Raw genomic sequence first — 56,277 nt, 5'->3', positions numbered from 1 at the left:
AGTGACGTTACCGACGAGTCCGAGATCAACGCGTTTGCCTTCGATTTCCTTGATCATGCGCTCACCGATGAACAGAGAGTGCTCATGACCGGCAATACCGTTGGCAAGATCTCCGTGCTCGTTGATGAGATCAACGAGTTCTGCACCCACCTGGTCGGTGAGAACATCCCGCACCACGTCAATGGACTCTTCGGTCGTCACGCGGTAACCAGCACGGAACTCCGACTCGATACCGCGAATCTTGAGTTCCTTGGTGATCTGGGGGCCGCCGCCGTGAACAATCACGGGGCGAACACCAGCAAGACGCAAATAAACCATGTCTTGCACAAAGGCACGCTTGAGTTCGTCGTTGATCATGGCGTTGCCGCCAAACTTCACCACAATGATGCGGTTGCGAAAACGCTTCAACCACGGAAGTGCCTCAATAAGCACTCCCGCCTTGGTCATGGCCTGCTCGTGTTCAACGCCGTGGGTAAAAGCCGGCATCAGCTGGAGTACGCGCTATTCTCATGCACGTAATCGTGCGTGAGGTCGTTGGTCAGGATGGTCGCTTCGGCATCACCCGTCGCGAGATCGATCAGCACGTGCACAGCACGGCCCGTGAGATCTACCTCGTCACGTGAACGATCGGGGGCGCCCGCGTGGCACACCCGCACACCGTTCATCGACACATCGACCGCATAGGGGTCGAAGGCAGCATCCGTGGTTCCGATCGCGGCCAGCACCCGGCCCCAGTTGGGATCGTTGCCGAAGATCGCGGCCTTGAAGAGATTATTGCGAGCAACTGAACGGCCGACCACAACAGCTTCGTCTTCACTGAGCGCGCCCACAACTTCGATGCGGATGTCGTGGCTTGCGCCCTCAGCATCGCCCTGCAGCTGTTCGGCCAGATCGCTGCAGACGCTCGTGACAAGCGCGGCAAACTCGGCAGCATCCGGAGTCACGCCCGAGGCACCGGACGCCATCAGCGTTACTTGGTCGTTGGTCGACATGCAGCCGTCTGAGTCGAGACGGTCAAAACTGACGCGAGTGGCTTCTCGCAGTGCTGCGTCGAGGTCGGCGGAGGCGACAGCGGCGTCAGTGGTGATGACCACGAGCATTGTCGCGAGGCCTGGCGCGAGCATCCCTGCCCCTTTGGCCATGCCGCCGACGGTGTAGCCGGTGCCGGTCGCGACAGCAGTTTTGGGCTTGCTGTCAGTGGTCATGATCGCGAGCGAAGCGTCGGTACCGCCGTCGTCACTGAGCGCACTGACCGCGGCCGACATCCCGGCAAGAACTTTGTCTTGCGGAAGCGGTTCGCCGATAAGACCGGTCGAACAGACGAGGATGTCGCCAGCTGATGACCCGAGCGCTTCAGCAACATGCTCTGCCGTGGCGTGCGTTACCTGAAAACCCTGCGGGCCCGTGAAGCAGTTGGCTCCGCCCGAGTTGAGGGCGATCGCCGTGGCAACGCCATCGTCGATGACCTGCTTGGACCAGATGATGGGATGAGCCTGCGCACGATTGCTCGTGAACACGGCGGCTGCATCGAAGCGTGGCCCACGGTTGACGACGAGGGCGACGTCGAGGCCACCGCTCGCCTTGAGACCTGCTTCGACTCCGGCTGCTTCGAATCCTGCGGCTGATGTGACGCTCATGGTGCTACTCCGTCCAGCGCCAGACCGAGGGTTTCCTCAAGGCCCAGCGCAATATTTGTCGATTGAATGGCGGCGCCTGCGGTGCCCTTAACAAGATTGTCGATTGCGCTGACGACAACTACGCGGCGAGCAGCTTCATCAACCGCGAGCCCGATCAGGGCCGTGTTCGCGCCCAACGTATCAGCGGTGCGCGGGAACTGGCCTTCGGGGAGGACATGAATGAACGGCTCGTCGGCATACGCGGTTTCCCACGCTTCCCGAATCTGAGCTGCGGTGACCCCGTCGGCGAGCTTCGCGGTGGAGGTCGCCAAGATGCCGCGTGACATGGGCACGAGAACTGGAGTGAACGAGACTGTTACCGATGCAGCGCCAGCGACCTTCAAGTTCTGCACGATCTCGGGAGTATGCCGATGAGTGCCACCAACGGCATATGCCGAAGCTGAACCCATCATTTCGCTCGCCAGGAGGTTCACCTTGAGGCTCTTGCCCGCCCCCGACGGTCCAACCGCAAGAACGGCCACAATGTCTTCTGCTTCGATCAACGAGGAACGGATGCCGGGAGCTAATCCCAGCGTGATGGCTGTCACATTGCACCCGGGCACCGCAATACGCTTCGAACCGGCGAGGACTTGACGTTGCGTTCCCCCGGTGGCATGCAGCAGTTCGGGCATTCCGTAGTCCCAGGCACCGTAGAACTCGCCGCCGTAGAACGCAGCCCAGTCGTCTTCACTGGTCAGGCGGTGATCGGCCCCACAGTCAACGACGAGAGTGTCGGGGCTGAGCTCAGCCGTCAACGCTCCCGACTTGCCGTGTGGCAGAGCAAAGAAAACAACATCGTGGCCGGCGAGCACTTCGGGCTCCGTCGGCTGGAAAACAAGGTGTGCGAGAGACCGCAAGTGCGGTTGTACATCGATGAGACGCTGACCGGCGTTACTAAACGCGGTCACTGTCGTGACATCGAACTCAGGATGGGTGGACAGCAGGCGAAGAAGCTCGCCACCGGCATAACCGCTGGCACCGGCCACAGCGACCGAAATTGACATGGAATTACCTTCAGTGGGTTCGGAATCGAGAACACTTGCGGCGGCGAATCACACACGACCTCGTGGGTTGTGGCGAAACTCCGCCTATCGTCGCTCGTCAGCCCCGCGGAGAACCGGCGAAGACGGCACCACAAAGCTCAGCGAGAATCGCTGGCTGCAAGTGCGGGAGTCGGTCACATTTATAGAGTAGTGCCCAGAGCGCACGGCAGGCTAATCGACAAACGCAGAAAGCCGGTTGCTACTCAGTGAGTGGCAACCGGCTTTCGCCGTAACTGGCGGTTACTCGCGCAGCTCAGCGGCTACGAGTTCGCCGGCAAGCGCAACCGCGGCGTTCTTTGCGTCGGTCGCTTCTGCCTGCGTGAGCGTGCGGTCATTGGCGCGGAACCTCAGCGCAAAGGTCAGCGACTTGTGCGACTCCGGGATGCCGGTGCCACGGTAGTCATCGACAAGCCGCACGTTCTCCAAAAGTTCGCCTGCACCCTCGCGAATGATGGCCAACAACTCGCCAGCCTGAACCGCCACCGGCACTACGAGAGACAGGTCTTGCGTAGCGGCCGGGTAGGAGACGATCGGCGTCGCGGCGATATCTTCAGCAGCACTCGCGATCAGCACGGTGAGGTCGAGCTCAAGCACCGCAACAACGCGCGGCAAATCAAGTTCAAGAGCCAAAGCAGGGAGCAATTCGCCGGCATAGCCGACCGTGTGGTCGCCCACGCGAAGCTCGGCGGTGCGACCGGGGTGCATCGCCTGATGGCTCCCCGTCACGACGTTGATGTCGACCGAGAGAGTTGCCGCCAGCTGCTGAACCGTGGCGAGAGCATCCGCAAGCCCGCGAGAGAGTGGCTGCTGGCCCGGCTGGCGCGTAACGGCGTCACCGAGGAACAGCGCGGCAACGTGCCAGGGCTGTTCGGGGATGCTCGCGCGCAGTTCGGCGAGAGCGGCGTCGCTGGGCAGCTCATAGCCGAGCGGCAACGAGGTGCTTCCGTAACGGTGGCCCGCTTCGGGCAGGAACACTGTTCCGACCTCGAAGAGAGCAAGGTCCGTGAGCCCGCGAGAGACATTGCGGTGCGCGATCGCCGCGAGGCCCGGTAGCAACGAACGGCGCAGGGTTGCGGCATCCGGGTCCAAGGCGTTCGCGAGCTTGATCGTGGTCGCTCCCCCGACCTCCGGCGAGCCAAAGAGATCGTTCGAGTGCTGGGAAATGAACGGGTAAGCCAACACCTCGGTGAGGCCGGATGCCGCGAGGCTGTTAGAGACGGTGCGACGCAGGCGCTGAGCGCGAGTGAGCCCGCGGCCCGGAGGGGCTACCGGCAGGACAGCCGGAATACGGTCGTAGCCCACGATGCGGGCAACTTCTTCGACGAGCGTGGTCTTATCACCGAGGTCGGGACGCCAACTCGGAGGGGTCACGCTCCAGCCAGTGTCGGTAACCGTGACTTCAGCGCCAATTGCCTGAAGCGAATCGGTGATCTCATCAGCGGAGTAGTTCACACCGATGAGGCCCTGAGCGTAGCCCTCGGGCAGGTCAACGACATCTGCAGCATGGTCGGCGAGCAGGTCGCTGCCGAGCTCATCGACAGTTCCGCCACCCAGCTCGACCAGCAGCTCGACGACGCGCGCTGCGGCCGCGGGAGCCACCAACGGGTCAACACCACGCTCGAAACGACGCGATGCTTCACTGCCGAGCTTGTGACGACGAGCCGTGCGCGCGATCGAGATCGGTTCGAAGTTCGCTGCCTCAATCAGAACGTTGGTGGAGGCATCCGTAATTTCAGTGCTTGCCCCGCCCATGACGCCGGCCAAGCCGATGGGGCCGGACTCATCGGTGATGAGCAGGTCTTCGGGATTGAGCGTGCGCAACTTGTCGTCGAGGGTCGTGAGGGTCTCCCCCGCCTGAGCACGGCGAACCGTGAGGCCATCGGCTACGCGGTCGAGGTCGTACGCGTGAATCGGCTGCCCGAGCTCGAGCATCACATAATTCGTGATGTCGACAGTGAGCGAGATCGAGCGGATGCCGGCAAGCGTCAACCGCGTAATCATCCACGACGGTGTTGGCTTGGTGACATCCACGTTCCGTACGACACGGGTAACGAAGGCTCGTACGCCGTCGCGCCCTCGAATGGGAGCGTTATCAGCGATGACCACGGGGAAACCGCTCGCCGCGGTGATCGTGGGAGCGTCAGCAGGGTCAGTGAAGGTCGCCCCGGTCGAGAGAGCGTATTCGCGAGCGACACCACGCAGCGACATGGCGTAACCGCGGTCGGGCGTGACGTTGATCTCTACCGCGAAATCGTCAAGGCCGAGCAGTTCAATCGCGCTCGTGCCGACCTCGGGGTCGAGACCTAGCGTGGACAGAACGAGGATGCCGTCGTGCTCGTCTCCGAGACCAAGCTCGCGCGTGGACGCGATCATTCCATCGGAGACGTGACCATAGGTCTTGCGCGCAGCGATCGGGAACGGGCCAGGAAGGACCGAACCAGGAAGGGTGACTACGACCTTGTCGCCGACAACGAAGTTGTGAGCGCCACAGACGATGCCGCGAGGCTCAGCCTCGCCCACGTCAACCTGGCACCAGTTGATGGTCTTGCCATTGGACTGGGGTTCACCGACGAACTCAAGAACCTGGCCAACAACGACGGGACCGGAGATATCGAAGCCGTGGACGTCTTCTTCTTCAAAGCCGACCTTCACGAGGGCAGCGTGAACGTGCTCGTGCGTAACGTCTGCGGGGATTTCAACGAATTCCCGCAACCAACTCATGGGAATTTTCATCAGACCACCATTCCGAACTGCTGGGAGAAGCGAATATCGCCCTCGACCATGTCTCGCATGTCATTCATTTCGTTGCGGAACTGCAGCGTGCGCTCGATTCCCATACCGAAAGCAAAGCCTTGGTATTCGTCAGGGTCGATCCCGGCTGCACGAAGCACGTTGGGGTTGACCATTCCGCATCCACCCCACTCCACCCAGCGTGCGCCACCCTTGGCGTTCGGCTGCCAGACATCCATTTCGGCGCTGGGCTCCGTGAAGGGGAAGTAGTTGGGGCGCAGACGAATCTGGGCGCCGTCACCGAACATCGCGCGAGCGAGGTGCTCGAGCGTGCCCCGCAGGTTGGCCATGGTGAGGCCCTTATCGATCGCGATACCCTCCAGCTGGTGGAAGACGGGAGTGTGGGTAGCATCGAGTTCGTCGGTGCGGAACACGCGTCCCGGCGCGACAACGTAAACCGGGAGAGGACGCTCAAGCAGGGAGCGGATCTGAACCGGGCTCGCGTGCGTGCGCAGCAGCAAGTGCGAGTCGACGGGGTCGATGAAGAACGTGTCTTGCATGGCCCGCGCTGGGTGGTCTTCGTCGAAGTTGAGCGCGTCGAAGTTGAACCACTCGTTTTCGAGCTCAGGGCCTTCCGCGACCTCCCAGCCCATGCCGACGAAGATGTCGCTCATGTGCTCCATGAGCAAGCTCAGCGGATGCCGGGCACCCTTCACATAGCGAGTGGCTACGGCCGTGACATCCACGGCTTCAGCCGCGAGCTTGGCTTGCTCTTCAGCAACCGCCAACTCGGCCTCGCGGGCGCTAAACGCGCCGTTGACGCGGCCGCGTGCTGCTCCGATGAGCTTGCCGGAGGCAGCTCGGTCGGCGGGGGCCACGTTCTTCATCTGAGCGTTGAGCGCCGCAAGTGGCGAGCCCTCTGCAAGATGGGCGCCGCGCACCGTTTTGAGGTCGGCCATTGTCGCGGCGGATTCGATGGCAGCAAGAGCTGCTTCGACCGCTGCGGTTACCGCTGGTTCTGTGATCGGGGTGGGTTCAGACACAAGAACCGAGTTTAGCTGAAACTGTAGGTGCCGGCGGCGGCGCGACTCCCGCTACTCGGGGGCTCTGCCAGTGTCGCTATAGCTACGGCCACCACGAGGCATTGTGATGGCGCGAGTACCTTCGGCGCCGGGAATCTTAGGAGTCTCCGGCGTGATCTTGCCGAGCTTCGGTCCACTGCGCTTGGCGGCGTAGCGAGCAATGTACGACAGCGTCAGGTTCATCACCAAGTAGATAACGAAGCCCACCGCAAAGAGTGTGAACAGGTAGCGGCTTCCGTAGAAGTTCTGGAGATTCTTGATAGTTCGCGCGAGTTCGGGATACCCCACAACGTAGGCCAGCGATGTGTCCTTGAGGAGCACAACAAGTTGCGCGAGAATAATCGGCAACATTTGGCGGAACGCCTGAGGGAACTCAATAAGGAAGCGAGTCTGAAGCGATGTCAGCCCGACGGAGAGCCCGCCTTCTCGTTGCCCCTTGGGCAACGAGACGATCCCAGCGCGCAAAGCTTCACCAATGATCGCACCGTTATAGACCGCAAGTCCGAGGACGCCAGCCCAGTAGCTTCCCGTGGAGAAGAGGAGGAAGACGAACAAAATCAGAAGAAGAAGCGGCATTCCTCGAAACAGCTCGAGAAGGATCGAGGTGGGCACTCGGATCCATTTGGATGCGGCGGTGCGCCCAAACGAAAACAAGATTCCGACGATGATCGCGAGAATCGCGGCGGCCCCAGCCATCCGGAGCGTGTCTACCACTCCACCACCGAATGCACCCCAGACTTCGGGATCACTCAGAATGTCGAGTCGTGACTGGTCGAACATGCCCGGCTGCTCGGCACCGTTTGCGTTAACTCGAGGAGCCGCGAGAGTGAAAAATACCCACGCCAAACCAGCCAAAATGGCAACAGCGCTAATGACTGAAGCAATTGTCGAATTGCGCCGGGTCTTAGGACCGGGGGCATCGTAGAGAACAGCCATGCTCATCGCAGCACCATAACCTTCTTCTCGATTGCTCCGGCTATGAGGCCGAGCGGGACAGTGATGGCGAGATAGAGCGCCACGGCGTAAACCAAGGTGAGCACGACGACATCACCGTTATCTCGCGCGGCTGCATAGGTCGCTTTGAAGAGTTCGTTGACGAAGAAAATACCGGCAACCGACGTGTTCTTCGTGAGAGCGATAAAGACATTGATCAACGGAGGAACGACCATGCGTCCAGCCTGCGGCAGGATGATCAGCCCTACGGTCTGAGTGAACCCCATGCCGATGCTTCGGGCCGCTTCAGCCTGTCCAACGGGCACCCCGTTGAAACCAGATCGCACGGCCTCGGCCACAAATGGTGACGTGTAGAGAGTCAGTCCGAGCACTGCGAGGAGGAAGAAGTCTGAGTTCACTCCCAAAATCGGAAGGACATAGGCGCAGAAAAACAGAACGAGGAGCAGCGGGATATTGCGCAGGATCTCCGTATAGATGGTCGCGCACAACCGCAGTGCAGGCACCGGAGAAATTCGCATCGTCGCGATGATTATCCCGAGAACAAAAGCCCCGAGACCCGAGATGCCCAATAGAGCAAGCGTCAGCAGAAAGCCCTCCATATAGAGCGGCGTTATGTCGACGAGGGCGTCGATCGCATTGGAGATGACGTCCATCCGGGCCTCCTGGTGATTAAGTGATCGTGACGTGAAAGGTGCCCGCCTGCGTTAGCCGCAGGCGGGCACCGGTGACACTAGTTGCTGTAGCGGTCTACAGCGGGAGGAGTCGGGAGCTTCAGGACCTGGCCTGCAGTCTCTTCCCAAGCAGCGTCCCACGAACCGTCGTCGTACGACGTTTCGAGCACATCGTTGATGAAGTCGCGGAAGGCGTCGTCGTCGTGACCGAGACCGATGCCGTAAGGCTCTTCGGTGAACGGGTTGCTGAGAACTTCGAACTCGCCAGCATTCTGGTCAGCAAGTCCAGCCAAAATCACGTTGTCCGTGGTGACGGCAATGACTGTGCCGCTGCGAAGTGGCTCAAGGCAGTTCGAGTACGTGTCTGTAGTGATGAGATTGACGCCGTACTCAGCGATGTTCGCCTCTGAAGTCGAACCGGCAACGCTGCAGACGTCCTTACCCGCGAGGTCCTCTGGGCCTGTGATGCCCTCGGGGTTGCCCTCGAGAACGAGGATGTCCTGGCCCGCGTTGTAGTACGGTCCGGCGAAGGAGATAACTTCCTTGCGCTTGTCGTTAATCGTGTAGGTCGCGATAACGAGGTCGACGGTGCCGTTCTCGATGAACGTCTCGCGGTTAGCGGAAACCGTTTCGACCCACTCGATGTTGTCTTCGCTGATACCCATCGAAGCAGCAATGATCTTGCCGATTTCTACGTCGAAACCAACGGGCTCGCCCGACGGGCCTTGAAGGCCGAACAGCGGCTGGTCAAACTTGGTTCCGATAGTGATCTTGCCAGCGTCAGCAAGGTCAGCCATGGTGGTTCCTGCTTCAAACTCAGGAACAACAATCTCGGGGTCAGTGGTACCGGTGTCTGCTGCACACGCGCTCAAGCCAAGGAGGCCAACAAGCGCAATAGCAGAGATCGATAGGCCTTTTTTGAGCCTCATATTTTTCTCCTTATGCTGTGGTGAAATTACCCGCTGTTTTAGTGAGTAAGGATTTTCGAGAGGAAGTCTTGCGCCCTCGGAGACTGAGGGTTGGTGAAGAACTGCTCAGGTTCCGCCTCTTCGACGATTTCGCCATCCGCCATGAAGATGACACGGTCGGCAGCCTTGCGAGCGAAGCCCATTTCGTGGGTGACAACAAGCATGGTCATGCCGTCTTTAGCAAGCTGCACCATGACGTCAAGAACCTCGTTGATCATCTCGGGGTCGAGCGCCGACGTTGGCTCATCGAGAAGAATGATCTTGGGGTCCATAGCGAGTGAACGAGCGATGGCAACACGCTGTTGCTGTCCACCAGAAAGCTGGGCCGGCATCTTGGATGCCTGGTTGCCGATACCGACACGATCAAGCAGCTCCATCGCGTGCTTGTCGGCCTCAGCCTTGGAAACCTTGCGCACGCGGCGCGGGCCGAGCGTGACGTTCTCAAGAATCGTCTTATGAGCGAAAAGGTTGAAGGACTGGAACACCATACCGACGTCCGCACGCAGTTTGGCGAGGCCAGATCCCTCTTCGGGGAGCAGCTTGCCGTCAATGGTGATGGTGCCATCATCGATCGTCTCGAGCCGGTTGATCGCACGACACAGCGTGGACTTTCCCGAACCACTCGGCCCAATAACAACGACTACCTCACCACGTTTAATCGTGGTCGAGATGTCTTTGAGCACGTGCAGCTCACCATAATGTTTGTTGACATGGTCGATCACGACCAGAGGTTCACCGCTCTGTACTGCCATATGGCAAGACAACCACATGCTCTCGACGAGAATCAAACAACGCGCCTAGATGTAACACGGTCGTGACACTAGATCACGAGCTCCGGTGTCGATTAGTTGCTGCGTTGCGCGAAAGCACTCTCATAGAGGCATACGGATGCCGCGGTCGCCAGATTCATTGACTCGGCATGTCCATAGATTGGCACCGAAATAACCCAATCAGCCAACGCATAATGTTCGTCAGTCAGACCACGAGCTTCGTTACCGAACAACCACGCGGAAGGCTTATCAAGAACACCTTCGTTGCGGGCAGCCAGCAAGTCGCCACCCTTGATATCGGCGGCGAGAACACGCATGCCATCGCCCTTGACTCGTTCCAGCACGGCTTCGAGCTCAGCGCCGACGGCAACCGGAAGATGGAACAGAGATCCCGTCGTGGCGCGCACGACCTTGGGGTTGTAAAGGTCAACGCTGCGACCCGTAAGAATCACGCCGTCGGCACCAGCGGCATCCGCTGCACGAATGATCGTGCCAGCATTGCCAGGATCGCGAACCTCTTCAAGAATCGCGATCAGTTTCGGCCCGCCAGACAGAAGGTCTTTGACCGACGTCGGGAACTGACGGCAGACCGCGAGAATGCCCTGAGGAGTCACGGTGTCTGCCATTGTCTCGAGCACCTGCTCAGAGACAAACTCAATTTCGATCTCCGCTGCTTCGGCGGCACGAGCGAGGTTGCTGTGGCGTTCAAGAGCGGTCGGGGTGGCATAAAGCTCAACCAGGAGATCCGGACGGAACTCGAGAGCTTCAGCCACGGATTGGGGGCCTTCCAAGAGAAAAAGCCCGGTCTCAGACCGGGCGCTCTTCTTTGCAAGTTTGGCCACTGCTCGTACACGTGGCGAGCGCGGGTTATCAATCACGACACTAACCCTAAGCTCGCGCCCCGCACATACGAGAATCGGCACGCTGTAGGGACCAAATTGGTCGCTACAGCGTGCCGATTGCACGAATGGTTGTGCGGCTAGTTACGCAGCCGAACGGGGTGCCGACGTGTCAGCAGGAAGTGCAGCCTTAGCGGTTGCAACCAGCGACGCGAACGTGGCGGGCTCGGTGACCGCAAGGTCAGCGAGGATACGACGGTCAACCTGCACACCAGCAAGGTTCAAGCCCTGGATGAGACGGTTGTAGGTGAGGCCGTTTGCGCGCGAGGCAGCGTTGATGCGCTGGATCCAGAGACGACGGAACTCACCCTTGCGGGCGCGACGGTCGCGGTACGCGTAGAGGAGGGAGTGAGTGACCTGCTCCTTGGCCTTACGGTACAGACGCGAACGCTGGCCGCGGTAACCCTTAGCGCGTTCGAGAATTACCCGACGCTTCTTGTGAGCGTTTACCGCCCTTTTAACTCTTGCCATGATGTATTCCTAAACCCTTTACTTACCGAGAAGCTTCTTGATTGTCTTGGCGTCCTGCGGCGCAATGACCTGATCCTGGTTGAGCGCACGCTTACGCTTGCTGCTCTTAACCTCGAGGTTGTGTCGCATACCCGCCTGCTGCTTCATGACCTTGCCGCTACCGGTGACCTTGAAACGCTTCTTGGTGCCTGAGTGCGTCTTCTGCTTAGGCATCTTTCTCCTCTTTCTCTGGAACTTCTGCCTCACGAGGCTTCTTGTTAGCTACCTTGCGGGCCTCGGCTTCAGCCTTAGCTGTTGCCTTGGTCTTGTGTGGGCCAATAATCATGACCATGTTGCGACCGTCAATAGTCGGTGTCGATTCGATGGAACCGAACTCGGACACATCTTCGGCAAACTTCTGAAGCAAACGCACACCCTGATCGGGGCGAGACTGCTCACGGCCACGGAACAAGATCATTGCTTTGACCTTGTCGCCGCCGGCGAGGAATCCTTCGGCACGCTTGCGCTTGGTTTCGTAGTCGTGCTTGTCGATCTTGAGACGGAAACGAACCTCTTTGAGAATCGTGTTCGTCTGGTTGCGACGAGCTTCTTTCGCCTTCTGCGCCTCTTCGTACTTGAACTTGCCGTAATCCATAATCTTGGCAACGGGAGGCTTAGAGCTGGGAGCTACCTCGACCAAATCAAGATCTGCCTCTTGGGCGAGCTTGAGGGCGACGTCAATGGAGACGACACCGACTTGTTCGCCTCCGGGTCCGACAAGACGGACCTCAGGGACTCGGATTCGGTCGTTGGTACGGGGATCGCTGATGCGTGTTCTCCTTACATTTCGTGGTGCGCAGATAAACGTTATTCGTTTGATCAACGCAGTTCGGCGGATGCCGTGGCACGAAAGAGGATCGTCACGCAGCGAATGCTGCATCACCCTTTAAAGCTGCGCAGTCGACATCCGGAACAATGCGCTGATTCGAACACGAATCACGCGTACTGCACCGCCAGCGAACTGTGCGGGGTGTAACTACCCGGTAACCTTATATGCGGTTGACAGGTGGGAGAATCTCCACTTTCGTATCCGGGGCGAGCCCCGGGCCTGCATAAGAATAGCAGAGCGAACCCCAATAAGCGAAGGACATCATGAGCGAGCCCACCCCAGACGAGACAAATGAAGCACGCGACATCTCAGAAGTGCCCGCAGTCGAGGTAATCAACACCGTCGCCGTGCACATGCTCAGCGCTGCCGCCGTAAAACTCGGCCTTTCTGATGGGCCGGATGCGGAGTCAGAGAAGGACCTCGACGAGGCCCGCAAACTGATCACCGCTCTTGCCGGCCTCGTGACCGCCGCCGCCCCCGAGATCGGCGACCACCACGCGCGGCCCTTGCGCGACGGACTCCGCTCGGTTCAGCTCGCATTCCGCGAAGAATCACGGTTCCCCGACGCTCCCGGCAAAGGACCAGGCGAAAAATACACCGGCCCCGTCAACTAAGACGGCACCCGCTAGTTGCTCTCAGCTGGTGGGCAAGTCAGGCAGTGGGCAAGTCGGCCGCTGGTGCGCGAACGACCTGGACTGCGAGCGAATCGACCGACTGGGCGATGAGTTCAGAAGCACTCCAGCGTTCGCGCATCCGCTCCATAACCGCATCTAAGGTCTCGCGGTCAAGCCCTTCACGCATCGCGATCTGAACGACCAACTCGGGGCCATGCAGCCGCGCACCGGGGTCGCCGGCCAGTAGCTGAATGTCAGCGACATATTCTTCGCTCTCTGCGGATGCCACGAACTCGTCGCGCACATCGGCGCGTAAAAAGCTCGGCGTCCACGGAACAGACTGCGCGATCGCCCACACTGCTGGACGGCGAAGAATGAACTCGCTGTCGCTGAGCGGATCGATGATCACCAAATCAGTGTTTTCGCTCGCGGCCGCAAGCGCCACACGAGTGCCCGCTGCCGGCACGGGCCGAGCATCCGGGTTCCACGCCTTCATGGCTTCAACGGAACTGAATACGGGTAACACGGCGCGACCATCAGGCCCAGTGACAGTTACGATCGATAGCTCTTGAGTCTTATCGATGGTGAGGCCCTCGGGGGACGCCCCCGTCTCCCCCGCCTTGGCAAGCAGCGGGATCAGAAGGCGGGACTCGCGAACCTGATCAACAACCTCGGCCTCAGTGCCCACGCCAGAATGAAAGCGGGTGATGGTGGCCATGAGCGCTTCAGGAGCGCTGCCATCGTCATCCGGTGCTGCGTTGGGCTCAAAAGAGCGCCCCTCCCACGGCACGCCTGCGGAATCTGTTGCGTTCATTTCGTCGCCCATGTCAGCTCCCGTGTCAGTGCTCGGTCAGTTCCGGTGTCTGCGCCTGCGCGTTGATTCGCTTAGTGCGAGGAGACGTCGAGGGCTTCAGCGAGCGTGAATGCCTTGGCATAGAGAGCCTTGCCGACGATGGCGCCCTCGAGGCCCTGAGGAACAAGCTCGCGCAACTCGATGAGGTCGTCCAAGCTGGAGACTCCCCCTGAGGCGATGACCGGGCGATGCGTGCGCTCCATTACCTGACGAAGCAATTCAATGTTGGGGCCCTGCAGCGTGCCGTCTTTCGTGACGTCAGTGACCACGTAGCGGCAGCATCCGGCAGATTCCAGGCGGTCGAGGACCGTCCAGATGTCGCCACCCTCTTGAGTCCAACCACGAGCAGCCAACGTCGTGCCACGAACGTCGAGGCCGACAGCAATTGCCTCTCCGTACTCGGCGATGACGTGAGCAGCCCACTCGGGGTTCTCCAACGCTGCGGTGCCCAGATTGATGCGCTTTGCGCCAGTGGCAAGAGCTGCTTCCAGCGACTCGTCGTCGCGGATGCCGCCCGAAAGTTCGATATTGACGCGCTTGGGCGTTGACTTGATGACCTTCTTGATCATCGCGTGGTTGTTGCCACGACCGAAGGCAGCGTCGAGATCCACAAGGTGGATCCACTCGGCACCCTGATCGACCCAATCGTGAGCCGCAGCGCACGGGTCGCCGTAGCTCTTCTCAGTGCCTGCCTCGCCCTGTGTGAGGCGCACGGCCTTGCCGTCGGCTACATCCACTGCCGGAAGCAGGGTAAGACCGGGGGTTTTGTTGAACTCGCTCATAGATACGCTCTCTAAAGACCTGACCGCGGAACGCCGCGCACAAGCATCCGATACTAGTGCACGCAGAACACGCGCAAAATCAGAGGGTCTTCAACCAGTTGCCTAGCAGTCGGATTCCAGCTTCGCCCGACTTCTCCGGGTGAAATTGAGTGGCAGTCAAAGGTCCGTTTTCGACAGCGGCCAAGAAGCGCCCGCCGTGGTCTGCCCAGGTGAGCTTTGGCTGCGGAAAAGGCGGTTGAACGTCAAGCGTCCACTGCTGTGCGGCATAGGAGTGCACGAAATAGAAACGCTCATCCCGCACCGAATCGAACAGCGTCGTATCTTCGGGAGTTTCGACGGTATTCCACCCCATGTGAGGCAAAACCGGAGCGGGTAACTTTTCTACAACACCCGGCCACTCATTAAGGCCATCGGTCTGAATTCCGTGTTCGTCGCCCGAAGCGAAGAGCACCTGCATCCCGACACAGATGCCCATAACCGGCCGACTGCCCGTGAGGCGCTTCTCGATGATCGCGCCACCGCGCACGGACTCGAGCGCCGACATCACCGCTGCGAAAGCGCCAACGCCCGGCACGAGGAGCCCGTCGGCGGCTTCAGCGACAGAGCGATCCGCACTCAGACGCACGTTCGCACCAGCAGCCTCGAGAGCCTTCGCCGCCGAATGAATGTTGCCGGAACCGTAATCAAGGATGACAACCGAAGGAGCAACCACTCTAGAGCGCACCCTTCGTCGACGGAATGCCCGTTACCCGCGCATCCGGCTCCACCGCTGCACGCATCGCGCGAGCGAAGGCCTTGAACTCTGCCTCAGCAATGTGGTGCGGGTCACGCCCGCCCAGAACTGTTACGTGCACGGTGATACCCGCGTTGTAGCTGATTGCCTCAAACACGTGACGCACCATAGAGCCCGTGAAGTGACCACCGATGAGGTGCATCTCAAAACCCGCAGGCTCTCCCGTGTGAACAAGGTAGGGGCGACCGGAGACATCGACAACGGCGCGAACGAGTGCTTCATCGAGCGGGACGAGAGCGTCGCCGTAGCGCGAAATGCCAGCCTTGGTGCCAAGTGCTTGCTTGATAGCCATACCGAGCGCAATGCCGATGTCTTCAACCGTGTGGTGCACGTCAATGTGGGTGTCACCAGTGGCTTTGACGGTGAGGTCGATCAGCGAGTGCTTCGAGAACGCCGTAAGCATGTGGTCGTAAAAGGGCACGCTCGTGTCAATGGATGAGGTGCCAGTGCCGTCGAGATTGATCGAAAGCTCGATGCTCGACTCGCTGGTTTCACGCGTAATCGTCGCGGTGCGCTGTGAGGTCATTGTTCAACTCTACCGAGCGTCTGGAGGTCGGCCATCGCATCCAAGAATGCGGTGGTTTCCTCTTCGGTGCCGGCGGTGACTCGCAAGTGATGCGGAATGCCGACGTCACGGATCAGGATGTCCTGGATGAGGAGCTTATGGAACAGTTCCTGAGGGTCAGCAACGTTGCCGAACAATACGAAGTTGGACTCACTGGGAACTGGGGTGAATCCCAATGCTTCAAGTCCAGCACTCATGCGGTTACGCTGCGCCTTGATCTCATTGACCATGGCGAGCATTTCCGGCGCGTGGGCCAGCGCTGCTACGGCTGCCGCCTGTGTGAGCGCCGACAGGTGGTACGGAAGTCGCACCAAACGCAGGGCATCCGCAATTGCGGGGTCAGCGGCGAGGTAACCGACTCGCGCGCCGGCGAAGGCGAATGCCTTGCTCATCGTGCGGGACACGAGAAGTCGCGGGCGCCCCTCAAGGAGCGCCAGAGCCGATTCGCGATCAGAGAACTCGGCATACGCTTCGTCGACGAGCACGATGCCATCAGTCGCGTCGTAGGCGGCCACGATCGTGTCGTTGCTAACGGGGGTGCCGGTGGGGTTGTTAGGGGAACAGAGAAAGACGACGTCAGGTGAGTGCTCAGCGATTGCGGCGACGACGTTCTCTGGCGTGATGTCGTAGGCGGGATCGCGCGGTGCCGTGACCCACTCGGTGCCGGTGCCCGAAGCAATGATGGAGTGCATCGAATAGGTGGGCGGGAAGCCAAGCACGCGGCGACCTGGCCCGCCGAACGCCTGCAGCGTCTGCTGAAGCACTTCGTTGGAACCATTGGCCGCCCACATATTGTCGGCAGTAAGGCCGTGACCGAGGTAGGCCGCAAGAGATTCGCGGAGTTCAGTGAATTCGCGGTCGGGATAGCGGTTGGCGTTCATCACTGCGCCAGCAAGAGCCATAACAATGTCGGTCGCAACCGCTTCCGGAATCGGATGCGTGTTCTCGTTGACGTTCAGCTGGATGCGAACCGGATCGGTTGGTGCACCGTAGGGAGTGAGACCCCGGAGGTCATCACGAATGGGGAGATCTGATAGCGAAGTCACTCCACCAATGGTAGAGGAACAGGCTGTGGCCGGATGCCGTGGCCGTGGTGATGCCGGCGGAGCTGGGAAGGCTAGTTGGAGAAGCTAGCGGGGATCGCGAGCTCTTGACCCGCGAAGATGTCTGCTGACGACATCTGGTTCACTTCGATCAACTGGGCAACAACCTCGCGCGGGTCGTGACCCGGGGCGTGCTGCTCGGCGATGTTCCACAGGGACTGGCCCGCCGCGACATCGACATAGACGAAGGCGTTCTCGTTGGACTCGAGAGTCGCAGCAGCGCCGCCGCTGTTGAGCGAGATAAGAAGGGCCGCGATAACCAACGGCGTGGCCGCCAGAGTCATAAGGACGACGCGACCACGCGTGGTGAGGCGAAGACGCGGTGCGGACTGCCGTGCACGGACAGCCGCGTTAGGTGCAATCACAGCAGTAGACATCATTCGCTCCTCGTGGGGGTGGTATCGCATCCGGCTCTCGGCCGGGAGAACCGGATGCGAAGTTGTGTTCCGAACATACATTCGAATAGTTCGAATATCAAGTAGATATTCGAAGAAGCCACTGACATTTGCTCTCGACACTCGAACAAATGTTTGATTTTGGCCCCTTCTGCGGATACAGTTTCGAATGAGCCACTGACATTGGAATCGTCGGTGGCAGAAACAGAGGACTCCGTGACTGACGCAAGAGCACCCCGTGACGACGTTTCCGAGCGCGGAACACGGCGGCGCACCAGCCTGAGCGCTAAGCAGCAGGCGATCCTCGAGATGATTCAGCGAGCAGTCGCTACCCAGGGGTACCCGCCGAGCATGCGCGAGATCGGCGATGCCGTCGGACTCTCTTCACTGTCGAGCGTTACCCACCAGCTCAACCAGCTCGAGCTCAGTGGCTACGTGCGCCGCGACCCCAATCGTCCCCGCGCCATCGAAGTTCTTATCGACGTTCCCAACGCCGTCGACGAATCCAGCACGATCAGCCCGTCAATGGGCGACGCAGCAATGGTCCCGCTTGTCGGTCGCATCGCCGCCGGAATCCCCATCACGGCCGAGCAGCACGTTGAAGAAGTGTTCCCGCTCCCCCGTCAGCTTGTGGGCAAGGGCGAACTTTTCATGCTGAAGGTCGTGGGAGATTCCATGATCGATGCCGCTATCTGCGATGGCGACTGGGTGGTCGTGCGTCAACAGCAAACTGCCGAGAACGGCGATATTGTCGCCGCGATGCTTGACGAAGAAGCAACCGTGAAGGTGTTTCGTCAACGAGACGGCCACACGTGGCTATTGCCGCGTAACTCAAACTTCGAGCCGATCCTCGGTGACTACGCCCAAGTGCTTGGCAAAGTAGTAACGGTGCTGCGCGCGCTCTAGCGCACGATCACAACACCTGCCGTGGCCTCGCAGGCCGTGAGGTCGGCGTCATCCCACTATCGGACGACGCCGACGCCCCACTAAACCTGCTTCGAAACGAACTCTTCGATCTCTGGAACTCGCGCCGGGTGAACCAACGCGGTAACCAGCGTGCCCTCTTCGCGGTAATCGGTCGAGATCACTCGACCCTGCACGTGGAGACGCGAAATGACCTCGCCACGGTCATACGGCACGAGCAGAGTCACCTCGATCTCGGGAGAAGGCAGAAGTTCCGCGATGCGCGCATTGAGTTCGTCGATGCCCTCGCCCGACCGGGCCGAAACAAAGATTCCGGTCGGCTCCAGGCCACGAATCAACAGACGCTGATCGTCATCCGCAAGATCGCTCTTGTTGAAAACAACGATCTCGGGAATGTCACGCGCGCCGAGTTCGCCAATAACATCGCGCACCGTGGCGAGCTGAGCGCCAGGATCAGGATGCGACGCGTCGACAACGTGCACGATGACATCGGACTGACCGATCTCTTCGAGCGTCGAACGGAAAGCTTCCACCAGCTGATGCGGCAAGTTGCGCACGAAACCAACCGTGTCACTCAACGTGTACAGCCGACCATCGGCAGTTGCCGACTTGCGCACGGTGGCGTCGAGGGTCGCGAACAGCGCGTTCTCGACGAGCACACCCGCGCGCGTCAGCCGGTTCAACAGGCTCGACTTGCCGGCGTTCGTATAGCCCGCGATCGCCACACTCGGAACCTCAAAGCGATCACGATTTGCCCGCTTCGCTTCACGCGCCGGCGCAAAGCCCTTGATTTGCTTGCGCAGGCGCGCCATCCGCGTGTGGATACGGCGACGATCGAGCTCAATCTTGGTCTCACCGGGGCCACGGCTACCCATGCCGGCACCCGCACCACCGACCTGGCCACCAGCCTGGCGGGACATCGATTCACCCCAACCACGCAGACGGGGAAGCAAGTACTCCATTTGAGCGAGCTCCACCTGGGCCTTGCCCTCGCGGCTCGTCGCGTGCTGGCTGAAGATGTCAAGAATTACCGCAGTGCGGTCGATGACCTTGACACCCACAACGTCTTCAAGAGCGCGCCGCTGGCTGGGAGCAAGCTCGGTATCGGCGATCACGGTATCGGCGCCGGTCGCGGCCACCACGTCCTTCAGCTCACGCGCCTTGCCCTTGCCCAGGTACGTGCTCGGGTCGGGGTGGCTACGGCGCTGCAGGAGGCCGTCAAGCACGACGGCGCCCGCAGTCTCGGCTAGCGCAGAAAGCTCGCGAAGCGAGTTCTCGGCCTCGCGCAGGTTTCCCTGCCCGTAAATACCGATGAGCACTACGTTCTCGATGCGCAGCTGGCGGTATTCAACCTCAGTGACGTCATCAAGTTCGGTCGATAGACCTGCCACCCGCTTCAGGGCGTGGCGATCCTCGCGATCGAACTGGTCACCATCGCGATCGGACTCATAGTGAGCATCCGATTGCAGCGCCTGAGCGCCAGATTTGCCTGCTCCTTCGGAACCGAAGCGCGTCACTGCGGCATGGTCGGAGCTTTCTGCGGCCAGAACACGGTCGACGGAACGCTCGGCGTCGTCGCCGTTGGAGGCCTCGATACTGGTTTCTGTCGTGTTTCGCGTCATTGGGTTAACCCTACTTCTCTAGTTTTCGGTAAGTTCTGTGCATGGCTAACGAGCATTACTTCTCGTCATCACCCGAGAGTGATCTCAAATTGCGGACGATTCACGCGACCATTGCTGGTCTCGAACGCGAACTTGTCACGTCAAATGGGATCTTCAGTCCGGAACGGATCGACGCTGGAACCAAGGTTCTACTGGCGAACGTGCCCGCTCCTCCCCCGGGAGGAAACCTGCTTGACCTCGGTTGCGGCTGGGGACCGATGGCGCTCACCCTTGCCCTCGAGTCACCTCATGCAACGGTGTGGGCGGTGGACGTCAACGAGCGCGCACTGGATCTTGTACGCGCAAACGCCGAAAAATTGTCCATACCCAACATTAACGCGGTTTTGCCCGCAGATGTTCCCGAAGACATAACGTTTATGTCTATTTGGTCGAACCCGCCCATCCGCGTCGGCAAGAACGAGTTGCACAACATTCTCCAGACCTGGCTGCCCCGACTCGAAGAAGACGCCGACGCTTGGCTGGTTGTACAAAAGAACCTCGGATCGGATTCCCTCCACCGGTGGATGGAAGCAACCTTCCCCGACGACTTCAGTTTCACACGCGCCGCAACCAACAAGGGCTACCGGCTACTGCGGGCGCGGCACCACGCTGCCACGCTCGACGACGCTGACGCCTAGGCTGCAGCAAAGGGCCGTGAGCGGCCTTCAGGGGCTCGCTAAGCGAGTTCGAGGCTGCCAGTGTAAACGAGCTCGGCCGGACCGCTCAGCGACACGTGTTCGCCATCCTCGGTCGGGAACATGCGAACAACAACGGTTCCGCCGGGAACGGTGACCCGCCACTGGTGGGGAGCGCTCGCTCCGGCGTAATGCCGAATAGCGAGAGCCGCGGCGACCGCACCCGTGCCACACGACAACGTTTCGCCACTGCCGCGCTCATGCACGCGCATCCGGATCGAACCAACACCGTCTTTGACGAGTGGCTCGGCCGGCACCACGAATTCAACATTTGCGCCGTTTTCGGGCACAGGATCAATCACGGGAGTGTAGTTGAGGTCAGCCCCATCAAGCTCGGATTCTTCAGCGAGAGCGACAACCACGTGCGGGTTACCCACGTTGATACCGAGCCCCGGACGGGCAACATCAAGCTCCTTGGCCCGCACAAGCGGTTCTCCGCCGTCAAGAGCCCAACGGCCCATATCGACCTGATAGCCGGCCATGTTGCGCTGAACATCGCGCACCCCGCTGCGCGTACCGATCGGCAAAGTGTCACCGGGCTCGAAATCAACAAAACCCTCATTAGCGAGGTACTCCGCGTAGACACGGATGCCGTTGCCACACATCTCGGAGATGCTGCCGTCGGCGTTGCGGTAGTCCATGAACCACTCGGCGTCGGCATCTTCGGCAAGAGCCGCAGCGCCCGCGTCGAGATTGCGGGACCGGACGGCGCGGATGATTCCATCGGCGCCCACACCAAAGTGACGATCGCAAATGGCCGCAACCTGCTTCGGGGTGAGATCAATCTCACCGTCCGGATCAGAAAACAGCACGAAGTCGTTGCCAGTTCCCTGACCTTTAGTGAAGTTAAGCGTTGCCATGCGTTCCATTCTCCCCCATCACGATCGACAGAGCGCGCTCTGCCCGCTCGGGATCGTCATACTGCAGCCAATGACAGTGGTCGTAGCGCTTGAACCAGCCCACCTGACGACGCGCATAGCGGCGCGTGAGGGCGGCCGTCTGCTCGATCGCGTCTGCCTCAGTGAGCGTGCCGTCCAACTGCTCGATCGCCTGGGCATAACCGATAGCGCGAGCGGCGGTGACGCCCAGCCCGCGCGGACGAAGCTCACGAACCTCATCGAGCAACCCAGAGTCCCACATCTGCTGCACGCGGGCGTTGAGCCTTGGAACAAGTTCATCTCGAGGCGCAGCTACGCCAAAAATATGCGCGGGAGTCCATAGTTTTTTCTCTTCGGGAAGCCCGGCGCCGAACGGCTCGCCCGTAATCTCAATCACCTCGAGGGCCCGAACGATACGCCGCCCATTGCTCGCGCCGATCGAGTGCGCGGCTGCCGCGTCGAGCTGTTGAAGGCGCTGAAACAGAAGACCAACACCCAGCTCGTCGAGTTCGGCTTCAAGACGCGCGCGAACATCCGGGTCTCGGGCAGGAAATTGGAAGTCGTGGATCACGCTCGAAACGTAGAGTCCCGAGCCGCCAACCATGATCGGCACGCGCCCGGCGCTCTGGATTTGCCGAATGATTCGCCGCGCATCCGTCTGGTACTGAGCAACGCTGGCGTCGTCGGTGGGGTCGAGCGCATCAAGCAGATGGTGTGGGATGCCGCGGCGCTGGTCGAGAGGCAGCTTCGCTGTGCCGATATCCATGCCCCGATACAGCTGCATGGCGTCGGCGTTGACGATCTCGGAGGAGATGCCCTGACGCGCAAGACCGTCCGCGACGTTCAAGGAGAGTTCAGACTTACCTGTACCCGTCGCGCCGACGACCACGACGAGCGGGAACGCAGCGGCGGTGTCGCTGGCAAGTGTCGGGTCGGGCGCGGAGCCGGGCCGGTCAGGACGAGCAGAAACTTCCCCCGACGCGGTCAGTTCAGACTGCTCGCGCTTGACATGCGGTGGTTGTGCCATTTCTTGCTTAGCGAAGGGAATCGCTGGGGTCATAGATCGGTGTCGTAGCGACACGGATCGTGGGCAGACCGAGCGATACACGTGGACTCGCGTCTGCTGCACCTGCGCCTGTGCTTGTGCCTGCGCCCGTGGGGACACCACACGACGCTGCCTCGGCACGGTCCCAGGCATCTCCCGCACGAGTACGACGAATGTTGAGCACTCCCCCGGGTTCGGTGTCGGCAACGAGGTGGAACGCCGCAGCTTCGGTGATCGTGAGTGTCACGACGTCACCGGGGCGCGGCGTAGCGCTGCCCTCCGGAATGTTGAAGTGCACGAGTCGAGAGTCTTCAGCGCGGCCAGAGAGTCGCGCAGTTTCTGACTGCTTGCGGCCTTCCATCGCGGTCGCCATCACCTCGACGGTGCGGCCGATCTGCTTGTCATTTTCTTCGCGAGAGATCCTGTCCTGAAGGGCAGCGAGGCGCTCAAAGCGCTCTTGCACGACCTCTTTAGGAATCTGGTCTTCCATGGTGGCCGCGGGAGTTCCGGGACGAATTGAGTATTGGAAGGTGTACGCCGAGGCGAAACGTGATTCTTCAACCACACGCAGGGTGTCTTGGAAGTCTTCCTCGGTCTCACCGGGGAATCCCACGATGATGTCGGTCGTGATCGCGGCGTGAGGCATTTGCGCCCGCACTCGCTCAAGGATGCCGAGGAACTTGGTCGAACGGTAACTGCGGCGCATCGCTTTGAGGATGCGGTCGGAGCCTGATTGGAGCGGCATGTGAAGCTGCGGCATCACATTCGGAGTTTCCGCCATCGCGTCGATAACATCGTCGGTGAATGCTGCGGGGTGCGGGCTGGTGAACCTGACGCGTTCAAGGCCTTCGATGGAGCCCGTGGCGCGCAGCAGTTTACTGAACGCTTGGCGGTCGCCAAATTCGACACCATAGGAGTTCACGTTTTGACCGAGGAGCGTGATTTCGGTAGCGCCGTCATCGACTACCGCTTGCACTTCGGCGAGAATCTCGCCTGGGCGACGGTCTTTCTCTTTGCCGCGGAGCGTGGGAACGATGCAGAATGTGCAGGTGTTGTTGCAGCCGACAGAGATCGACACCCACGCGCTGTGGGTTGATTCACGTCGGGTGGGCAAAGTCGAGGGAAAAACGTCGAGCGATTCGAGGATCTCGAGTTGGGCTTCTTCGTTGTGGCGGGCCCGTTCGAGCAGTGTGGGCAGTGAGCCCATGTTGTGGGTGCCGAAGACGACATCAACCCACGGAGCTTTCTCGAGGATGACGCCCTGATCCTTTTGAGCAAGACAGCCGCCGACAGCAATTTGCATGCCGTCGTGCTCTTTCTTAACGCTCGCCAACATGCCGAGGTTGCCGTACAGCTTGTTGTCGGCATTCTCGCGAACGGCACACGTGTTGATGACAACGACGTCCGCTTGGCCTTCAGTCGCTCGCACGTAGCCAGCGGCTTCGAGCGAGCCGCTCAGTCGTTCTGAATCGTGCACGTTCATCTGGCACCCGTAGGTGCGCACTTCGTAGCTGCGCGGGGTCGCCAGTTTTTCGTCAATCATGTGTTCCACCTTAAGCCTCAGCGTTGAGGAGGGTTGACAGGCGCGAAGCTCGCCGAGCTTCTAGCGAAAGCGGGGGCCGTGCGATGATCCGCCGGCACCGGGCGCCAGCGCGGTGTTGACTGCCGATGACACCACAGAGCCGGAGTAGCCTCTGCGAAGCAGGAATCCGCTGAGGCGGCGCTTGGCCGTTTCGTTGTCGAGCGAGCGCAGTTGTGGTGCGCGTTTGAGTGCGACTTCATTTGCGCGTTCTTGTTCTTCATCACGCTCAAAGTCGACGACGGCGTCAATGTGCTCTTGGTCGATCTTTCGACGACGAAGTTCCGCAATGATTCCGCCGGAGCCGAGGCCTTTACGTTCGCGCAATGTGCGGGTAAGCGTTTCGGCGAGGGCCGCATCGTCGAGGAGCGCGGACCCTTCAAGACGCTCGATCTCTGCCTCGACCTCGTCGGACTCGAATTCACGCGTTCCGAGAAACTGGGTCATCTCGTGCGAGGACATCCCGCGGCGAGCAAGCGCCCGCATGCTGACTCGGCTGATCTCGGAGAAGCCGTCGCGGGCTTGCTTTCGCGCCGTGCGCGATGACCCATCTGCCGGTTCCGCCGTTGCGGACCCGTTAGCGGGATGATCGGCCGAAACCGCTGCTTCTGAAGCAACCGGTTCAGGGACGAATCGTGGCTCGCGACCAGTTGCTGGCTGCGGTTCTTCTTCGTCGCCGGGCGGACTGAAGTCACGCATTGTGGGCAATGCGCGCAGCACGGCCTGCGGTTCTTCAACGGCTTCAGCTGCCCATTGTTCTTCTGCGGAGGATTCCTCCGGCGACGACTCCACCACGTCAGCGCGCGCAGCGCTAGACCTGTCAGCAAAGAGGTTGATGACGGGGGCGATGTAATCGTCGTCGGAGGAATTCACCAGTACTACCTACTGCCCAGAAGCCTTCTTGAGGGGCGCGGCAGCAGTCTTAGCCGCCACCGGCAATGTGGGGCCGTCAGCTTTGGCCTCAGCCTTAGCACTGGCCTTAGCGGCTTTCTCCGCAACAGCGGCAGCATCAGCAAGCGCTTTTGCTTCGCTTGCATTGGCAGCCTTAGCTTCGGCGCCGACACCGAGCTTGCGCATGATCTTTTGCTCAATCTCTAGCGCGATGGCCGGATTTTGGAGCAGGAAAGCACGAGACTTCTCTTTGCCCTGGCCGAGCTGGTCGCCATCGTAGGTGTACCACGCGCCCGACTTGCGGACGATTTCGTGGTCGACACCGAAGTCGATGAGGCTACCTTCGCGGGAGATACCAATGCCGTAGAGGATGTCGAACTCCGCCTGCTTGAACGGCGGAGCCATCTTGTTCTTCACGACCTTGACTCGCGTGCGGTTACCCACCGCATCCGTGCCGTCTTTAAGCGTTTCGATACGACGGATGTCGAGGCGCACTGACGCGTAGAACTTGAGCGCCTTACCGCCGGCGGTGGTTTCGGGGCTACCGAAGAAGACACCGATCTTTTCGCGCAGCTGGTTAATGAAAATCATGGTGGTGTTGGTCTGGCTCAGGCCACCGGTGAGCTTGCGCAGCGCCTGCGACATGAGTCGAGCTTGAAGACCGACGTGCGTGTCGCCCATCTCACCTTCGATTTCTGCGCGCGGAACCAACGCAGCAACCGAGTCGATGACGATCAGGTCGATAGAGCCACTTCGCACCAGCATGTCGGCGATTTCAAGCGCCTGCTCACCGGTGTCGGGCTGGGAAACGAGAAGGGCATCGATGTCGACGCCAAGCTTCGCTGCGTATTCCGGGTCGAGCGCGTGCTCGGCGTCGATGAAAGCTGCGATTCCGCCATTGCGCTGGGCGTTGGCGATGGCGTGCAAGGTGAGCGTGGTCTTACCCGAAGATTCCGGGCCGTAGATCTCGACGATACGGCCGCGGGGAAGCCCACCTATGCCGAGTGCGACATCCAAAGCGATGGAGCCGGTGGGAATAACCTCGACCGGAGCACGCTCATCGCTGCCGAGGCGCATGACTGAGCCTTTGCCGAACTGACGGTCAATTTGAGCGAGTGCGGTCTCAAGGGACTTCTCGCGGTCTGCTACTGATGGCATTACTTCTTCTCCAGTGGTCGTAGGTTGCTGCCCATAGGCTGTCGTGATTGGCGTGGACCGATGATGCAAGGCCCGCAACCTCCCGACAAAGGCTGTGTTGCTAATGCCACGCTACGGGCATGCTCTGACATTCCAGAGAAGCGACGTGCGTAACTCATCCAAACTCAATATTCGAAAGGATGTTAGGGAGAAGACTACCAATATCGAACAGATGTTCGAACATGCCACGCAGAAGCGAAAAGATTACTTCTTGGGCTCGCGCTGGCCAACGCCATAGCGGCGATCCGCGGGGACATCCATAGCGTCACACAGGGCGGCCCACACCTGTTTCGCGGGAACACCACGCGAAAGCGCTTGAGCCGCGGTCACGCCGCCGACTGGACCAAGCACCTGATCGTTGACGAGAACGCGGCCGTAGGGCTCGCCGAACTCATCGGAGACAGCCAACCAGAACTCACTCAATCGCATTACTCCACCCTAAACGCGACAACAGCACGCCGAACGCACGAATGCCCCGCTCCACACCGGAACGGGGCACTGACGCGATGACAGCGACGTGATGACACTGACGTGATGGGGTTAGCGCGAAACCAGGTTCGAATCGAACTCTGCGACGAGTTCGTCGGGCAGAGTATCGGGAATCGTGGTTGCGCCTTCGATGACCGCTAGACGGTCGCCGACCTCGCGCATAATCACGGAGATGGGCGTATCGAGAGCTTCAGCTACCGAGGCAAGAATTTCAGAACTCGCCTCTTTCTGACCACGTTCAACCTCACTGAGGTATCCGAGAGCAACGCTCGCCTTACTTGCGACCTGTCGAAGGGTGCGTCCCTTTTGCAAGCGGAAGTCGCGGAGAACGTCACCGATTTCTTGACGAACTAGAACCATTGGACACTCCCTTTCTGACTGAATCGTGCGACCAGACTATTCTGGATAGCTAAGACTACAGCCACTTTATGTTCTGAACTCTAACCGCTCCACACTGGAGAAGCCTTGTGAGTTCGCTTACTGTAACCGAGCCGAAACATGGATTATTCCCGGCCCCTGCCACGACCTGTCACCAGTTCTGGGGACAACCAAATCACCTGCGAGAACTAGTCTTCCGACGTGAGGTAGTCATACAAACACTGCAGCGCCTCGTGCACGGCCTGCACACGAATCTCGTGTCGATCCCCCGCAAAGTGGAAATCTCTCGTCTCCACGAAGCCAGTGGCCGCGAAACCGATGAACACGGTTCCAGGCGGCTTGCCCTCGTGAGAGTCCGGCCCCGCGACACCCGTCGTTGCCAAGCCGAAGTAGGCCTGTTGCTCGCCGACCCCGAGAACGTCGCGCGCTCCCGTGGCCATGTGTGCTGCGACATCCGGATGCACCGTGCCGTGGATGGCGAGCAGACTTGCATCAACTCCGAGAACCTGATGTTTGATGGCGGTGTTGTAGGCCACCACTGCCCCATTGAGCACCGCCGAAGCACCGGGCACTGCCACGAGCGACGCGCACAACAGACCTCCCGTCAAAGACTCGGCTAGAGCAAGGGTTTGTCGTTGTTCGGTGAGAATCGCCACGATCTTCGTGGCGAGTTCTTCAGTAGTCACTGGTGAAGGGTCACGCTCCTGAGTTGGATTTGCGGGTGTGGCGCCATGCCTGCCACAGGTATTCGATGCCGGTGTACATCGTCAAGATGAAAGCGATAGCCATCACGAACCAGTTCACCCAGAGGACCCACGGGCCGAGCACGGTGAACAACGGGACCAAGAAGAGAGAAATAGCGACGGCCTGCAGAACGGTCTTCAGCTTGCCTCCGCGGGAGGCCGGAACAACGACCTTCGACAGCACCGCAAAACGGTAGATCGTGATACCGAACTCGCGGACCAAGATAAGGATCGTGATCCACCACGGCAGTTCACCCAGAATCGACAGGGCAACGAGAGCGCCACCGGTCAGAATCTTGTCGGCAATGGGATCCAGGATGATCCCGACGTTCGTGATGAGGTTTCTCCCGCGAGCCAGATGGCCATCGACGGTGTCAGTGACGATCGCGAAGATGAAGAGGGCTGCCGCCATATAGCGGATGAGCCCCATTTCGCCGTCATCGAGCAGCAGCATCCAAATGAAGAGCGGTGCTAGAAAGATCCGCACCACAGTGACGATGTTGGCGATGTTGGCATTCGACGCCGGAGAATCACCCTTGCGAACCATCCGACCACGAAATGAGCTGGTGCGGTGGGGCGGAGCGGATTCAGAAACTGGTTGGTCGCCCACGCGATCACTCCCGATCGGTCAAATTCCAGGCGTCCTCGTCTGAGGCGCTTTCTACTTCATCGTATCCGCTGAGAGACTCTTCTACCGCGTCAACCGGACCCGGCTCATCTTCTCCCCGCAGTCGCGCGAGCACCGCTGGCAGCTGCTCAACCGACACGAGCACGTCACGCGCCTTCGAACCTTCTGACGGGCCGACGATCTCGCGCGATTCGAGCAAGTCCATAAGACGACCGGCCTTGGCGAACCCGACGCGCAGTTTGCGCTGCAGCATCGAGGTGGAGCCAAACTGCGTGCTGACAATGAGCTCGGTCGCCGCCAGCAGCACATCGAGGTCGTCCCCGATGTCAGCATCAATCTGCTTCTTCTCGGCGACAACAGCGACATCGTTGCGATACTCCGGTTGTGCCTGCGCGATCACGTGCTTCACGATTTCAGCTACTTCGCTCTCGGGAACCCACGCTCCTTGAACACGAATCGCCTTGGAAGCTCCCATCGGCAAGAAGAGTGCGTCTCCCTGACCGATGAGCTTGTCTGCGCCCGGCTGATCGAGGATCACGCGAGAGTCCGTCATGCTCGAGACCGCGAAAGCGAGTCGTGATGGCACGTTGGCCTTAATGAGTCCCGTGACGACGTCGACGCTGGGGCGCTGGGTGGCAAGCACGAGGTGGATTCCGGACGCTCGCGCCAACTGCGTGATTCGCACAATCGAGTCTTCGACGTCGCGCGGTGCGACCATCATGAGGTCGGCGAGCTCGTCGACAACGATCAGCAGGTACGGATAGGGCTTGAGCTTGCGTTGGCTGCCTTCGGGAAGCTTGATCTCATCGGCGATGACCGCACGGTTGAAGTCGTCGATGTGACGGAAACCGAAACTGGCGAGATCGTCGTAGCGCATGTCCATCTCTTTCACGACCCACGCGAGGGCTTCAGCAGCCTTCTTCGGGTTCGTGATGATGGGCGTGATGAGGTGAGGAACCCCGGCATAGATCGAGAGCTCGACGCGCTTCGGGTCGATGAGAACCATGCGCACTTCGGCCGGCTTTGCCCGCATGAGCACCGAGGTGATCATGGAGTTCACAAAGCTCGACTTACCCGAGCCGGTCGAACCGGCAACCAACAGGTGGGGCATTTTCGCAAGGTTCGCTACGACAAAGCCACCCTCGACGTCCTTGCCAAGACCGATCGTCATGGGGTGTTCACTCTTCGTGCTGGCGCTGGAACGCAGCACGTCACCGAGCGACACGATCTCGCGGTCCTTGTTGGGAATCTCAACGCCGATAGCGCTCTTGCCCGGGATGGGCGACAGGATGTTGACCTCGTTGCTTGCGACCGCGTAGCTGATGTTGCGGGCGAGCGCGGTGACGCGCTCCACCTTCACGCCAGGACCGAGCTCGAGTTCATACCGCGTCACAGAGGGGCCGCGGCTGAAACCGGTGACCGTGGCATCCACGCTGAACTGCTTGAGCACTTCAGTGATCGCTGCAACGACTTCGTCATTCGCTGCCGAGCGCGACTTGGGCGGGGTTCCCGCCGAGAGCATCGCTGCCTGCGGAAGCCGATAGACCGAGGTCGACTGAGGAGTGGTCTCGTGCGGGCCGTCAAACTCGCCCGCATTGCCCTTTTCGCTCGCTTTGGTGGTGAAACCAGGCAGGATGCCGGGGCCGTCGTCACGCACACCGGTGGCGGAAGCATCCACTTCTCCGGTCGCGTACTTCTTGACCGCGTCTTCAGCCTTGAGGAGATCTTCGAGCAGCTCGACGCCGAACTCATCTTCTTTCTTGGTGAGATCTTTTGCTGCAGGCGGCTGAACCGGAGCGGCTGACGGCGAAGCGGTCGGGGCCACGATTTCAGTCGATTGGTCACGAGAAATTACGGGGCTATCAAAAGCTTTGTCTTGCGTCGGTTGCGACTTGTTGCGGCGCCACCAGGGCAGCGATCCCGTGTCGTTGGCATCCCCGAGCCCGATGTCGGTCAGAGACCCGAACTGAACGGAGTCGTTCGAGGTGCCACCGGCCTGAGCCTTGGCCGCGGCCCGTTCTTCATCCGTCTGCAGCTGTGCACCGAAAAGGTAAGCGTAGAGTTCGCGCAGTCGCGACGGCAGCCGATTGGGCGGTGTCTTCGTGACGATGAAGATCGAGAGCACCAGCAGAAGCACGATCAGGGGCACTGCGAGCCACACACCACCAAGCCACAGCAGCGGATTTGCAAGCAGCCAGCCGAATACTCCCCCGGCGCGGGCAATAACCTCAGCACCTTCTGAGGGGTGCGGCTGCCCGGTGTACACGTGACAGAGCGCGGCAACCGTCACGATAAGAATGCTGAGCCCGATGCCGATGCGGCCGTTGTCGTGAACGCTCGACGGATGCCGGAACATCCAGACCGCTAAGAGAAGCAGAATCACCGGCAACGCGAAGGCCACGCGCCCGACGAGGCCACCGAAGGTGTATGCGTCGAGCGCGATCGCTACCGAGTCGGTGGGATTGAACCACTCGACGACGGCGCCAACGATCGCCAGCAGGAAGAAGAGGAAAGGAACACCGTCGCGACGCTCGTCTTTCGTGAGCTCCTCACGACCGAAAACACGGAACGCTCCACCGACCATGTGCGCGAGCGCGAGCCACAGTTTGGTGAGGGGGCCCTCCGGCTCGACCGGAGGCTTCTTGCCTCGCGGCATCCGTTTGGTCGCTTGGGTCTTATTCGTGGTGTTTCTGGCGCGCGGTTTCGACGCACCCGAGCGCGAGGTCGACGATGTACGCGTAGCCATAATTCAACGCTACCGGTGGCCTCTGTCAGAGCGATGCAGCGACACTCATCGCGCCCGCTCTGCCGCACCAGCCCTAGTAGCGAATGGCATCGATAACTTTCACCCTGACCGCTACGAGTGCCGGCATCAATCCCGCTAGCGCCCCTACTGCCGCGGATGCCGCGAGCGCGATCAACGCTGCCTCAAGCGGGAACGGTGGGAGATCTTGCACCCCGGGCGCAATGAGTTCTTGGACGGAGGGATTCTGAACGATGACGATCGCCAGCGCCACACCGATAACCCCCGCGGCGACTGTTGCGACGACGCTCTCCATCATCACCGCGAAGAAGACTCGGCCAGCAGTGGCCCCAAAGGCTCGACGTACTCCGATTTCTCGTACGCGGTACTTGACGGTCACGAGGGAGATATTGACGAGGCCAAGAGCGCCGAGGAAAAGGATCAGGCCCGCGATGCCCCCGATCACCCATTGCAGCGGCTCGAGAGGACTAGGCCCACCCCAGGCGAGATAGTCATTTCGGTTGACGTTCGCTCGCCAGTCTGCGCCGAAGTCACCGACGATATCGCGAGTGATGATGTCTTGCAGCTGCGCGGATTGTTCTTCAGGAACCCACAGTTCGTAACTGATGTCGGATTGTTCCCCCGCGGAGGCTCCGAGTAGGGCCCGGAATGGGTCGGCCAGCATCGACAGGGTGAGCCCCGTCGAGAATGGTTGCGGGAGAAAGACTCCCACTACAACGGCAGTGGTGGTGGTCTCCCCTTCCAGCACAATCGTCGGGTGGGTGCGCAGGTCTGGGCGACCGAGCTGTTCGTAGAACTCGTCATTGATCACGACGGCGGGAGCAAGCCGGTTCGCATCCTCGTCGGTGAGCCAACGCCCCTCTCCGAGCTCAACGCGGTGCATGACTCCATAGGCGGCGCTGACTCCCTGCACGGCCGTGTACTGCGTGCCGTTCACAAGGTTCGCTGTGACACTCCCCCGCAATAGTGGAGTTGCATGGCTGATTTGGTAGCGCTCAATGATGTTTTCCATGCTGGCCATGAACGTGGTCGCGTCAGGATTCTGGGTTCCGCTTTCTTGGTACGGCGGATAGACGGCAAGCGTTGCGGGGCGACCGCTGCCCCGCTCAAACTGTTCCGTCTGGGCTTGGCCGAACACCGTCCCCGCTCCCACGACAGTGGCGAGCGCGCACACCGCGACACCGATACCGATCAGGCTCAACAAGACACGGGTGCGATTGATGCGCACCTCATCCCACGCTTCGACTACAGCCCCCACCGCACCGCTGAAGACCGCACCCCGCGGCTCGCGGCGAAGCTGCGCGAGAGCAGAGCCGGGGCGCGCGACCAATTCGGTGGATGCGGTCGGCTCAGCGTCCCCGCGTGTTGCGTCCGGTGGTGTCGTCTCCGTTACGTCGGCTCCCGTGAGAGCGATGGCTTCGTTCGGCTCGGTCGAAACGTTCTCAGTCTTTTTCTTTCGCCACCACTTCATAGCGCAGCCTCAGGAAGACTGGCCGCAAGCATCTTGTGCACGTCGATCGGCTCAAGAACCCCGCCGTCAAGACGGTAGTGCCGACGGGCGAGGGCTGCGACGTTCGGATCGTGCGTGATGGTGATGAGAGCAGCGCCTGACTGCTCGGCAACGTCATCCAACAGAGCCATCACCGTCTTGCCTGTCTCGACATCCAGAGCACCGGTCGGTTCGTCGGCGAGGATCAGTCGGGGGCTGCGAACAAGGGCGCGCGCGATAGCAACACGTTGTTGTTCACCGCCCGAGAGCTTCTCAGGCATCGAGGCCATCCGATCACCAAGCCCGACACGGTCGAGCATCTCTGCGGCGATAGCTTTACGTCGCCAAAATTGGCGCCCTGAGGCATAGAGCAAGGGGGTCATGACATTCTCGAGAGCCGTGCGGCCCGCAAGAAGATTGAACTGCTGAAAAATGAAGCCAACATCTCGTCCGCGCTTGCGATCGCGTTTGCTGCCCGCGAGTTTCTCGAGCGGCTCGCCGTCGAACACAATCCGACCTGAAGTGGGGTTGTCGATGAGCCCGAGGAGATTGAGCAGAGTTGATTTTCCTGACCCCGAGCGCCCCACAATGCTGATGTGGTCGCCAACCTCGACATCGAGAGTGATCCCTTTGAGGATCTCGAGTGTCGAGAAATCGGGCAACTCGACCGAACGTGTGACTCCATCAAGCGAAAGCAACGGCATTAGTAACACACCACTTCGTCGCCGTCTTTGTAGCAGTTATCGGGAAGCGCCTCCTCGTCGACGGCTTCTGCGCCAGGCACGAACTGCAAGATAGTGTCACCCACTTCGAGGCCTGACACGACTTCGACGTTCACGCCGTCGTTGAGGCCCAAAACTACTTCCCTCAATTCGGTTGTGCCATCCGGCAGAACGAAATGAACGTTTCCGGAGCCGGCAGCACCCTCGACCGCTGTGATGGGCACAATCATGACGTCCTCGGCAATCCCGCCAGCAATTGTGATGTCGGCGGTGAGACCGGGAAAGACCACGACATCACTCGGCACAGTGCAGGACACTGTCGGCCCGGATGTCGCTTCCACCCCCGCACCCGCCTCGCTCGCCGACGCGAACGCAATGCTCAGCCCCGTGCACGTAAAGGGTGCCGGGCCGCCATTGATGGCAACGCTCGCCTCTTTCGGACGATCCACGAGGCGATAAAGCTGTTCTGACGGTACGGTTCCGCTCACGATGTACGAGGGCGGAGCTACGCTGCCTACCGCAGACCCCACCTGAAACGACGACCCGACAAGCGCCGTGAAGTCCGTCAGTTTGCCCGTCGCTGGCGCCTCAACAATTTTCCACTGCGTTCCCGACGTTCCATCGGGGTTGACTACTTCGGCCCGCAGCTTCAGGATCTCCTGGCCCTTCTTTACCGATTGCCCGGCCGACACCGCCACTTCGCGCACCTCACCCGAAAGCGTCGCCGGGATCGGAACTGCTGCGGTAGCAGTGATGTTCCCTGTCAGCTCGACATCGTTGGTAATCGTTCCTGTCGCCACTTCGTAATGCTGTTCTTCAATGGCGACCGTCGGGTACTCGAGACTGTCCGCGCTGAGAGCGTCACCAAAGAACGCGAATTTCACGAGCGCTGCCGCGATTACGGCAAAAATGATCATCCAGATGATGGGGAAGACCCACCTGCGCGCAACGCCCACTTGAAACCCCGAATCTGAAGGAAGCCCGTCGACACAACCGAGCAATCTTCACATCACACCACCTCGGGGGCCGAAAAACAAGTCCAACGTTCAACCGCGCGCAGACGTCTAGAACAACCGCATCCCGTGCGCCGGGCGCACGAATGGCGCGGAAGCCGAAGCTCCCGCGCCATCCATAAAACCTACGCTTCGATAATGACCGGAACGATCATCGGACGACGACGGTGCTGAGTGTTCACCCAACGACCCACCGTGCGACGAACCACCTGAGCGAACGCGTGAGTATCGCGGGTGCCATTCTCGGCGGCATCCGTCAGCGCCTTGACCACCTGCGGAAGCACAGCGTCGAACACGCCTTCGTCTTCTGCGAATCCTCGAGACTGGATCTCGGGCCCCACAATGACCTTGCCGGTTTGAGGATCCACCGCAACGAAGATGGAGATGAAACCCTCTTCGGCGAGGATACGGCGATCCTTGAGGTCGGCCTCCGTGATCTCGCCGACGCTCGAGCCATCGACGTACACGAAACCGACATCAAGCTGACCCACAACAGCCGCGTGGCCGTCCTTGAGGTCAATGACAGTGCCGTCTTCAGCAATGATCGTGTTTTCAGCGGGAACGCCCGATTGAATGGCGAGGTTCGCATTTGCGACCAAGTGGCGGTACTCACCGTGAACCGGCAGAACATTCTTGGGGCGCAAGATGTTGTAGCAATAGAGCAATTCGCCCGCAGCCGCGTGACCTGAGACGTGCACCTTGGCGTTCGCCTTGTGCACGACGTTGGCACCCAACTTGGTGAGGCCATTGATGACGCGGTACACCGCATTCTCGTTGCCGGGGATGAGGCTCGAAGCGAGGATGACCGTGTCACCCTGACCGACCTCAATCTGGTGCTCCATGTTGGCCATGCGTGCCAGAACAGCCATCGGCTCGCCCTGGCTGCCGGTGGACATGTACACGAGCTGGTTGTCGGGGTAGTTGACGGCCTTCTTGGCGTCTAACAGAACCCCGTCGGGCACCTTGAGGAATCCGAGGTCTGACGCGATGCCCATGTTGCGCACCATGGAGCGCCCCATCAGAACAACCTTGCGGTTGTTGGCGATCGCGGCATCCAGAACCTGCTGAACACGATGGACGTGGCTCGAGAAGCTCGCCACGATAACGCGTCGCGGAGCCTTAGCGATAACCGCTTCGAGTACTGGGCCAATGTCGCGCTCGTTGGGCGTGAAGCCGGGAACGTCGGCGTTGGTGGAGTCGGAGAGGAACAGGTCGATTCCCGCTTCGCCCAGACGCGCAAACGCACGCAGGTCGGTGATGCGGTTATCGAGGGGCAACTGGTCCATCTTGAAGTCACCCGTGTGCAGGACGGTGCCCGCGTCAGTGGTGATGGCGACAGCAAGAGCATCCGGAATCGAGTGGTTGACGGCAACGAACTCAAGATCGAAGGGGCCGATTTTCTCTTTCTGGCCCTCGGTGACGTTGAGGGTGTACGGCTTGATGCGGTGCTCCTTGAGCTTCGCCTCAATCAACGCGAGAGTCAGAGTCGAACCGATCAGCGGGATGTCTTGGCGCAAACGCAAGAGATAAGGAACAGCACCGATGTGGTCCTCGTGTCCGTGCGTGAGCACAATGCCGAGGATGTCATCGAGACGATCACGAATCGAGCTGAAGTCGGGCAGGATCAGGTCGACACCAGGCTGGTGTTCCTCAGGGAACAACACGCCACAGTCAACGATGAGAATCTTGCCGTCAATTTCGAACGTGGTCATGTTGCGACCGATTTCGCCAAGACCACCAATCGGGGTGACACGAAGCGTGCCCGATTCGAGGGCGGGCGGATCAAAAATAGAAACTGGCATTCAGTACCTTGCAGATAGTTGTGTGGGGCCGTCAGCCCCCGTGCGAAAAATGTGGGCCATGCCCGTGGCAGAGCCTACCCCGCGTGGGTGAACCTAGCGGGTTGCCCCGGCAATCTTGGGCAGGGCTCCCCCGGCCGCGGCATTGCGGTCAGGGCGAAAGTTGGACAGATCGAGCCCCTTAATACCCGAGACGAGAGCCAACTCGTCTTCGATGAGGGCCGCCTCAGCGTCTTCGGGGCCTACGAGCGGCAAGCGCACGCGCGGACTCGAAATACGGCCGAGACCGTGAAGGATGTACTTGGCTGCAACCGTGCCGGGTACGTGAGTCATCGCAGCGCGCACGAGTGGCTCGAGAGCTTGGTGGGCGGCCGTTGCGGTTGCAAGGTCGCCAGCATTGACGGCATCCACGATCACGCGGTACGGCGCTGGCGCGATGTTGGCCGTCACGCCGATAAGGCCAGAGGCACCGATCGACAAGTGCGGCAAGACGTTGGAGTCGTCACCGGAGAAGTACATGAGGTCAGTCTGGTTGAGCACGCGGCTCACCTCGCTGAAGTCACCCTTGGCGTCTTTGACGGCGAGAATGTTGGGGTGCTTGGCGGCACGAAGAATGGTTTCGTACGTGATCGGGATTCCCGTGCGGCCCGGAATGTCATACAAGATCACCGGCAAATCAGTCGCGTCCGCAATCATGCGGAAGTGCGTGAGCACACCAGACTGAGTGGGCTTGTTGTAGTACGGCGTGACGATCATGACGCCGTCAGCGCCCGCCTTCTCGCTCGCTTTGTAGAGCTCGATGGCGTGTGCGGTCTCGTTGGAGCCACCGCCCGTAATGATCTTGGCGCGCCCACCAGAGACCGACTTGGCCACCTCAACGAGCTTGATCTTCTCGGGATCAGTGAGCGTGCTCGTCTCCCCCGTGGTGCCCGTGACGACGATGCCGTCGGCCCCAGAGGTGATCACGCTATCGATGTGCTTCTCTACATCGGCCCAATCGACTTCACCCTCAGAGGTGAAGGGCGTAATGAGCGCAACAAGGACTTGGCCGAAGGGATTCTCTTTAGTCACCCCTCTAGGCTACCGCTGCTGAGGCTCTTGGTTCTCGTAACGCAAAAATCGGTACCGAAGATCAGTGGATGACGTGTGCCAGCCGTCGACCGGATCGGTGGCGGCGAGCATCCACTCGTCATCGAGCGCGGGTGCCACTGTGTCGCCATCGAACGTGGCGGCGATCTCGGTAATCTCCACACGATCGGCATGATCAAGGACTGAGGAGAAGATCTCCGCTCCCCCGATGACCCACACGGTGTCTAGTGCGCCGGTGGCGTCAGCGTCAGCAGAAACGGCGGCCCCAGAATCAGCGGATTCCGCAGCCAGCTCAATCGCCGCGTCAACGCTGTGCGCGACTTCGGCTCCGCTCGCGGCCCACGTTTCCTGGCGAGTGACAACGATATTGCGTCGCCCTGGCAGCGGGCGAAACCGTGGATTCAGGGAATCCCACGTCTTACGCCCCATGATGACGGGGCTGCCGAGGGTGAGTTCTTTGAAGTGCTTGAGATCTTCGGGCAAGTGCCACGGCATCGAGCCGTCATGACCGATGATTCCACCGGCGGACTGTGCCCAGATCAAGGCGACAGAGAAAGCGCGGCCGTTGCCGCTCACACTGCGACCGGGGCTTTGATGGCCGGGTGGTGCTCATAGCCGACAACCTCAAAGTCTTCGAAGGTGTAGTCGAAGATGCTCGCTGGCTTCGTAGTGATCGCCAGCTGCGGTGCCGCAAAAGGTTCGCGAGAGAGCTGTTCGGTTACTTGCTCAACGTGGTTGTCGTAGATGTGGCAGTCGCCGCCCGTCCAGACGAAGTCACCGACCTCGAGACCGGTCTGCTCAGCGACGAGGTGAGTGAGCAGCGCGTAGCTCGCGATATTGAAGGGCACACCCAAGAACAGGTCGGCACTGCGCTGGTAGAGCTGGCAAGACAGCTTGCCGTCTGCAACATAGAACTGGAAGAACGCGTGACACGGCGCAAGAGCCATCTTGGGGATATCGGCGGGGTTCCACGCCGTCACAATCAACCGACGGGAATCGGGATTGTCCTTGATTTGCTCGATGACCTCGGAGATCTGGTCGATCTGCTCCCCAGACGGTGTCGGCCAGGAGCGCCACTGAACCCCATAGACGGGGCCAAGCTCGCCGTCGGCATCCGCCCATTCATTCCAAATGCTGACGCCGTTGTCGCGCAACCATGACACGTTGCTTTCGCCGCGCAAGAACCACAACAGCTCGTAGGCGATCGATTTAAAATGCACCCGTTTAGTCGTGATGAGAGGAAACCCCTCGGCGAGGTTGAATCGCAGCTGACGCCCGAACACACTGCGTGTGCCCGTGCCGGTGCGGTCGCCCTTAGCTACGCCGTTCGCGAGAGTGTCGCGCAGCAGGTCTTCATATGGGGTTGCGATCGTGGATGCCATCGAACCAATAGTACTGAGTGCACCGTGCGTGGCGCCACGGTCCGGCAACGCGGCGACCGGCACCGGTTTCACACGGCTTTCTCATGCGCGCTGTATAGCCAACGCATAGTGTTGAGATCGACGAAAGGACAGCAATGCCTGTTACGAGCGAAGCAACAACTCTCTGGTTCGGCGACCTCTTCAGCGGCAAAGGAACCACGTCGTTGGATTCCTCTGACGCCGCAGAATTCCCCGTTACCTGGGCCGCACGATCCGAAGGTCAAGAAGCAACAACGAACCCCGAAGAGCTTTTGGGTGCTGCCCATTCTGCGTGCTTTGCAATGGCGTTCTCTAACGGTCTCGCCGAGAACGGCACCCCGGCAGAAAGTCTTCAAGTCACTGCCGCTGTGACGTTCGATCCCGCCGAGGGCATCACCGGTAGCCACCTGCTGGTGAGCGCCAAAGTGGCGGACCTCAGCGAAGACGACTTTCAGCGATTGGCAACCGAAGCCAAAGAAGGTTGCCCCGTCTCACGGGCGCTGACCGGCATCCCCATCACCCTCGAAGCGAGCTTGGCCTAGCCATGAACGAGCCAGCTCCCCGTCCCCCGATTTCACGAGTCCTTGTTGCCGGCGCGTCTGGCTACATCGGAACAGAGCTGGTATCCCAACTCACCGCGGCGGGATTCGAAGTGATGCAGCTTGTGCGTCGCGAACCGACTGCCGAGGGCGAATACGAGTGGGATCCACGAGCGGGCACGGTGGATGAACGGGCCATCGAGCGCGCAGACGCCGTTATCAACCTCGCTGGTGCGTCCACGGGCAAGCTCCCGTGGACGCCCAGCTATAAGCGCGAGATTCTGCGGTCGCGCGTTGACGGCACGCGAGCGCTGGCCGAAGCTATTCGCCGCGCCTCGAATCCGCCCGTGGTGTTTCTCAGCGGGTCGGCCGTTGGCTACTTTGGCAGCCGCCCCGGTGAAGTGCTCACCGATGAGTCGAGCAAGGGAACAGGATTTCTCAGCGACGTCGTCTACGCCTGGGAGCAAGCAGCGCGGCTAACGCCGAGCACCACGCGGCTCGTCATGTTCCGCACCGGGATTGTGGTCGGCCAGGGCGGAGCATTCACACCGCTGAATTTCTTGACACGCTACGGAGTCGGCAGCCGCCTCGGTAGCGGCGCCCAGTATTGGCCGTGGATCAGCCTGCACGACGAAGCCGCGGCTATCGTCCATCTACTACGCAGCGACTTTGCCGGTGCCGTTTCGCTCGTCGGCCCTACCCCGGCGACAGCCGAAACCGTCACCACAACACTGGCGCGAAAAATGAAACGGCCACACTGGTTCGTCGTACCCAGCTTTGCGTTCCGGATGCTTGGCGACGCCGGTGAAGACCTCATCTTGGTCGATGAGAACGTTCAATCGCCCACGCTAGCCAGCACGGGGTTCACGTTCCGCCACACGACTATCGAGCAGGCCATCGACGCATTCGTCGAGTAGAGGTACTCTCGCCGACTCCATGCGCTCGGCTCGGCACTCGGGCTCTCTCGCCGACCAACGAAGCTAGCTAGGCGGTGGGCGTCGGCTTCGCGCGCGAGAGCGCGATTGCCCGTCGGGTAGCCCAACGAGCCCGCTTGCGGTCGCCGCTGGCGTCATACGCGAGCCCCAAGCGCAGCCAGGCACGCCATGATTCTGGTGCGGCCTCAGCCTCGGTACGATAGCGGTCGAAGGCGCGATCTGCCGTCGCGGGATCGGGGCGGCCGCTCGGCAAGAGCTCAACCACCTCATCCGGCAGCGCACCTTCCTCCTCAAGAGTGGTGAGCAGTCGCTCGGCCCGGAAAATGAAAAACAGTTCTGCGGCGAGCGCCCAAAAACCGATCAGCGGCAGCACGAGCAAAGCCCAGCCCATGACGTTGGCAATGGGCTGATCGATGCGGATGAGCACGATCGAATAGTTGATCACGAAGATCATGTAGAGCGCGAGAAGCGCCACCATGACCAGTGCTGCTATGCGTGTTTTCATGCGGAGGGTGCGCCCGATGCTGGTGAGAGGTCTATGAGTTGGTCGAGACCAACCGTCACGCCGGTAGCGCTGACCACGGCACGGAGCCCCAACAGGATTCCAGCCTCGTAGGAATCTTGCGACATTGTGCGGTGGTCGATGGTGAGCACTTCGCCGGGACCACCGAAAATGACCTGCTGGTGCGCGATCACTCCCGTCATCCGCAGGCTGTGAACGGGAATGCCAGCCACCTGCTCGCCCCGGGCGCGCTGATCGACGTGCGGGGCCAACGCCGGGCCACGCTCTGAGCGAGCATCCGCCATGAGCTCGGCGGTGCGCACTGCGGTTCCCGACGGAGAATCGACCTTGGCGGCGTGATGGCTCTCGATGATTTCGATCGAGTCGAAATAGCGAGCGGCGGCGGTCGCAAAGGACGTCGCAAGGGCCGATCCGACAGAAAAGTTGGGAATGATAACGACGCCAACCTCGGGAGTCTCCGTCAAGGTTGAGCGCAAGCCCTGAACGCGGTCCTCACTCCAGCCCGACGTGCCAACGAGCACGCTCTTGCCATTGCTGATCGCGAAATCGACAACCGAGGGTGAGACACTCGGCTCCGTGACATCCACCACGATGTCTGCCGCGAGCATCTCGCTGAGTTCAGACCGTGAGTTGAGGGCGGCGACGAGCGAGAAATCAGCAGCAGCCTCTACGACGCCACTGATGTATTTGCCCATACGACCGGTTGCGCCGACTACCGCTACTTTCGTTGTCATTGTTCAAATCTACCAATCCTGAGCGGGCTCACCGACTACTCCCCCGCTGCGCCGCGAGTACTCTGGTGCTGTGCCACAGTTTCGCTCTCTTCCCGTGACGGATGCCCTCGCCCACGAACTTCTGACGGAATACTTCAGCTACCGTGCTGAGACCTTCCCGACGCCCTCCGGCTATGTCACTACGTTTCCCACGCCGGAACAGTTCACTGAGCCGCGCGGGGTTTTCCTGGTCATCGAGACGGCCCCCGAGCCTGCTGCTGGCCCCGGACGTGATGCGAAGCCCACCGTTGCATCGGAAGCATCTGCCGTTGATGCTCAGTCGAAGGCGACCGCACTCGGCTGTGGCGGCATCCGCCAACTTGAGCCCGGCAGGTTCGAGGTGAAGCACCTGTGGGTGCGCCCTGATGGTCGCGGTAAGGGTCTTGGCCGCCAGCTTCTCAGCGAACTCGAACGACGCGCACGCGCCTGGGGCGCTACGGAACTCGTACTCGACACCAACGAAAGCCTCGCCGCGGCTGGTGGGCTCTACCGTTCAAGCGGCTTCGAGCCGTGCGAGCCCTACAACGACAACTCGAACGCCACAACCTGGTACCTCAAGACGCTGCGCTAATCCCTGCAAGGGCCGACCCAACCTTGCCGAGCAGGACTGGCTAGTAGGGCTGTTCCGTTGGCAACCCGGTGCGCAGCTCAGCGGGCAAGTGCCCGAGGTCATTGTGGGTCACGAGCACGGGTGGCTTGGCACTGCGCACACGGATAATTGTCAGCCCGCAATTGGCCTGATTGAGGCCGAGCCAGCGCCACTGATCCCCGCCAAGCACTTCGCGCACGAACCACGAAATCACAAAGTTGTGGGTAATAAGAAGGTCATGACGGTCTTCGCGCGCCGGAGTCAAAAACTCGTTGACGGCATCTTCCATTTGCGCCTGCCCGGCGTCGATCTCTTCATCCGTCACGGAACCGAAGAAGGGCTCAAAGGCTGCGGGCATATCGTGAGTGGGGCCGCTGGGAATGCAGTCCATGAGTAGCGTCGTCGGCTGAGACTCAAGGGCGGGCATCCGCTCGGTCATAATCGCTGCCGTCTCCTCGGCACGCTGCAGCGGCGAATGGAACGCGCGCGTAAAGGGAACCCCGCTCAGTCGTTCAGAGATCGCTTGGGCCTGCCGGACACCTTTGCCCGACAACGGTCCGTCTGGTAACCCGTGCTCTGCGTCCTGCTGCTCTCCGTGCCGTACGAGATACAGGTAATGCGCCATCATCATTCCTTTGCTGATCTAGCTCTGGGCAACGCTGCCGAGAGCAAGCCCCGAGAACATCTCTTCGTTGACGGCCCCGACCGCTGCAATAGAGAGGGGGCGCGACGAGAGTTCATGAGCAAGTTCTTGGATGTCGTCGGCAGTAACTGCCGAGATGCGGGCAATGGAGGCGTCGAGGTCGACGAACTCACCGAGAGTGAGCTCACTGCGGCCGAGGCGTGACATGCGGGAATCGGAGTCTTCGAGCGCGAGCGCTGACCCTCCCCGCAACTGGCCAATCGCACGGCTGATCTCTTCGTCGGTGACGTGGGCGGTACCTAGCTTGTGGAACTCCGCGAGCATCAGGTCAGTAACCTGGGTGACTTTCTCGGGCGAGCATCCGGCGTAAATACCAAACACGCCTGCGTCGGAGTAGCTCGGTGAGAAGGAGTAGACGGAGTAGGCGAGTCCGCGCTTTTCGCGCACCTCTTGGAAGAGTCGCGATGACATGCCGCTGCCCAGGATCGAGTTCAACACCGTGAGCGTTGCGCGACGACTATCGGTCGCCGAGAGGCCTTCAACACCGGCAATGATGTTGGCCTGCTCGATCGGACGATGCGTGACGTGCAGGCGCTGGCCCGGGGTCAGCACCGGGGAAAGGGCGCTACCGGAAAGGTCGCGACGGGCCACCGGGGCCGCTTCTGTCGAGAGGTCCCAGCCTGCCGCCACGAGGCACGACGTAATAGCGGCGACAAGTTCATCGTGGTCAACAGCCCCCGCGACCGTAATAACGAGGTCTTGCGGGCGGTAGTTGGCTTGGTAGTGGTCCCAGACGGCATCGCGCGAGATCGCATTGATCGTCTCGGGGCTTCCCCCAATAGGACGGCCGAGCGGATGCGCGCCGAAGACGGCCTCAAAGTAGCGCTCGCTGGCAACATCCGTGGGATCGTCGTCGGCCATCGCCAGTTCCTCAAGGATGACGCCGCGCTCATTAGCGAACTCGGTGGGATCGATGAGGCTTGAGGTGAGCATGTCGCCAATGACGTCGATAGCCATCGGAAGGTCGATGTCTTGCACCTTGGCGTAGTAGCAGGTGTATTCCTTGGCCGTCATCGCGTTGTGCTCGCCGCCGACAGCGTCGAAGCTCACGGCAATGTCGAGCGCCGAGCGAGAGGCTGTGCCTTTGAACAAGAGGTGTTCAAGGAAGTGGGTGGCGCCGAACGTCTCAGGATGCTCGTCACGGGAGCCCGCAGCGACCCAGTAGCCCACGGTGGCGCTGCGCGCTCCGGGTACTTGCTCGCTCAGAATGCGCACACCGCTCGGCAAAACAGTTCTACGAACGAGACTGTCGCCTGTTGCGGTGAACGACAGTTCGGGAAGGTCAAGAGGAAGAATTACAGCGTCGCTCATCACCACTGAGCCTACGTCATTTGTGTCTCTCCTGAGTCGGCGGCTCAAATATGGTCGGATTCCGTCCCCCAAATTGGGGTGTAAAAAAGAGGACAGACAGACTTGTCTGTATGTCCTCATATGCTAATGTTCTTTGTAGGCACCCGAAGCCGACAACCCATCATCCGGACCCGAACCGGTTGATGTAAACCACATAACCCAGACCCGAATCCGGGTTATGAAACAAACCGCATCGCTTGGACCCGAATCTAGCGATGCACATAGTGGGGACAGTTCCTGATCCGAACCTCCACGGAAGGAGTGCGCTGCGATGGTATTTGAGACACCAGAGACCGCGCAGCGCGCTCCGGCCAAAGGCCGCATCTTAGAGACGGCCAACACACTCTTCTACCAAGACGGCATTCTGAACGTCGGTGTAGACCGCATCATCGCCCAGTCGAGCGTGACTAAGGCAACCTTCTATAAGCACTACCGCTCGAAAGACAACCTCATCCTTGAGTACGTCAAGAGCCGCCGTGCCGCCGTCGAGACCGAAGTTCAGTCGATCATCGACAACGCCGCCTCACCGCACGACGCTGTTCTTGGCCTCCTGGAGTCAGTCGCCGCCGAACTCACTAAGCCCGACTTCCGCGGATGCCCGTTCCTCAACGTTGTCGCGGAATTCCCCGACCCCACCCACCCGGTTCGCCTGCTGATCGCTGATCACCGCGACTGGTACAACGAGTCGCTGTACGACCTCATGCGCACCGCAGAACATCCCTTTGCCGGAGACGCTGCTGACGAGCTCATGCTCGCGAAAGACGGCGCTCTCGCCGGCGGCTACGCCGGCGACACCATTGCCGCTGGCGCCGCTATGGCCCGCGTCGTCAAGCGCGTGCTCTCTGACGCCGTCAAGGTCTAGCCAGTCAGTCGCACACCAACAGAGGCGCGCTGGCCTCCTGAGCTCGCTAGTTACGCGAAGGCGCCCGTTATATAACGGCGTCAGCCGTATAAAGGCGTCAGCCGTATGACCGCGATAGCGGCATGACGGCGTCTGGGGCAGAACGTGCTCGTCACCGTCGCGCGCTTGTTCCTGACACGCGTTAGTAGTGAGAAACGCGGTCAAGCTCCGCTGACTGATGCCGCGTCAATTGCACCCGCGCCGCTGCAATCAGCTCGGGAACCTGTTCGGCACGGCTAGCGCTGACCACCGGCGCTACAACGCCAGGCTTGTTCAAGAGCCAGGCCAGAGCGATCGTCGCGACACTCTCATCTTGCTCTTCGGCGACTCCGTCGAGAGCATTCAGAATCTTGATGCCACGGCGACGCAAGTACTGTGCCGCATCGTGGCCGCGCGAGTTGAGCGCCAGATCGGCACGCTGCCGATACTTGCCGCTTAGGAATCCGCTGGCGAGCGCGAATCGGGGCATCACGCCAAGCCCCTGAATCGCTGCCACATGCGCGAGCCCCGTTTCGTACTCGTGACGATGAAGAAGGTTGTAGTGCGCCTGCACAGCGACCATGGGCGCAACCCCCATCTGGCCGCAGGCAATGCGCGCCTGAATGAGTCGGTTGCCCGTGTGATCGGAACCACCGAAGTAGCGAACCTTGCCCTCACCAATCAGTTCGTCAACGGCGAGCAGCGTCTCATCGAAGTCGACACTCTCGTCGTCGACGTGCAAGTACAAAAGATCAATGTGGGATGTTCCCAATCGCGCAAGCGAAGCATCCACTGAGCGCTTGATGGCGTCAGCTTCCATGCCTGGGTTGTCGCGACTCTTCCCGACCTTGGTTGCGACCACAATCTGATCGCGGTTGCGGCGGACGCGCATCCACTTTCCGATCATGAGCTCGCTGCGACCGGACGCGTAGGAGTCTGCCGTGTCGATGAAGTTGCCTCCGCCATCGGCAAAAGCGTTGAGAATCGAGGCGGTTGCGGCATCATCTGCGGTCCAGCCAAAGATGTTTCCACTGAGCGCAAGAGGGAAGACACGGAGGTCAGACGACCCAATGACGCGGGTAGAGAAATGCTGCCCGGTTACTGGACGCGCGCGAGTGGAACCCGTCAGTGATTGCGTCGGGTGCACTTGCGTCATAACGGCCTCCCACAAGGCTTTTGGTAAGAATATGTCGCCATGGGAGTGAATGGCGGGAGGACAGACAGATCGTTATTAGTCCGTGTCGAAAACCGTCATTTTCACGTCACACACCCCTCGAAAGTGTCGTCTGCGCATCATTCTCGTCATACTGGCCACAGCGCCGTTTTTGCTATCGAGAGGACCGTCACCGTGAATGACCCCAATTGGAAACTGCCCGAAGTACCCACCTTTGCACTCGAGAGTCCCGATTTCGAAGAGGGTGGCACGCTCCCCCAGTGGGCCCGTTCAGGGATTGCGAACGCCGGCGGCGAAGATCGCTCCCCCACACTGCATTGGCACGGTTTCCCCTCCGGCACCAAAAGCTTCGCACTGACAGTCTTCGACCCCGACGCCCCCACCGGCAGCGGCTGGTGGCACTGGGCCGTCTACAACATCCCGGCCTCCGTTGAGTCGTTGCCCCAAGACGCTGGCACTCCGGATGCCCAGCTCATGCCCCATGGCGCGATCACCCTTCCCAACGAACTGCGGCTCACCTCGTTTCAGGGAGCGGCCCCTCCGGCCGACCATGGGCCGCACCGCTATGTCTTTACCGTGAGCGCCCTCAACGTCGAACGTCTCGACGTGCCAGAAGGAAGCACCCCGGCCATGCTCGGCTTCGCGCTGCGCGACTTCATCGTCGCGCGCGCGCAACTGATTGGCGTCTCGAGTACCTAGAGGATAGCTAGCGCCTGAAGCGCGCAGCAGCCAGTGCAGGCACGACAAACATCCCGTATCGGAAATACGGGCAATCGGGAGAACGCGAGAGTCTCTGAGTTAGGTGTTGCGGCGGTAGTAATGCGGAACGCGTTCGTAGCCTCGGCTGCGCATCTTCGCAACAACCACGCAAACGACCACGACGAAAACAACAATGCCGAGGGCCACCCACAAATACCATGCGGTCTCTAGCCAAATGAACATGTCGCTCATGAAGGCATCAAGAGGTGTAGTGATTCGGGTCACTCCCACACAATAGCGTGATCGACCCCCCGAAGCGGCACCCCAACGAAGGGCAGACAAGGGTGACTACCCCTGTCTTGCCTGCATTCCGATCAGACAATTTTTCGAAGGTGCACGATCGCGGCGGCGAGACTCACCGTTAACGACACAGCGCCCCTTCTCCACGAGAAGGGGCGCTGTGTGATGTACGTCTAGCGGGACTTAGCTTTCGTCAGCGGGAGCCGCTGCTTCTGCTTCAGTCTCTTCCAAGACGGGAGCAAGCGAGAGCTTGCCACGGTCATCAATCTTCGTGATCTCAACCTGAATCTTCTGGCCGACTCCGAGAACGTCTTCGACGTTCTCAACACGCTTGCCACCGGCAAGCTTGCGAACCTCAGAGATGTGCAGCAGTCCGTCCTTGCCCGGGGTGAGCGATACGAATGCACCGAAGGTAGCGATCTTGACGACCGTACCCAAGAAGCGTTCGCCAACCTCAGGGTTGAGCGGGTTCGCGATGGCGTTAACCGCCGCGCGTGCAGCCTCAGCAGAAGGACCATCGACAGCGCCGATGTAGACAGTTCCGTCATCCTCAATCGAGATGTCCGCTCCGGTGTCATCCTGGATCTGGTTGATGTTCTTGCCCTTAGGGCCAATCAGCTCACCGATCTTGTCGATCGGAATCTGAACCGAGATCACGCGAGGCGCCGTGGGGGCCATCTCGTCGGGAGCGTCGATTGCAGCGTTGATCACCGAAAGAATCGCGGTACGCGCTTCCTTAGCCTGCTTGAGCGCTCCGTCGAGAACCGACGAAGGCAAACCAGCGAGCTTGGTGTCGAGCTGGATAGCGGTGATGAATTCGCTCGTACCGGCAACCTTGAAGTCCATGTCGCCGAGTGCGTCTTCAGCACCGAGGATGTCGGTGAGAGCTGCGTAGCGCGTAACGCCATCAACTTCATCCGAGATCAGGCCCATGGCGATACCGGCGACGGGTGCGCGCAGCGGCACACCAGCGTTCAGCAGCGACAGAGTCGAAGCGCAAACAGAACCCATCGACGTCGAACCGTTGGAGCCGAGAGCCTCGGATACCTGGCGGATCGCGTAAGGGAAGTCTTCACGAGCAGGAAGCACCGGTGCGATAGCGCGCTCGGCAAGGAAGCCGTGCCCGATCTCGCGACGCTTCGGGCTACCAACGCGACCGGTCTCACCAGTCGAGTAGGGCGGGAAGTTGTAGTGGTGCATGTAGCGCTTCTTGGTCACTGGTGCCAGTGAGTCAATCTGCTGCTCCATCTTGAGCATGTTCAGCGTGGTGACACCCAGGATCTGAGTCTCGCCGCGCTGGAAGATTGCCGAACCGTGAACGCGAGGAATGACCTCGACCTCAGCATCGAGCGCACGAATGTCGCTCAAGCCACGGCCGTCGATACGGATGCCCTCGGTAAGCACGCGGGTGCGCATGACCTTCTTGCTGACGGCCTTGTACGCTCCGCCAACCATGCCGAGTACGTCTTCGCTGAGTTCTTCAGCGTCGACCTTGGACTGAACCTCAGCCTTGACGCGAGCCTTGAGCTCGTCGTCAGCGGTCTGTCGCTCGATCTTGTCAGCGATCTTGTACACGTCGCGAAGCTCAGCTTCAGCGATTTCGCTGACCGCGTTGTACGCCTGGTCGGAGTACGGCGGGAAGAGCTGGAACTCGGCGACGGGCTTGGCAGCCTTGTTGGCAACCTCGAGCTGAGCCTTGACGAGCTGCTTGAGGAAGGGCTTCGATGCTTCGAGGCCCTGAGCAACAACAGCTTCGTCGGGCTTCGTGGCGCCAGCCTTGATGAGCTCCCAGCTGTTCTCGGTAGCTTCTGCCTCAACCATCATGATGGCGATGTCTTCTTCACCCTGGTCGTTGGTGACCATGCGGCCAGCAACGGTGAGGTCGAAGACAGCGTCAGCAAGCTGGCTGTGCTTCGGGAAGGCAACCCACTGGTCGTTGATCAGAGCCATGCGGATGCCGGCAACCGGACCATAGAACGGAAGTCCTGAGATCTGGGTGCTGAGCGATGCGGCGTTGATCGAGAGCGCGTCGTAGAACTCGTCCGGAGCGATGCTCAGAACGGTGATGACGATCTGAACTTCGTTGCGGAGGCCCTCAACGAAGGTCGGACGCATCGGACGGTCAATGAGACGGCAGACGAGGATCGCTTCCGTGGAGGGACGACCCTCACGACGGAAGAAGCTGCCGGGGATCTTGCCCGCTGCGTAGGAACGCTCTTCAACATCCACAGTGAGTGGGAAGAAGTCGAAGCCTTCGCGCGGGTGCTTGCCAGCGCTGGTCGCGCTCAAGATCATTGTTTCTTCGTCGAGGTACGCAGCGACGGCACCCTGTGCCTGCTGAGCGAGTCGACCGGTTTCGAAGCGCACGGTGCGCTTGCCGAACTTGCCGTTATCGAGAACGGCTTCGGCGAATGTGATTTCTGGACCCTCCATGCGGGGGTTTCTCCTTTGTTTTACGTCGCGCACCCGTGTGGTGTGCGACTCGTCAAGGAGCAGGAGCGGGCAGAAGGACGCGATGGTTCATGCGCATGCCTAGAGTGGCGGCGCATGTCTGGCCAACAGTAGAAAGCCTCCGAACGACTCGGAAAATTACCACCGGTGACCAGCTTCTTGCCAGCCTGCTCCGTGCGTTGCCCTCTAACTAGCAGGACAACTCCCATAATCGTAGCACCGGGGGCCTGTGAAGCCCCAGAGATTGGTGCGCGACACGGACCAGGCACAGATTGTCATGCAGGTGGCCTACGCTGACGAGTATGGAACCCACAGAAGAAACACCCTCTGCGAGCGAAGAAAACAAGCGCAGGTTCCGCGAGGCGCTTGATCGCAAGCAGGGCAAGCAGACCGACCGGCCGGGACACCTGGATGCTGAATCAGCTATCCAAGGCACCCACGACCGGGCCGACCACAAACGCGATTTCCGCCGCAAGACCGGGTAACTGCACCGCGACGGATTAACGCAGACACGTTGTTATTGCGCCCCGAAGCTGCCGACAGGGCTAAAGCCCTCCGGCAGCGCAAAGGGGTCAATCACGCGGTCTGAACGATCGGAGACCGCGGCGAGCGCCGCAAGTTCTCCCGCCGCACGAGTGATTCGTGCCGGAAGAGTGCTCGAGACACTACCGGCACCACTACCCCAGTCGGCAGATGCCGCATACACGCCGGTCGGTACAGCCACGGCGTGCAGGTAGCTGAATAGCGGTCGCATCGCATAGTCGATCGCGAGTGAGTGCCGATCGGTACCGCCGGTCGCGCCCAGTAGTACAGGCAGGTCCGTGAGTGATTGCGGGTCGAGCACGTCGATGAATGACTTGAACAGCCCGCTGTAGCTCGTGGTGAAGATGGGCGTGACGGCGATAAGCCCGTCAGCGCCGGTAACTGCGGCGATCGCTGCATCGAGCTTCGTGCTCGGAAAGCCCGTGAGCAGATTGTTTGTCACGTCGTGTGCGAGGTCGCGCAACTCGATGACGGTCACCTCGGCATCAACACCACGTTCGCGCAGGTTGTTGACGGTTGCTTCGGTGAGACGGTCGGCGAGTAGTCGGGTGGACGAGGGCTGGCTGAGGCCAGCGGCGATGACGGCAATCTTCTTGACGTCGGACATGATGAGCTTCTTTCTGTGGATCTGACGGTGTGGATGCGCGGCGGGCCGCGAAACTAGACAGTCGCCGGGGCGTCGGCTGCGGAGTCGGCGAGAGCCGCATCACGCTTGGCGACGAGCGAGGCGTGGGTGGGGGCATCCGGAACCTCGGCTGGGCGGTTGGTGGCGAACTCCTTGCGAAGGACGGGAACGACCTCTTCACCGAGAATGTCGAGCTGCTCGAGAACAGTCTTGAGCGGCAGGCCAGCGTGATCCATGAGGAACAGCTGGCGCTGGTAATCGCCGAAGTGTTCGCGCATCCCGGCATACTTATCGATGACCTCTTGCGGGCTGCCAACGGCGAGCGGTGTCTGGTCGGTGAAGTCTTCCATTGACGGTCCGTGGCCATACACGGGAGCGTTGTCGAAGTACGGGCGGAACTCTGCCTTGGCCGCCTGCGAGTTGCTGCGCATGAAGGCCTGACCGCCGAGACCAACGATGGCCTGAGCCGCGGTGCCGTGGCCGTAGTGCTCAAAACGCTGACGGTAGTAGCTCACGAGGCGCATGTAGTGCTCTTTGGGCCAGAAGATGTTGTTGGCGAAGAAGCCGTCGCCGTAGAACGCGGCTTGCTCAGCGATCTCGGGACTGCGGATCGACCCGTGCCAGACGAAGGGAGGCACGCCATCCAGTGGACGCGGGGTTGATTGGAAGCCCTGTAGCGGTGTGCGGTACTTGCCCTCCCAGTTGACGAACTCTTCGCGCCACAACTTGTGCAGCAGCGAGTAGTTTTCGATGGCCAGCGGGATGCCCTCGCGAATGTCCTTGCCAAACCACGGGTACACCGGCCCCGTGTTGCCGCGGCCCATCATGAGGTCGGCGCGACCGTCGGAGAGGTGCTGAAGCATCGCGTAGTCTTCCGCGATTTTCACGGGATCGTTGGTCGTGATGAGGGTCGTACTCGTCGACAGGATGAGTTTCTCGGTCTGAGCCGCGATGTACGCGAGGGTCGTTGTGGGGCTTGAGGAGACGAACGGAGGGTTGTGGTGCTCCCCCAGCGCGAAAACATCGAGCCCGACTTCTTCCGCCTTCTTAGCGATCGTCACGATGGCCTTGATGCGCTCGCCCTCACTGGGCGTTGTGCCGTTTGTCGGGTCAGTTGTGACGTCGCTCACGGTGAAAATTCCGAACTGCATGGTGTGCTCCGGTCTCGCAAAATCTGTCTGGATGAATCAGTTATCCGGTTCAACCACGCCGTTTCCCGATAATTCCGGCCCGGTACCGCCAGATGGCGGTTAAGGGACTCTGAACGTGGAATGGCTGGCGGTACTGATGCGGAGCCGCCACGCTCTAGCGTGGAGATAGGCCGTCACACTGGCGTGACGCAGACCAATGGAGGTCTCATGACTACGAACAATGTTCATCCCGCTCCCCCGTTCGACGCCGAGCTGGCTGCAGTGCTGTCGATCGTGAACGAGCAGCTACCGCCCACGCTCACTCCCGCGATGATCGAGCCTTTTCGGGCCGGGCTGGCTACGCCCGTCGCCGATTTGCTCGAAGGGCGGGCGATTACCCACCGCGAAGAGACCTTCGCTGGTCCCGGTGGGGACCTGCTGGTCTCCATATTCCACCGCAACGATCACAGCGTTGCCGGGCCAGGCATCGTGCACACGCATGGGGGCGGAATGATCATTGGCGACCGCTTCAGCGGCATGGAGACAATGCTCGCCTGGGTCGAAGAATTGGATGCCGTGGTGGTGTCGGTCGAGTACCGGTTGGCTCCCGAGCATCCCGACCCTGCTCCGGTCGAGGACTGCTACGCAACTCTCGTGTGGACGGCGGAGAACGCAGCACGGCTCGAAATCGACGCGACGAAGCTCGTTATTGCTGGCGGTAGCGCTGGAGGCGGCCTTGCTGCGGGCACGACGCTCTTGGCGCGCGACCGCAAGGGACCCGCGCTCGCCGCTCAAATGCTGATCTACCCGATGCTCGATGACCGCAACGAGACGGTGTCGAGCTATCAGATCGACGGCACGGGAGTCTGGGATCGCGGCAGCAATGACACCGGCTGGGATGCCCTGCTCGGAGACCGCCGCAAGACCGATGACGTCTCGATCTATGCGGCCCCCGCGCGCGCGACGGACCTCAGCAACTTGCCGCCCGCCTTTATTGACGTGGGCACCTCGGAAGTATTCCGCGACGAAGATGTCGCCTACGCCTCAACCATCTGGGCATCGGGCGGCCACTGCGAACTGCACGTCTGGCCCGGTGGCTTCCACGGCTACGACGCCATGGCTCCTTTCGCCGCCCTCTCTATCGCCACTCAAGACGCTCGCCTCAACTGGTTGCGCCGCACGCTCGGCGTGTAACGAGCCAGCAGGGTCCAGCGCCACCAGTGCCCCTGCGGTTCGAGCCCTGACTGCGACTGTTCGTTCTGGGCAGGCCGCAATAGAGTAGGGCTCGAACCACAGAGGGCGGAACGAGAATGCAAGAACTAGCCGGGCGCTTGAAAGCGCTCGATCCCGAAGCCAGCGAAACCCTGCGGGTGATCTCGTACTTCGACGCGCTCACCGCAGGCCACGCGAGCGCCGAAGTTCTCTTGCGCGGTGCCAGCATGCTTGCCGGATGCTCCGCCGGGTTTGCCTCGACAGCTCTCACCCTTCGCGTTGACGAGCGCGGGCGCCGCAGCCCGGAAGCGGGCACACCGGCGTCCTGGCCAGCACGGGCAGTCACCGGTGGCAGCACCGTGTGGATCGAACGCGACGGAAATGCCCACGCGAACGACGACATGATTCTCGAACGAGTTGCGCTCGCCCTCGGCATCCTGTTCGAACGCACCGGGCCTGCTGAGTCCGTTCACAACCCGGTCGAAACACTGCTCGATTCGACAGAGAGCGCCGAGAGCCGACAGGCCGCAGCCCACGCTCTCCATTTGGTAGCCACGACCCGCTATCGCGTGATCACTCAGCCGGCGAGCACCACGAACGCCGCGGCCGGGCCGTCTGCCGTGATCACTACCGTCGCGGGTGCTGTGCGCGCCGAGATCGTACTGAGCACGGATGCCGTGGCCGCTCCGCGCGCCGGCATCGGCATCGCTGCCTCCCCTTCCGATCTCATACGTTCCTGGTTATCGGCACTCACGGCGCTGCGCCTCACTTCCGATCATGAGCCGGTGCTTTATGGCGACGATCTTGGTTCGCTGTTGTTGCTCGCCGAAATCAGTCCCGCCGGAGCTCCCGAAAATTGCGATCTGCAATCGCTCGGTGTCGTTATCCGCGAGACTCCGCGCATCTTGCCGATGCTCGACACTCTCGCTGCGAGTGAAAGTTTGAGGGCCGCCGCCGCGACGCTCGGCTTTCACCACTCGACGGTGCAGTCGCGCGCGGAGGAGTTGAGCGCGAAGCTCGGCTTCGATGTGCGAACCTCGCGCGGTCGCACACGCCTCTCTGTCGCTCTTGCCCTTCACCGCTTGGAGACAGCTCGGTTCGACTGAGCTGAGCCCGAACTAAACCGAACCGAACCGACGCTTCAGCAGCGCTCGCTACGCGTCGCTGGAGAGCTGACCTCGCACGATGGAGTCGCCGGAGTGAGCCGGGTTTCCGTCGAACTGTTCCTCCGAGATGTCCACAAGGTCATAACTCGAGATATCGAGACCGTCGGGCACCGTGAACTGACCTGACGTGCCTTCGACGATTCCGAGGCTGACGAGAGCCGTGGCATCCGTCGTAATCAACCACACTTCGCGGTAACCGCCGTCGGTCGCGGGAGCATCGAAGTTGACGTCAATGACGCGCGTGCCGTCGGGCAGTTGCTCGAGCTTTGCTTCGCCGGTGGAATCTGGCCAGTCGGGGAACGCAGCGAGCGTTGCGCTCGCGAGAATGGTGGGCTGTTCAGCCGGGCGGAACGTTGACCACAGTGCGGTTCCCGCGCTCGCGACCAGGGCGACGGCAGCCGCTGCAGCAACGATGCCGATCCACGGACGGCGACGGCGCTCAGCAAGAGAGTGCACGGTGCCACTTTCCGCAATAATCGTTGCGGTCGACTCGTCCACCGCGACATCGACTCGTTCGACGCGTTTCTGGGCCAGCTCGTCGCTGGGCACCCTGTCGTCAGCATCGCCAATAGCGGGGGCGGATGTCGCACTAGCGTCTTCTGCCGTCAGCGCCAGTTCGTCGCTGATGCGCTCCCACACGCGCGAGGGCGGCTGAAGCAACTCACCGGCGTCGAAGGTTGAGCGACCAACCATCGCGGCGCGGGACAAAACCTCGATTTCGCGGCGGCACTGGTCGCACTCGCTGACGTGCACACTGTCTTCGGGGAGGGCAACTTGCTCACCGAGGGCGAGCAGCGCAAGGATCTCTGGATCAACGTGTCGCATAAGTCGCCTCCAATCGTGTTCGCATCCGTTGCAGACTGCGCCGGATATGGCTCTTGACCGTTCCGAGAGGTAGTTCGAGGCGGTCGGCTATTTGGTTGTGGGTGAGATCGTCGAAAAATGCCAATCTCATGATCGCTTGAGCATCTGGTTCGAGTCGAGAGATTTCGTCGGCGACCATGAGCGTGTCCGCTAGGTCGAAGTCTTGCACGACTGCGTCTCCCCGAGATGTTGTGGCGGCCAACTCTTCTTGGAGCCGACGAATTCGAGCCCGTGCCTCATGGGTGTCCGCAATTTTGTTCTTCGTGATTCCGACGAGCCACGCGGAGAGGCTCGAACGTTCGGGCTTGAAACTTGAGCGCCCGGTCCAGGCCGAGACGAAAACCTTTTGAGTCACATCCTCCGCGTCGCCACGGTCGCCGAGCGAGCGAACAGCGAGGGTGAAGACGAGCGACGACCAACGTTTATAGACCTCGGCGAGTGCGGCTTCGTCACCAGCGATGAACGCCTGCGTCATGCGGGCTTCGTCTGCGGCTTCGTTGTCCGTCATTGCTCTCCGGTTGAGGATGTCGTTCATAGCGGGTTAGCGATCGCTACAACGTTGTCAGAATATTGCCGCACATTTTCGTCGAACTGTCCACCACAGGTGAGAAGGACGATGCGTGGCGCTCCGTCTCGATCGAACACTTGGTCGAGTGGGACCTGGGCCTTCTGAATGTTCTGAACCGATTCGAGTTGATAGCGGTGATCGACGCCATCGTCGGTCGTCACAATGATTTCTGCTTGAGCTGGCATCGATGCCAGTCGCGAAAACGGTCCAAGACCTTGAACGAAGTCGTCGACATGGGCCGTGATGACAGTAGACCCTGTGTCGCTGCTCGGAGAAGAGCCGTATTGGTACCAACCCGCAACGGTGATGTTTTCGGGGATCTCCATAAAGCCGTCGGGCTGGATACCGACCGGAGCAATCGAGATGTCCACGCCCACGGCGGGAATCTGAATGCGAACCGGGGCAGCAAGCTGTTCTACCGGCGCAAGTTCGCTGGACTGGCGGGGCACATCGATCTCTGCTGTGGGCAATGGTGCCGGCACCGGGGCGATGGATTCTGCGGGGGCTGCAGCACAGCCAGCAAGGAGAAGCGCCATGACCGCGAGGGCTAGGATTCTCGGGGCCATGACGTTCTCCTTGCTGGGGTATGTGAGTGCTGGTTGTACTGGGTCGTACTGGATCGTGCTGTGGAG

60 protein-coding genes (1 of these 60 running past the window's edge) are annotated in these 56,277 nt (G+C 60.7%); 11 read left to right on the top strand and 49 right to left on the bottom strand.

The features are described from left to right. The 13 genes from argB to infC form a co-directional block, all read right to left on the bottom strand. Positions 1-486 carry the 5' portion of an acetylglutamate kinase gene (argB, locus tag I6E73_RS14460; RefSeq protein WP_197126612.1) on the bottom strand. Its footprint begins 429 nt before the window's first position, so the window shows 486 of its 915 coding nt (coding positions 1-486); its start codon is at positions 484-486; its stop codon lies beyond the left edge, outside the window. After that, positions 486-1,637 (bottom strand): bifunctional glutamate N-acetyltransferase/amino-acid acetyltransferase ArgJ, encoded by a 1,152-nt coding sequence (gene argJ, locus I6E73_RS14455; RefSeq protein WP_197126611.1) that lies wholly within the window; start codon positions 1,635-1,637, stop codon positions 486-488. Before argJ ends, argB begins: the two co-directional genes overlap by 1 nt. Next, a complete protein-coding gene (gene argC / locus I6E73_RS14450; protein WP_197126610.1) occupies positions 1,634-2,680 on the bottom strand; it encodes an N-acetyl-gamma-glutamyl-phosphate reductase in 1,047 nt (348 codons plus the stop codon). Before argC ends, argJ begins: the two co-directional genes overlap by 4 nt. Before the next feature lie 279 nt (positions 2,681-2,959). Then, positions 2,960-5,452, bottom strand: a complete 2,493-nt coding sequence (gene pheT, locus I6E73_RS14445) for a phenylalanine--tRNA ligase subunit beta (protein ID WP_197126609.1) — start codon at positions 5,450-5,452, stop codon at positions 2,960-2,962. Next, on the bottom strand, positions 5,452-6,492 hold the full coding sequence (gene pheS, locus I6E73_RS14440; protein WP_197126608.1) for a phenylalanine--tRNA ligase subunit alpha: 1,041 nt from the start codon (positions 6,490-6,492) through the stop codon (positions 5,452-5,454). The genes pheT and pheS overlap by 1 nt, the downstream gene beginning before the upstream one ends. A gap of 51 nt (positions 6,493-6,543) precedes the next feature. Next, positions 6,544-7,473, bottom strand: coding sequence for an amino acid ABC transporter permease (locus I6E73_RS14435; RefSeq protein WP_197126607.1), 930 nt, complete (start codon positions 7,471-7,473; stop codon positions 6,544-6,546). After that, positions 7,470-8,138: an amino acid ABC transporter permease gene (locus I6E73_RS14430; RefSeq protein WP_197126606.1), complete on the bottom strand. Its 669-nt coding sequence runs from the start codon at positions 8,136-8,138 to the stop codon at positions 7,470-7,472. Before I6E73_RS14430 ends, I6E73_RS14435 begins: the two co-directional genes overlap by 4 nt. A 77-nt stretch (positions 8,139-8,215) precedes the next feature. Next, a complete protein-coding gene (locus tag I6E73_RS14425; RefSeq protein ID WP_197126605.1) occupies positions 8,216-9,085 on the bottom strand; it encodes a glutamate ABC transporter substrate-binding protein in 870 nt (289 codons plus the stop codon). 38 nt (positions 9,086-9,123) lie between these two features. Further along, a complete protein-coding gene (locus tag I6E73_RS14420; protein ID WP_197126602.1) occupies positions 9,124-9,876 on the bottom strand; it encodes an amino acid ABC transporter ATP-binding protein in 753 nt (250 codons plus the stop codon). A 92-nt stretch (positions 9,877-9,968) separates the two neighbouring features. Continuing rightward, positions 9,969-10,772, bottom strand: a complete 804-nt coding sequence (locus I6E73_RS14415) for an RNA methyltransferase (protein ID WP_197126600.1) — start codon at positions 10,770-10,772, stop codon at positions 9,969-9,971. Between the two features lie 105 nt (positions 10,773-10,877). Further along, positions 10,878-11,264 carry a 50S ribosomal protein L20 gene (gene rplT / locus I6E73_RS14410; RefSeq protein WP_197126598.1) on the bottom strand — a complete coding sequence of 129 codons (387 nt, stop codon included), beginning with the start codon at positions 11,262-11,264 and terminating at the stop codon, positions 10,878-10,880. Positions 11,265-11,282: 18 nt separating this feature from the next. Further along, positions 11,283-11,477, bottom strand: a complete 195-nt coding sequence (gene rpmI / locus I6E73_RS14405) for a 50S ribosomal protein L35 (RefSeq protein WP_197108656.1) — start codon at positions 11,475-11,477, stop codon at positions 11,283-11,285. Continuing rightward, a complete protein-coding gene (gene infC, locus I6E73_RS14400; RefSeq protein WP_197126645.1) occupies positions 11,470-12,183 on the bottom strand; it encodes a translation initiation factor IF-3 in 714 nt (237 codons plus the stop codon). Before infC ends, rpmI begins: the two co-directional genes overlap by 8 nt. 212 nt (positions 12,184-12,395) lie before the next feature. Here infC and I6E73_RS14395 point away from each other — a divergent pair, with 212 nt between their 5' ends. Next, positions 12,396-12,746 (top strand): DUF1844 domain-containing protein, encoded by a 351-nt coding sequence (locus tag I6E73_RS14395; protein WP_197126597.1) that lies wholly within the window; start codon positions 12,396-12,398, stop codon positions 12,744-12,746. Between the two features lie 37 nt (positions 12,747-12,783). Here the strand turns inward: I6E73_RS14395 and I6E73_RS14390 are convergent, their stop codons facing one another. The 6 genes from I6E73_RS14390 to I6E73_RS14365 all read right to left on the bottom strand — a co-directional run bounded on the left by I6E73_RS14390 (position 12,784) and on the right by I6E73_RS14365 (position 17,222). After that, positions 12,784-13,560: an SseB family protein gene (locus I6E73_RS14390; protein WP_197126595.1), complete on the bottom strand. Its 777-nt coding sequence runs from the start codon at positions 13,558-13,560 to the stop codon at positions 12,784-12,786. A gap of 71 nt (positions 13,561-13,631) precedes the next feature. Beyond that, positions 13,632-14,381 (bottom strand): bifunctional 1-(5-phosphoribosyl)-5-((5-phosphoribosylamino)methylideneamino)imidazole-4-carboxamide isomerase/phosphoribosylanthranilate isomerase PriA, encoded by a 750-nt coding sequence (gene priA / locus I6E73_RS14385; protein WP_197108662.1) that lies wholly within the window; start codon positions 14,379-14,381, stop codon positions 13,632-13,634. A gap of 79 nt (positions 14,382-14,460) precedes the next feature. Then, complete coding sequence (hisH, locus tag I6E73_RS14380) at positions 14,461-15,093, bottom strand: imidazole glycerol phosphate synthase subunit HisH (protein ID WP_197108664.1); 633 nt, start codon at positions 15,091-15,093, stop codon at positions 14,461-14,463. 1 nt (position 15,094) lies between these two features. Beyond that, positions 15,095-15,700, bottom strand: a complete 606-nt coding sequence (gene hisB / locus I6E73_RS14375) for an imidazoleglycerol-phosphate dehydratase HisB (protein ID WP_197110599.1) — start codon at positions 15,698-15,700, stop codon at positions 15,095-15,097. Beyond that, positions 15,697-16,785, bottom strand: a complete 1,089-nt coding sequence (locus I6E73_RS14370; RefSeq protein ID WP_197126593.1) for a histidinol-phosphate transaminase — start codon at positions 16,783-16,785, stop codon at positions 15,697-15,699. Before I6E73_RS14370 ends, hisB begins: the two co-directional genes overlap by 4 nt. A 71-nt stretch (positions 16,786-16,856) precedes the next feature. Beyond that, on the bottom strand, positions 16,857-17,222 hold the full coding sequence (locus I6E73_RS14365; protein WP_231601034.1) for a LysM peptidoglycan-binding domain-containing protein: 366 nt from the start codon (positions 17,220-17,222) through the stop codon (positions 16,857-16,859). A 231-nt stretch (positions 17,223-17,453) separates the two neighbouring features. On the opposite strand from I6E73_RS14365, the gene lexA reads away from it, so the two are divergent. Continuing rightward, a complete protein-coding gene (gene lexA / locus I6E73_RS14360) occupies positions 17,454-18,143 on the top strand; it encodes a transcriptional repressor LexA (RefSeq protein WP_197126591.1) in 690 nt (229 codons plus the stop codon). A gap of 80 nt (positions 18,144-18,223) precedes the next feature. Here lexA and hflX read toward each other — a convergent pair whose 3' ends face one another. After that, the gene (gene hflX, locus I6E73_RS14355; RefSeq protein ID WP_197126590.1) at positions 18,224-19,783 is read right to left on the bottom strand and encodes a GTPase HflX; all 1,560 of its coding nucleotides are present in this window, start codon (positions 19,781-19,783) and stop codon (positions 18,224-18,226) included. 41 nt (positions 19,784-19,824) lie between these two features. Between hflX and I6E73_RS14350 the strand changes: the two genes are divergently transcribed. Further along, on the top strand, positions 19,825-20,460 hold the full coding sequence (locus I6E73_RS14350; RefSeq protein WP_197108695.1) for a class I SAM-dependent methyltransferase: 636 nt from the start codon (positions 19,825-19,827) through the stop codon (positions 20,458-20,460). 38 nt (positions 20,461-20,498) lie between these two features. On the opposite strand, the gene dapF is transcribed toward I6E73_RS14350, so the two are convergent. The 17 genes from dapF to I6E73_RS14265 all read right to left on the bottom strand — a co-directional run bounded on the left by dapF (position 20,499) and on the right by I6E73_RS14265 (position 38,603). Then, positions 20,499-21,377, bottom strand: coding sequence for a diaminopimelate epimerase (gene dapF, locus I6E73_RS14345; RefSeq protein WP_197108697.1), 879 nt, complete (start codon positions 21,375-21,377; stop codon positions 20,499-20,501). Then, complete coding sequence (gene miaA / locus I6E73_RS14340; protein WP_197126588.1) at positions 21,364-22,422, bottom strand: tRNA (adenosine(37)-N6)-dimethylallyltransferase MiaA; 1,059 nt, start codon at positions 22,420-22,422, stop codon at positions 21,364-21,366. The genes dapF and miaA overlap by 14 nt, the downstream gene beginning before the upstream one ends. A gap of 7 nt (positions 22,423-22,429) precedes the next feature. Further along, complete coding sequence (miaB, locus tag I6E73_RS14335) at positions 22,430-23,983, bottom strand: tRNA (N6-isopentenyl adenosine(37)-C2)-methylthiotransferase MiaB (RefSeq protein WP_197126586.1); 1,554 nt, start codon at positions 23,981-23,983, stop codon at positions 22,430-22,432. 60 nt (positions 23,984-24,043) lie between these two features. Continuing rightward, positions 24,044-24,892 carry a regulatory protein RecX gene (locus I6E73_RS14945; RefSeq protein ID WP_307784330.1) on the bottom strand — a complete coding sequence of 283 codons (849 nt, stop codon included), beginning with the start codon at positions 24,890-24,892 and terminating at the stop codon, positions 24,044-24,046. A gap of 9 nt (positions 24,893-24,901) precedes the next feature. Continuing rightward, on the bottom strand, positions 24,902-26,068 hold the full coding sequence (recA, locus tag I6E73_RS14325) for a recombinase RecA (RefSeq protein ID WP_197108703.1): 1,167 nt from the start codon (positions 26,066-26,068) through the stop codon (positions 24,902-24,904). Positions 26,069-26,311: 243 nt separating this feature from the next. After that, positions 26,312-26,536, bottom strand: a complete 225-nt coding sequence (locus I6E73_RS14320; RefSeq protein ID WP_197108705.1) for a DUF3046 domain-containing protein — start codon at positions 26,534-26,536, stop codon at positions 26,312-26,314. A 111-nt stretch (positions 26,537-26,647) separates the two neighbouring features. Further along, on the bottom strand, positions 26,648-26,956 hold the full coding sequence (locus tag I6E73_RS14315; protein WP_197108707.1) for a helix-turn-helix domain-containing protein: 309 nt from the start codon (positions 26,954-26,956) through the stop codon (positions 26,648-26,650). A 206-nt stretch (positions 26,957-27,162) separates the two neighbouring features. After that, a complete protein-coding gene (locus tag I6E73_RS14310) occupies positions 27,163-27,660 on the bottom strand; it encodes a CinA family protein (RefSeq protein WP_197126584.1) in 498 nt (165 codons plus the stop codon). Positions 27,661-27,670: 10 nt separating this feature from the next. After that, positions 27,671-28,264 carry a CDP-diacylglycerol--glycerol-3-phosphate 3-phosphatidyltransferase gene (gene pgsA / locus I6E73_RS14305; protein ID WP_197110607.1) on the bottom strand — a complete coding sequence of 198 codons (594 nt, stop codon included), beginning with the start codon at positions 28,262-28,264 and terminating at the stop codon, positions 27,671-27,673. Positions 28,265-28,331: 67 nt separating this feature from the next. Next, positions 28,332-31,091 carry a DNA translocase FtsK gene (locus I6E73_RS14300; RefSeq protein WP_231601033.1) on the bottom strand — a complete coding sequence of 920 codons (2,760 nt, stop codon included), beginning with the start codon at positions 31,089-31,091 and terminating at the stop codon, positions 28,332-28,334. A gap of 73 nt (positions 31,092-31,164) precedes the next feature. Continuing rightward, entirely contained in the window at positions 31,165-32,580 is a 1,416-nt protein-coding gene (locus tag I6E73_RS14295; RefSeq protein WP_197126582.1) for an ABC transporter permease, read from the bottom strand. Beyond that, entirely contained in the window at positions 32,577-33,302 is a 726-nt protein-coding gene (locus I6E73_RS14290; protein ID WP_197126580.1) for an ABC transporter ATP-binding protein, read from the bottom strand. Before I6E73_RS14290 ends, I6E73_RS14295 begins: the two co-directional genes overlap by 4 nt. Next, complete coding sequence (locus tag I6E73_RS14285; RefSeq protein ID WP_307784329.1) at positions 33,302-34,276, bottom strand: efflux RND transporter periplasmic adaptor subunit; 975 nt, start codon at positions 34,274-34,276, stop codon at positions 33,302-33,304. The genes I6E73_RS14290 and I6E73_RS14285 overlap by 1 nt, the downstream gene beginning before the upstream one ends. A 182-nt stretch (positions 34,277-34,458) precedes the next feature. Beyond that, positions 34,459-36,135: a ribonuclease J gene (locus I6E73_RS14280; protein WP_197108719.1), complete on the bottom strand. Its 1,677-nt coding sequence runs from the start codon at positions 36,133-36,135 to the stop codon at positions 34,459-34,461. Between the two features lie 93 nt (positions 36,136-36,228). Next, positions 36,229-37,203 carry a 4-hydroxy-tetrahydrodipicolinate synthase gene (gene dapA, locus I6E73_RS14275; protein WP_197108723.1) on the bottom strand — a complete coding sequence of 325 codons (975 nt, stop codon included), beginning with the start codon at positions 37,201-37,203 and terminating at the stop codon, positions 36,229-36,231. Between the two features lie 9 nt (positions 37,204-37,212). After that, complete coding sequence (locus tag I6E73_RS14270; RefSeq protein ID WP_231601032.1) at positions 37,213-37,764, bottom strand: dihydrofolate reductase; 552 nt, start codon at positions 37,762-37,764, stop codon at positions 37,213-37,215. Between the two features lie 29 nt (positions 37,765-37,793). Next, positions 37,794-38,603 carry a thymidylate synthase gene (locus I6E73_RS14265; RefSeq protein ID WP_197108725.1) on the bottom strand — a complete coding sequence of 270 codons (810 nt, stop codon included), beginning with the start codon at positions 38,601-38,603 and terminating at the stop codon, positions 37,794-37,796. A gap of 134 nt (positions 38,604-38,737) precedes the next feature. Between I6E73_RS14265 and I6E73_RS14260 the strand changes: the two genes are divergently transcribed. Further along, entirely contained in the window at positions 38,738-39,163 is a 426-nt protein-coding gene (locus tag I6E73_RS14260; RefSeq protein ID WP_197108727.1) for an OsmC family peroxiredoxin, read from the top strand. Between the two features lie 2 nt (positions 39,164-39,165). Further along, positions 39,166-40,077, top strand: coding sequence for a TIGR01777 family oxidoreductase (locus I6E73_RS14255; RefSeq protein WP_197126574.1), 912 nt, complete (start codon positions 39,166-39,168; stop codon positions 40,075-40,077). Positions 40,078-40,144: 67 nt separating this feature from the next. Here the strand turns inward: I6E73_RS14255 and I6E73_RS14250 are convergent, their stop codons facing one another. Both I6E73_RS14250 and dapB read right to left on the bottom strand, forming a co-directional pair. Beyond that, positions 40,145-40,600 carry a hypothetical protein gene (locus I6E73_RS14250; protein ID WP_197126573.1) on the bottom strand — a complete coding sequence of 152 codons (456 nt, stop codon included), beginning with the start codon at positions 40,598-40,600 and terminating at the stop codon, positions 40,145-40,147. Next, positions 40,597-41,352 carry a 4-hydroxy-tetrahydrodipicolinate reductase gene (gene dapB, locus I6E73_RS14245; RefSeq protein WP_197126572.1) on the bottom strand — a complete coding sequence of 252 codons (756 nt, stop codon included), beginning with the start codon at positions 41,350-41,352 and terminating at the stop codon, positions 40,597-40,599. The genes I6E73_RS14250 and dapB overlap by 4 nt, the downstream gene beginning before the upstream one ends. A gap of 70 nt (positions 41,353-41,422) precedes the next feature. Between dapB and I6E73_RS14240 the strand changes: the two genes are divergently transcribed. After that, complete coding sequence (locus I6E73_RS14240; protein ID WP_197126571.1) at positions 41,423-41,962, top strand: GNAT family N-acetyltransferase; 540 nt, start codon at positions 41,423-41,425, stop codon at positions 41,960-41,962. 40 nt (positions 41,963-42,002) lie between these two features. Here the strand turns inward: I6E73_RS14240 and I6E73_RS14235 are convergent, their stop codons facing one another. Together I6E73_RS14235 and I6E73_RS14230 are read right to left on the bottom strand one after the other, a co-directional pair. After that, positions 42,003-42,605: a histidine phosphatase family protein gene (locus I6E73_RS14235; protein ID WP_197126633.1), complete on the bottom strand. Its 603-nt coding sequence runs from the start codon at positions 42,603-42,605 to the stop codon at positions 42,003-42,005. Between the two features lie 18 nt (positions 42,606-42,623). Next, the gene (locus I6E73_RS14230) at positions 42,624-43,994 is read right to left on the bottom strand and encodes a pitrilysin family protein (RefSeq protein ID WP_197126570.1); all 1,371 of its coding nucleotides are present in this window, start codon (positions 43,992-43,994) and stop codon (positions 42,624-42,626) included. Positions 43,995-44,304: 310 nt separating this feature from the next. On the opposite strand from I6E73_RS14230, the gene I6E73_RS14225 reads away from it, so the two are divergent. Further along, positions 44,305-44,895 (top strand): TetR/AcrR family transcriptional regulator, encoded by a 591-nt coding sequence (locus I6E73_RS14225; RefSeq protein ID WP_197126568.1) that lies wholly within the window; start codon positions 44,305-44,307, stop codon positions 44,893-44,895. Between the two features lie 181 nt (positions 44,896-45,076). Here the strand turns inward: I6E73_RS14225 and I6E73_RS14220 are convergent, their stop codons facing one another. Further along, entirely contained in the window at positions 45,077-46,069 is a 993-nt protein-coding gene (locus tag I6E73_RS14220) for an aldo/keto reductase (RefSeq protein WP_197108749.1), read from the bottom strand. A 192-nt stretch (positions 46,070-46,261) separates the two neighbouring features. Here I6E73_RS14220 and I6E73_RS14215 point away from each other — a divergent pair, with 192 nt between their 5' ends. Then, a complete protein-coding gene (locus I6E73_RS14215) occupies positions 46,262-46,786 on the top strand; it encodes a YbhB/YbcL family Raf kinase inhibitor-like protein (RefSeq protein WP_307784328.1) in 525 nt (174 codons plus the stop codon). 99 nt (positions 46,787-46,885) lie between these two features. Here I6E73_RS14215 and I6E73_RS14210 read toward each other — a convergent pair whose 3' ends face one another. Then, complete coding sequence (locus I6E73_RS14210) at positions 46,886-47,071, bottom strand: hypothetical protein (RefSeq protein ID WP_197108761.1); 186 nt, start codon at positions 47,069-47,071, stop codon at positions 46,886-46,888. A 198-nt stretch (positions 47,072-47,269) separates the two neighbouring features. Continuing rightward, entirely contained in the window at positions 47,270-49,519 is a 2,250-nt protein-coding gene (locus I6E73_RS14205; RefSeq protein WP_197108769.1) for a polyribonucleotide nucleotidyltransferase, read from the bottom strand. 320 nt (positions 49,520-49,839) lie between these two features. Here I6E73_RS14205 and I6E73_RS14200 point away from each other — a divergent pair, with 320 nt between their 5' ends. Beyond that, entirely contained in the window at positions 49,840-50,022 is a 183-nt protein-coding gene (locus I6E73_RS14200) for a DUF5302 domain-containing protein (protein WP_197108771.1), read from the top strand. A gap of 32 nt (positions 50,023-50,054) precedes the next feature. Here I6E73_RS14200 and I6E73_RS14195 read toward each other — a convergent pair whose 3' ends face one another. Together I6E73_RS14195 and I6E73_RS14190 are read right to left on the bottom strand one after the other, a co-directional pair. After that, positions 50,055-50,687 carry an FMN reductase gene (locus I6E73_RS14195; RefSeq protein WP_197126563.1) on the bottom strand — a complete coding sequence of 211 codons (633 nt, stop codon included), beginning with the start codon at positions 50,685-50,687 and terminating at the stop codon, positions 50,055-50,057. 53 nt (positions 50,688-50,740) lie between these two features. Then, positions 50,741-51,856, bottom strand: a complete 1,116-nt coding sequence (locus I6E73_RS14190) for an LLM class flavin-dependent oxidoreductase (RefSeq protein WP_197126562.1) — start codon at positions 51,854-51,856, stop codon at positions 50,741-50,743. A gap of 207 nt (positions 51,857-52,063) precedes the next feature. On the opposite strand from I6E73_RS14190, the gene I6E73_RS14185 reads away from it, so the two are divergent. Further along, a complete protein-coding gene (locus tag I6E73_RS14185; RefSeq protein WP_197126560.1) occupies positions 52,064-53,029 on the top strand; it encodes an alpha/beta hydrolase in 966 nt (321 codons plus the stop codon). 116 nt (positions 53,030-53,145) lie between these two features. Continuing rightward, the gene (locus I6E73_RS14180; protein WP_197126558.1) at positions 53,146-54,153 is read left to right on the top strand and encodes a helix-turn-helix domain-containing protein; all 1,008 of its coding nucleotides are present in this window, start codon (positions 53,146-53,148) and stop codon (positions 54,151-54,153) included. 48 nt (positions 54,154-54,201) lie between these two features. Here I6E73_RS14180 and I6E73_RS14175 read toward each other — a convergent pair whose 3' ends face one another. Genes I6E73_RS14175 through I6E73_RS14165 form a run of 3 tightly spaced genes read right to left on the bottom strand, consistent with a single transcriptional unit; the run spans position 54,202 to position 56,211 of the window. After that, entirely contained in the window at positions 54,202-55,038 is an 837-nt protein-coding gene (locus I6E73_RS14175) for an anti-sigma factor (protein ID WP_197126556.1), read from the bottom strand. Continuing rightward, the gene (locus tag I6E73_RS14170) at positions 55,025-55,585 is read right to left on the bottom strand and encodes an RNA polymerase sigma factor (RefSeq protein ID WP_197126554.1); all 561 of its coding nucleotides are present in this window, start codon (positions 55,583-55,585) and stop codon (positions 55,025-55,027) included. The genes I6E73_RS14175 and I6E73_RS14170 overlap by 14 nt, the downstream gene beginning before the upstream one ends. Positions 55,586-55,608: 23 nt before the next feature. Then, positions 55,609-56,211: a class F sortase gene (locus tag I6E73_RS14165; protein ID WP_197126552.1), complete on the bottom strand. Its 603-nt coding sequence runs from the start codon at positions 56,209-56,211 to the stop codon at positions 55,609-55,611. Positions 56,212-56,277 lie beyond the last annotated feature (66 nt).

It is taken from the genome of Salinibacterium sp. SWN248, from assembly GCF_015864575.1.
In the GTDB taxonomy this organism is placed as follows: Bacteria; Actinomycetota; Actinomycetes; order Actinomycetales; family Microbacteriaceae; genus Rhodoglobus.
The sequence above is the reverse complement of the archived record's forward strand: the minus strand, read 5'-3'. Positions and strand labels throughout refer to the sequence as shown.

Bases quoted from the DNA above. Each gene is read 5' to 3' on its own strand.
- argJ (WP_197126611.1), bottom strand. From the start codon at position 1,637: ATGAGCGTCACATCAGCCGCAGGATTCGAAGCAGCCGGAGTCGAAGCA.
- argC (WP_197126610.1), bottom strand. From the start codon at position 2,680: ATGTCAATTTCGGTCGCTGTGGCCGGTGCCAGCGGTTATGCCGGTGGC.
- pheT (WP_197126609.1), bottom strand. From the start codon at position 5,452: ATGAAAATTCCCATGAGTTGGTTGCGGGAATTCGTTGAAATCCCCGCA.
- I6E73_RS14435 (WP_197126607.1), bottom strand. From the start codon at position 7,473: ATGAGCATGGCTGTTCTCTACGATGCCCCCGGTCCTAAGACCCGGCGC.
- I6E73_RS14430 (WP_197126606.1), bottom strand. From the start codon at position 8,138: ATGGACGTCATCTCCAATGCGATCGACGCCCTCGTCGACATAACGCCG.
- I6E73_RS14425 (WP_197126605.1), bottom strand. From the start codon at position 9,085: ATGAGGCTCAAAAAAGGCCTATCGATCTCTGCTATTGCGCTTGTTGGC.
- I6E73_RS14420 (WP_197126602.1), bottom strand. From the start codon at position 9,876: ATGGCAGTACAGAGCGGTGAACCTCTGGTCGTGATCGACCATGTCAAC.
- rplT (WP_197126598.1), bottom strand. From the start codon at position 11,264: ATGGCAAGAGTTAAAAGGGCGGTAAACGCTCACAAGAAGCGTCGGGTA.
- rpmI (WP_197108656.1), bottom strand. From the start codon at position 11,477: ATGCCTAAGCAGAAGACGCACTCAGGCACCAAGAAGCGTTTCAAGGTC.
- infC (WP_197126645.1), bottom strand. From the start codon at position 12,183: ATGCAGCATTCGCTGCGTGACGATCCTCTTTCGTGCCACGGCATCCGC.
- I6E73_RS14395 (WP_197126597.1), top strand. From the start codon at position 12,396: ATGAGCGAGCCCACCCCAGACGAGACAAATGAAGCACGCGACATCTCA.
- I6E73_RS14390 (WP_197126595.1), bottom strand. From the start codon at position 13,560: ATGAACGCAACAGATTCCGCAGGCGTGCCGTGGGAGGGGCGCTCTTTT.
- priA (WP_197108662.1), bottom strand. From the start codon at position 14,381: ATGAGCGAGTTCAACAAAACCCCCGGTCTTACCCTGCTTCCGGCAGTG.
- hisB (WP_197110599.1), bottom strand. From the start codon at position 15,700: ATGACCTCACAGCGCACCGCGACGATTACGCGTGAAACCAGCGAGTCG.
- I6E73_RS14365 (WP_231601034.1), bottom strand. From the start codon at position 17,222: ATGATGTCTACTGCTGTGATTGCACCTAACGCGGCTGTCCGTGCACGG.
- hflX (WP_197126590.1), bottom strand. From the start codon at position 19,783: ATGACGCGAAACACGACAGAAACCAGTATCGAGGCCTCCAACGGCGAC.
- I6E73_RS14350 (WP_197108695.1), top strand. From the start codon at position 19,825: ATGGCTAACGAGCATTACTTCTCGTCATCACCCGAGAGTGATCTCAAA.
- dapF (WP_197108697.1), bottom strand. From the start codon at position 21,377: ATGGCAACGCTTAACTTCACTAAAGGTCAGGGAACTGGCAACGACTTC.
- miaA (WP_197126588.1), bottom strand. From the start codon at position 22,422: ATGGCACAACCACCGCATGTCAAGCGCGAGCAGTCTGAACTGACCGCG.
- miaB (WP_197126586.1), bottom strand. From the start codon at position 23,983: ATGATTGACGAAAAACTGGCGACCCCGCGCAGCTACGAAGTGCGCACC.
- recA (WP_197108703.1), bottom strand. From the start codon at position 26,068: ATGCCATCAGTAGCAGACCGCGAGAAGTCCCTTGAGACCGCACTCGCT.
- I6E73_RS14320 (WP_197108705.1), bottom strand. From the start codon at position 26,536: ATGCGATTGAGTGAGTTCTGGTTGGCTGTCTCCGATGAGTTCGGCGAG.
- I6E73_RS14315 (WP_197108707.1), bottom strand. From the start codon at position 26,956: ATGGTTCTAGTTCGTCAAGAAATCGGTGACGTTCTCCGCGACTTCCGC.
- pgsA (WP_197110607.1), bottom strand. From the start codon at position 28,264: ATGGTTCGCAAGGGTGATTCTCCGGCGTCGAATGCCAACATCGCCAAC.
- I6E73_RS14300 (WP_231601033.1), bottom strand. From the start codon at position 31,091: ATGGCTACGCGTACATCGTCGACCTCGCGCTCGGGTGCGTCGAAACCG.
- I6E73_RS14295 (WP_197126582.1), bottom strand. From the start codon at position 32,580: ATGAAGTGGTGGCGAAAGAAAAAGACTGAGAACGTTTCGACCGAGCCG.
- I6E73_RS14290 (WP_197126580.1), bottom strand. From the start codon at position 33,302: ATGCCGTTGCTTTCGCTTGATGGAGTCACACGTTCGGTCGAGTTGCCC.
- I6E73_RS14280 (WP_197108719.1), bottom strand. From the start codon at position 36,135: ATGCCAGTTTCTATTTTTGATCCGCCCGCCCTCGAATCGGGCACGCTT.
- I6E73_RS14265 (WP_197108725.1), bottom strand. From the start codon at position 38,603: ATGGCATCCACGATCGCAACCCCATATGAAGACCTGCTGCGCGACACT.
- I6E73_RS14260 (WP_197108727.1), top strand. From the start codon at position 38,738: ATGCCTGTTACGAGCGAAGCAACAACTCTCTGGTTCGGCGACCTCTTC.
- I6E73_RS14255 (WP_197126574.1), top strand. From the start codon at position 39,166: ATGAACGAGCCAGCTCCCCGTCCCCCGATTTCACGAGTCCTTGTTGCC.
- I6E73_RS14250 (WP_197126573.1), bottom strand. From the start codon at position 40,600: ATGAAAACACGCATAGCAGCACTGGTCATGGTGGCGCTTCTCGCGCTC.
- dapB (WP_197126572.1), bottom strand. From the start codon at position 41,352: ATGACAACGAAAGTAGCGGTAGTCGGCGCAACCGGTCGTATGGGCAAA.
- I6E73_RS14235 (WP_197126633.1), bottom strand. From the start codon at position 42,605: ATGGCGCATTACCTGTATCTCGTACGGCACGGAGAGCAGCAGGACGCA.
- I6E73_RS14230 (WP_197126570.1), bottom strand. From the start codon at position 43,994: ATGAGCGACGCTGTAATTCTTCCTCTTGACCTTCCCGAACTGTCGTTC.
- I6E73_RS14225 (WP_197126568.1), top strand. From the start codon at position 44,305: ATGGTATTTGAGACACCAGAGACCGCGCAGCGCGCTCCGGCCAAAGGC.
- I6E73_RS14220 (WP_197108749.1), bottom strand. From the start codon at position 46,069: ATGACGCAAGTGCACCCGACGCAATCACTGACGGGTTCCACTCGCGCG.
- I6E73_RS14205 (WP_197108769.1), bottom strand. From the start codon at position 49,519: ATGGAGGGTCCAGAAATCACATTCGCCGAAGCCGTTCTCGATAACGGC.
- I6E73_RS14200 (WP_197108771.1), top strand. From the start codon at position 49,840: ATGGAACCCACAGAAGAAACACCCTCTGCGAGCGAAGAAAACAAGCGC.
- I6E73_RS14195 (WP_197126563.1), bottom strand. From the start codon at position 50,687: ATGTCCGACGTCAAGAAGATTGCCGTCATCGCCGCTGGCCTCAGCCAG.
- I6E73_RS14190 (WP_197126562.1), bottom strand. From the start codon at position 51,856: ATGCAGTTCGGAATTTTCACCGTGAGCGACGTCACAACTGACCCGACA.
- I6E73_RS14185 (WP_197126560.1), top strand. From the start codon at position 52,064: ATGACTACGAACAATGTTCATCCCGCTCCCCCGTTCGACGCCGAGCTG.
- I6E73_RS14180 (WP_197126558.1), top strand. From the start codon at position 53,146: ATGCAAGAACTAGCCGGGCGCTTGAAAGCGCTCGATCCCGAAGCCAGC.
- I6E73_RS14175 (WP_197126556.1), bottom strand. From the start codon at position 55,038: ATGCGACACGTTGATCCAGAGATCCTTGCGCTGCTCGCCCTCGGTGAG.
- I6E73_RS14170 (WP_197126554.1), bottom strand. From the start codon at position 55,585: ATGACGGACAACGAAGCCGCAGACGAAGCCCGCATGACGCAGGCGTTC.
- I6E73_RS14165 (WP_197126552.1), bottom strand. From the start codon at position 56,211: ATGGCCCCGAGAATCCTAGCCCTCGCGGTCATGGCGCTTCTCCTTGCT.